The organism is Pectobacterium artocarpous, assembly GCF_046159765.1.
Classification (GTDB): domain Bacteria; phylum Pseudomonadota; class Gammaproteobacteria; order Enterobacterales; family Enterobacteriaceae; genus Pectobacterium.
This window is the reverse complement of sequence record NZ_JBJXVK010000028.1, coordinates 1-57063: the sequence shown is the minus strand read 5'-3', so window position 1 is coordinate 57063 and position 57063 is coordinate 1. Positions and strand designations below refer to the sequence as shown.

Sequence of the window (57063 nt, the reverse complement as noted above, 5' to 3'; positions counted from 1 at the left end):
GCCGCGGCGGGAGGCGTTGGGCTGATCGCCTGCCAGTGGGCGAAGGCGCTGGGGGCGAAACTGATCGGGACGGTGGGGTCCGATGAGAAAGCGGAGCGGGCAAAACAGGCGGGCGCCTGGGCGACCATCAATTACTGTACCGAGAATATTGCACAGCGCGTCACGGAACTGACCGAGGGGCAGAAAGTGAACGTTGTGTATGACTCGGTCGGGAAAGATACCTGGGAAGCCTCGCTCGATAGCCTGCGTCGTCGCGGATTGATGGTCAGCTTCGGCAATGCGTCCGGGCCGGTCACTGGCGTCAATCTGGGGATTCTGAACCAGAAAGGCTCGCTGTACGTTACGCGTCCGTCGCTATTTGGCTACGTGACGAACCGTGCCGAACTGGAACAGGCGAGTCATGAACTCTTTTCACTGCTCGCCAGCGGGGCGATTAGGGTGGACGTGCCGCAGAACCAGAAATTCGCACTGGCGGAGGCGCAAGCCGCCCACCGGGCGCTGGAAAGCCGCAGTACGCAAGGTTCCTGCCTGTTGATTCCGGGCTAATCGCTCAACGAGGTTATCGCACGTCTGGCGATAACCTCGCTTCTCCGGCCCGCTTTTTCCATACTGGATAAAGGGCTGCCCACGGTATTACTTCTTAACAAAAAAACCAAAATGGGTTGTTTGTTTTTTAGACACCCTTCTGTAGGATTTGACGAAAATAGATTAAGACGGTCATTCAGATTTTGTGCCTTGCTCGTTGCCTGCGACCGTACATTAATCCCAATAGGCAGAGTCGAACGTGCATATCGCGTTTGGCTGTGAGCATAGGTTCCACGGCATTTTTTCCAACATGGTTCTCTCTTTACCTCTTCGCTATCTCGATGGTTGTTTTCACAGGCGACTCCTCGCCTGATTTTGAACACACTAAAGAAGGATGTGAGTATGAGATCCATCAAACGCCTGCCGATGCCCCCAACCCGAAGTATTCTTGGGCATGTTGATTGCCTAAAACGAAGCGATGTTCATCTCCAAATGCTGCGATGGAAAGCGCAGTATGGCCGCTTTTATCGCTTAAGGTTGGGGTTCACGTCAGCGATAGTCATTGCCGACGCGGAATGTATACGTACCATTATGAAATCCCGCCCCGACGAATTTCGGCGAATCAGCAGCATTGAGTCCGTATTTCAGGAAGCCGGGTTGAACGGGGTTTTCTCATCGGAAGGGAAACGCTGGGAGAATCAGCGCAGACTGACGGAGCCGATGTTTCAGCCCGCCCATCTGAAGTATTTCTATCCCAGTCTTAGAAAAGTGACCTCCCGACTATCTGACCGTTTCACGATGCTGGCTGAAACAGGGGAGACCGTTGCCCTGGTGGAGGAATTCAAGCGCTATACGGTTGATATCACGTCATTACTGGCTTTTGGCGAAGATGTTAATACCCTCGAACAGGGGGAGAATCCGCTATCGCAAAGTTTACGCCATCTCTTTCCCATGATTAATGCCCGCAGCAGTTCTTTGTTTCCTTTATGGCGGTATCTCAGGAGAGATCAAGATAAGCAGTTCGATGCAAGCCTGAGCTTGATTCGTGAATACGTTGATGGATTTATTTATCACCAGCGGAAACGCATCCGGTTAAATCCACAGTTAATGAAAACGCCTGAAAATATGCTGCAGGTGATGCTCGCTGAGCAGAAAAAAGATGGGACGCTGAAAGACGACGACATTGTAGCCAATGCGATTACGCTTCTGCTCGCAGGGGAAGACACAACGGCGAATACGCTTGCCTGGATGAGTTTCCAGCTTTGCTCGTCGCCTTCGGTAGAAGAGTGCGTTTTTCAGGAGTGTAAAGAGGCGACTGATGGTGCCGGAGCTATCCTCCCGTGGCCGCTTCCTCGACTGCCTTGGCTCACCGCAGTGATGTATGAATCAATGCGACTCAAACCCGTTGCGCCTCTGTTGTATCTTGAGCCAACGAAGAACACTATTATTGATGATTTCTTCATCAAAAAGGGCACGCCGGTATTGCTGATGCTGAATGCGAGCGGGTTTGACGACGCGTTATTTCAGCAGTCCGATGATTTCATGCCTGAGCGGTGGCTTGAACGCGGAAAGGCCTCTTTTTCCGATCTTCAACCTTTCGGCGGTGGGCCACGTATGTGCCCCGGACGTTCGCTGGCATTAATGGAAATTAAACTGGGGTTTCACGCGTTGTGTAGTGGGTTCCACGTTGAGGCGCAGCAGCCTGCATCGGCTGTCACCGAGAGCTTTGCTTTTACGATGTCGCCATCCGGCTTTCGCGTGAAGCTACACAAGCGCGAGCCGTTGCAATAGCAAGGCTGGATGTGGAGCGTGAGTGGACGTGCTGAGGTTCGGGAGGACGGTTGCTAAGTGACGGAGTCTGGCAATAATACCGACTCTTCACAAGTGGGTATCATTGCCAGAGAGGCCTTGGCCGTTACGCTAATTTCATCCGACTGTATGTAGGGTACAGCGTGGTGATCGTCACGAAAGTGCCGCTGTGCGGCTATTATTTCCCTGACGACGATGAAATCGTGTGGCTGATGTACCACCGTGTTTGTTCACCTTTTAAACGACAATCAGGTGTCAAACTGTGGCGTCATCCTAGCAGCCACATCAGAGAAAAAATATCTGCTGGCGCACACTTTTGTACTAAAGCAGCTCGTATTAAAACAAGCCGTATTAAGTTGGTGTGAAACACGGCCTTACCCGTTATTTTCGCGCGTAATTCAGATTTTTCTCTTTCTTAGCATTACCACTCATTCCCGTTGCGCTGGCGATAAGTGTATTTGCGATAGGTATAGCGGTGTGAGTTGTAGACAGGCCGCCCGCTAAATTTGCGCCACAGCCACACGGCCATGACGGCCAAAATCAGCCACGGTAGCACCTTTATCGCTATGCTAAATAATCCGCCAATCAGCATAAAAAGGGACGCTACAAACAGTGCCGCAATCACGCCCAGCAGTGACACGCCCGTCAACATCAGCATGATAAAAAAGCCAATAACGAAGAAAATTTCCAACATAGTGCGCTCCTGTAGCGGTTAAACCTCATCTTACGCAGGGAAGAGAAAAAGATGGTTCTGCGTGCTACATAAGCTATAACAAAAATCGTGCCAAGATGTGACGCTGGTAAGTGATTGATTTACCAGCGACTCTAGGAAGAAAAATGAAAGACTGTTGATGAAAAATACTAACTATTAGTGTTTTTTAAACCAGATTAACCAGCGCCAGTGCTCGCTCTACCACCGCAGCGTCGGCACCAGGTTTGTGGGCGTTTTCGCTTAGATAGCGTCGCCATTGACGTGCGCCGGGGATGCCCTGAAACATGCCGAGCATGTGGCGCGTGATGTGGCCTAATGACGCGCCGCCAGAGAGCTCTCGCTCGATATAGGGATACATGGCCCGCACCACGCCAGCGAGATCCGGCATGGCGGCATCGATACCAAACAGCTCGCGGTCAACTTGCGCCAGAATACCGGGATTTTGGTAAGCCTCACGGCCCATCATCACGCCGTCCAGATGCTGTAAATGCGTTTTGACTTCTTCCAGCGTTTTGACGCCTCCGTTGATGGCGAGGGTGAGCGCGGGGAAATCGCGCTTGAGCTGGTAAACGCGCGGATAATCCAGCGGTGGAATTTCCCGATTCTCTTTCGGGCTAAGACCCGATAGCCAGGCTTTGCGTGCGTGGACGATAAACGTCTCACACTCGCCGCGCTCGGAAACGGTTTGAATAAAGTCGCACAGGAATGCATAGCTGTCTTGATCGTCAATGCCTATGCGGGTTTTTACCGTAATCGGGATTGACGTGCTGTCTTTCATCGCCTTGATACAGTCCGCCACCAGTGCGGCCTCGCCCATCAGGCAGGCACCGAAACGCCCATTCTGTACGCGGTCAGACGGGCAGCCGACGTTCAGGTTAACTTCATCATAGCCCCGCTGCTCTGCCAGTTTGGCACACTGCGCCAGCGCTTGCGGATCGCTACCGCCGAGCTGCAATGCCAGCGGATGTTCTTCTCCGCTGTAGGCCAGATAGTCACCTTTACCATGAAGAATCGCCCCGGTCGTCACCATTTCGGTATAGAGCAGCGTCTGGCTAGTCAGTTGGCGAAGAAAATAACGGCAATGGCGATCGGTCCAGTCGAGCATCGGCGCGGTGGAGAAGCGGTTAAGATGAGAAGCGCGGGAATCGGTTGATGCCGTATTGTGTGTACCTGATTTTACGTCGGTCATGGTTTGTTAGTTATCGTTTCGTGTGTGTCTGGCGGTGTGGTCTGAGGTTACGTCTGCTGGCACCTGACTATAGCATAGGGAGCGCATCGTGACTGAGTGTTATCTTACTCTGCACTCTCTGCATCAGGGAACTTGCCTTCCGCATGCGCGGTAACCTGAGAGCAATAAATAGGAATTGCGACGCTGCTAACTACGTATTACGGGTATTGTCTCAGGTTTGGTCTGGCTGTGTTCGAACATGGTTTACTCTGCTGTTGGCTATGAGTAAGAAGAGGACGTTCGCTCCATGCTCAACATCAAATTTGGAACGTATTAGCAAATCAAAACAGAATCAGAACCAAAATTGTATAGGAGTTTATTTTGCCAGTCAGTTAACGCTTTCTTCGTAACAAATCCGTATACCATCGTATTATCACTCCCATGGAGAACTGAATTGGCACCTGTTTTATAAACACTTTTCGCTAAGCCTCAGCCATATCGTCAAGGCGTTTTTTTATCAATAAATCCTCAGAGAAAGAAAATTAATGCAGCTCAACTTCCCAGTCTTCATAAGGTGGTTCGACGGTGAAACTGGGGTCGCAGTAGTGTCGTAAGTAGTCCGTGGCGCGTTTCTCGGCATATTTGGCGTTCAAGACGTTGCCGTCTTCATCCAGCTCTAACACATTGGCGTAAATAGCAAAAACCTGTTCAAACGCGCTGGGCTCTTCACCGTACAGTGAAAGGTAATCAATGCCTTCCAGCGTATTTTGGGTACCGCTGGCCATGAAATAGGCAAACGTTCTTAATGCACTGCTAAAGCTATGGCTTAATTTCATCGCCAACCCCCCACATTATGGCTTGCTTTGACGCTGTAACTCGCTCGTACATGTTGCTTCCTTCTCAACGGGATGGATGAATGAGCGCGGTAGCATGCTGATTGATCACGAAGGCGATACTGTAGCGGTTTAAAGGGATGAGATACAAACGGCATCGCGAACGAAAAAAAGGAGCAGGCCGCATTGGCTTGCTCCCATGAAGGTTGATGAGGACGCTTATGCTGCTGAGCGGCTGACCATCTGTGTCAGCACCTTGCGCCATGCGTCTACTTGGCCGAGGTAGTTTGCCGCCGGGATTTGCTGGAAATTCCCGTTGGCGTCTTCCAGCGCAAACGTGGGGAAGCCTTGTCCACGTATTTTCGCTAGTAGCGCCCGGCTGGCGCTGATATGTTTTGACAGCGCTTCTGCCTGAATAAAGGCGAATTCCGTGCAGAAGGCGTCGCCATCAAGGCCGATCGCTTCCGCACACTGACGCAGCACAGCGACGTCGGCAATCTGGAGCCCGGAAACGTAGTGTGCCTGTTCGATCTGGTACAGCATCGCCATGCCTTTATCATCCATCACTGCCGCAGCGAGTACGGCAGCCGTCGGCGGCGCGGAATCCAGCACGACGCTGGTGTCGCGCAGCAGCCCTTCGTAATACGCTTCTCCGAAAGTTTGCCCGGTCATTTGCGCAATACGGCGATCGTGGGGGATCACATAATCGTGCCACTCTGGGGTGATGGTGCGGCTATTGCTGCCGGTCATCATACCGCCGCCGTGGAGGATCAGATCCAGCCCGTCAATCTCCTGCGCGGCCAGTGCGAGTGGGGCGGCGCCGTAGCACCAGCCGCACAACGGATCGTAAATGTAATGCAGTCTTACTGTGGCCATTTCATTTCACCTTTCAGGACATTGGCGCTCAATTCAAGACCTGACTCTTCTTTCAGCGTCGGGTAGTGTTTTTTCATTGCTGCGATCAATTCGGCAGAATCTTTAGATTTTGCCAGCTCTTTTTCCACCGTATCCAGATATTGCAGCGTAAAGGTCACGTTTTTCAAGGTGTAACCCGTTGGTGCGATAAAGTGGCCTGGCACGACCGTGGTCGGCTTCAGCGCTTCAATGGATTTCAGCGTGTCACGCCAGTGAACGCGAGATTCTGGCGTTTGGGTATCGGCAAGCCAGACGTGAATATTGGCAGACACCGGAATACCGCCGACCACAGCTTTCAGCGAAGGGATCCAGACGTACGTGCGATCCGGCGTTGGCCCTTTCAGTCCTTTCACTTCCAGTTTTTTGCCGTCAACGGTAAAGCTATCGCCTTCCAGCACTTGAGGAACCACGATTTCTTTCGGCGCGTTTTCTTTGAGAACCGGGCCCCAGTGTGCCACTTTGCCGTCTTTGCTGGCGTTGATCGCGTCGATGGTCGCTTGGGTTGCTATGATTTTAGCCTCTGGGAACGCGGCTTTAATCACGTCCAGACCGAAATAGTAGTCAGGGTCGGAGTGGCTGATATAAACGGTGGTCAGTTTTTTTCCGGTGGCTTTGATGCGATCAACCAGCGTTTGAGCATCGTTACGCTGGAACTGGGCATCGATCAGGGCGACTTCTTTATCGCCGCTGATAATTTCAGAGGAAACAGGGAATACACTGGCTTCACCTGGGTTAAACACGTCGATTTTTAACTCAGCGGCGTTAGCAGCAGAGGCCAGCCCCAACGAGGCAGCGAGTAAAGAGACGGTAAAAGCGATAGATTTAGACATGGTGATACTCCACAGGTATGACAAAGAGTGGGTTCATGTTATGTTGCATTAATCGTACGAAAAACCGCAATACTGGCAATTGTTTGTTGCATAAAACGGACTAATTTATGGATCGTATTACGGCAGCCGAAGTGTTTGTGACGATTATAGACCGCGGTAGCATGATCGCGGCGGCGGATACGCTGGACATGTCACGGGCGATGGTGACGCGCTATCTGGCGGAGATGGAAACATGGGCGGGGGCGCGGTTATTGCACCGCACCACGCGTAAGCTGAGCCTGACGGATGCGGGGGAAAAAACGTTGGCGCGCTGTCGGGAGATGCTGGCGCTGACGGCGGATATGCGCGTCGACGCCGATACTGACGATGCCACGTTAAGCGGCCTGCTGCGCATCAGCTGTTCGCAGTCGCTGGCGCAGGGGGCGCTCGGCATGGCGATCACGGCGTTCCTGCGCCACTATCCTCGGGTCGCTATCGATCTGCAAATGAATAACCGCGCGGTGAATCTGGTTGAGGAACGTATCGATCTGGCGCTGCGCATTACCAACGAGCTGGATCCCAGTCTGATCGCGCGTCCACTGGCGAGCTGTGAGTCAGTGCTGTGTGCGTCGCCTTCTTATCTGAATGAGCACGGAATTCCGCGACAGCTAACCGATCTCTCGATTCATAACTGCCTGACCTACACCTATTTTGGCAAAAGCCTGTGGCATTTTTCCCGCGATGATGAAAAGTTTACGATTCCCGTTAGCGGTAACCTGAGCGGCAATGAGTCGCTGGTACTGCTGGCCGGCGCGCTGGAAGGGGCGGGAATTGCGCTGCAACCGCGCTATTCTGTGACGCCTTACCTCGCCAGCGGACAACTGGTGGCGCTGTTGCCGGAATACCGTCCGCAGATGATGGGGATTTATGGCATTTACACTTCGCGTCGCCAGATGCCTGCCGCGCTGCGTACCCTGCTGGATTTTCTGGTGGACTGGTTTGTTCACGATCCTCGTTGGCGGGCGCTGGCACAACCATCGGCGCAGTGATTGGACAGCAGGCTAGCGCCGCAAGACCTGTTCCAGACGGGGAGGGATGCTCGCGGCATAGTCTCTGAGTTGCTCAATGACGGTATCGACCAGCGCAGACGCAGGGCGGTGCAGCGGGCGAATCAGGCTGACCGTAAAGGGCACGTCGATGCTGAAAGGCCGCACGACCACGCCGGAGGCGGCATAATCCAATGCGGTGAGCGGATTGACGATGGACAGCCCGACACCCGCCCGCACCATTGCACACACCGACGCCGCACTGTGGGTTTCCAGCACCATTCGGCGCGATACGCCCTGTTCCTGAAACAGCTTATCCAGCAACTGGCGATAGCTGTCGGCGCTCGATAGGCTGATAAAGGGCTCATCGGCAAAATCCTGCGGTGTGAGCACCGCTTTGGGTGCCAGCGGATGCCCGGCAGGCAACACGCACACTTCATTGAGTAACATCAGCGTTTGCCGCTCGGTACCGGCTGGCGTGAGGCTGTTTTCCGTTAAACCTAAATCGTGGCGCTGGGCAGACAACCACTCTTCCAGCAGTGGCGATTCCTGCGGAATGATGTGCAGATTAAGTAGCGGATAACGTGCCAGCAGTGGCTTGCAAACATCCGGCAGCAGCGACTGTGAAAATACGGGCAGACAGGCAACGGAAAGCTGCGCCTGCTGAAAACGGCGAATATCGTTGGCGGCGTTGATAATCCTATCCAGCCCATAATATGAGCGTTGCACTTCTTCAAACAGTTGTAGCCCCTGTGCGGTGGGGTAAAGCCTGCCGCGCAGCCGCTCGAACAGCGTCATCTGAATCAATTTCTCAAAACGAGCCAGCTCGCGGCTGACAGTTGGCTGCGAGGTGTTCAGCAGCGCAGCCGCTTCTGTCAGATTTCCGGTCGTCATGACCGCATGGAAAATCTCAATGTGCCGTAAGGATATTGCTGCCATGTCGCCTCCGCCGTTCGTTTTTATAAACCATCATTCTGATAAACCATATCAGAAATGAATAGAATATGCTTAAAACGATATTTGTTTACCCGTTGGGGTATTTTTATAGTGTTTCCCAATCACGTTTAACCCTGTAAATCGGTAACGCTATGCCTCACGATCTGAACGACGTCACACACACCCTGAACGCGCAAAGCTTGCGTGAACTGCCTGCCCGCTTTGGTTGCCCGGTTTGGGCCTATGATGCACATACCATCGTTAACCGCATCTCCCAACTGCGTCAGTTTGACACCATTCGCTTCGCGCAGAAGGCGTGTTCCAACACGCACATTTTGCGCCTGATGCGTGAGCAGGGGGTGAAAGTGGATTCGGTCTCGCTGGGGGAAATTGAGCGTGCGCTGATCGCAGGGTTTGTGCCGGGTACGGACGATCATGAGATCGTGTTTACCGCCGATCTGCTGGATCGCCCGACGCTGCAACGCGTTGCCGAGCTGAATATCCCTGTAAATGCTGGCTCAGTCGATATGCTGGAGCAGCTTGGGCAGCAGTCGCCGGGGCATCCGGTATGGCTGCGCGTGAATCCGGGCTTTGGTCATGGTCACAGCCAGAAGACCAATACTGGCGGCGAGAACAGCAAGCACGGTATCTGGTACGGTGATTTGCCGCTGGCGCTGGCGCACATTGAGCGCTATCAGCTGAAGCTGGTGGGGATCCACATGCACATTGGTTCCGGTGTCGATTACGGCCATCTGGAACAGGTATGTGATGCGATGGTGCGTCAGGTTATTGAACTGGGTCAGGATCTCGAAGCGATTTCAGCGGGTGGCGGGTTATCGATCCCGTATCGCCACGGTGAGGAAGCGATTAATACCGAACATTATTACGGGCTGTGGAACGTGGCGCGCGAGAAAATTGCCGCGTACCTCGGTCATCCGGTGACGCTGGAAATCGAACCCGGACGTTTTCTGGTCGCGGAATCCGGCGTGCTGGTGGCGGAAGTGCGGGCGATCAAATCCATGGGAAGTCGACACTTTGTGCTGGTTGATGCCGGGTTTAACGATCTGATGCGTCCGGCGATGTACGGCAGCTATCACCATGTTTCTCTGCTGCCGGGCGATGGCCGTGATATCAGCCAGTCCACTTTGCGTGACAGCGTGATTGCCGGGCCGCTGTGCGAATCTGGCGATGTATTTACCCAGCAGGCTGGCGGTGGCGTGGAGACGTTCCCGCTGCCGGATGCGCAGGTGGGCGACTATCTGGTTTTCCATGACACTGGCGCGTACGGCGCATCCATGTCCTCGAACTACAATAGCCGTCCGCTACTGCCAGAAGTGCTGTTTGAAAACGGCGAACCGCGTCTGATTCGCCGTCGTCAGACGCTGGAAGCGCTGCTGGCGCTGGAAGCGCTTTAATCGATATTGTTTGACTGTGTCGGGGGAAAGGCGTCCTGCTTTTCCCCTGAACGTGACGCATAACGCAGGCCATCCCCTTACCGATTGAACCTGATGCGCCAACCGAACGTCATCCCGGCGACGGACAGCAGAATCGCAACGGCTCCTGCAAGCTGCATTCCATCCAGTTTATGTCCAAAGGCTGCCCAGTCTACTAGCGCCGCAATGACGGGATAGAGAAACGACAGTGCGCCAACCAGTGCGGTCGGGATCTTCTGTATCGCGCTGTATAACAGTGTCGACATCAGGCCGGTATGGAGCACGCCGATAGCCACGAGAATTGCCCATTGCGACGCTGCCAGAGGTGGGAACCGCAGCGAAGGGGACAAAGAACCACGACGCCACCCGAGCTTTGAAACGCTCTGGGCGCTGGCAATGGCGCTGGACGTGCAGGTGAGTCAACTGATTGGGCAGTCTCGCCAGCATGTGCAGGTGATTCGGGCTAACGAAGGCGTGGCTACCTACTCGGAGCAGGCAAATTATGCCGCGACGCGGCTGGCAGTCCGCACGGGATGCAGTTTTACTGTGAGTTTTACTTAGCGTAGAACGGCCCTTTCTGTACCGATTCGCGCAGTTTCAGTTCGCCGGTGAAGGGTTGCAGTGGTTTGACGTCTTTGCCTGCGATCAGATCCAATACTTGCGTAATCGCGGTGGCGGCCATTGCTTCAATCGGCATGTAGACGGTGGAAAGTGAAGGGTGCAGGTAGGTTGCACAGGGCTCATCGTCAAAGCCGAAGACGGAGACATCTTGCGGTAATTTTTTCCCCGCCTCGTACAGCGCTTTCATCGCGCCAATGGCCATGTGATCGTTGCTGGCAAACAGCGCGCTAAAGCTCATGCCGCTGTTCAGCAACTGCCGTGCAGCCTGATAGCCACTAGCCACCATACTGCTTCCATACGCCACCCGTTGTGGTTCAAACGCGATCTGATGGGCAGCTAAAGCCTGCTGATAGCCTGCGAGCCGTGCCTGTGCCGTCGGCGTTTGCATCGGTGCGGTGATGCAGGCGATTTCGCGGTGACCCTGTTCAATCAGGTAATTCACCACGTCAAACGCGGCCTGCTGCTGGCGGAAGAAAATGCAGTGCTCCCGCGCCTGCGGCAGATCGCGATTCATCACGATCATCGGAACGGTCAGCGTGTTGAGTAGCGACATGAGATCCGCTTCGGACATATAGCGGGTATAGAGAATAATCGCGTCGCACTGCCTGTCAGACAGAAGCTGCACTGCACGCTGTTCATCTTCCGGCGTATCGTGCCCATCGGTCACGATGAGATGTTTACCGTGACTTTCTGCGATATCGGTAGCACGGCGCAGCAGGCGGCCAAAGTAAGGGCCGTCGAAATTGGAGATAACAAGACCGATACTGTTTGAGGTGCGACGAGCCAGCGAACGTGCCAAAAAATTAGGGCGGTAACCTAGCTCGTCCATTGCCCGAAATACCGCATCGCGTGTTGCCTGTTTGACCTGCCCGGTACCGTTTAGCACTCTGGATACGGTCGCTTTAGAGACCCCTGCACGTTTCGCCACTTCCAGCATGGTTTTCATGGCTGCACCTTAATTGAGTATGATGACGGGCTGAAAACGCCTATCCATCCCTGATACTAATATCATGTAACATGTTACCACAGGCCTATTGTTGGATTTAACGTCCGATGCGCGTTTCTCAAGCAGATTTTTGTCAGTTTTTTGATGTAGCCATTTCTCGCCGTAATAGCACAATCTCTTCTGCTAAATCCCGGCACAGCATGGCGGTCATCAGATGATCCTGAGCATGCACCATGATCAGATTGACGGGCACCTTTCCTTCCCCTTCATCAAGGCCGATCAGCCGTGTTTGAACACGGTGAGCCTCACGCGCGGCTTTCTGACGATTGGTGCCGTCTTTCTGATTGGTGTTGAACTGGGGAAGATTAACGGTTCACGCGGGCTATTTCCCGGCCTACTGGCGGTGATCTGCTTTATTGCCGTGACACCAACCACGATCGAAATGACCGTCAACGGGCGGATGATGGTGGTGAAAGACGGTTAGGTCTGGCTCTGCAACAGCACGTACTGGACTTCTGCCGCCGTCAGGGCTTTGACGATCTCTATCTATACGCCACGTTTAGCGGCTATTACGAAAAACACGGCGTTACATCGGTGAGGGTCTGGATTATCCGGACAAAGCCGTACGCCTGTATCACCAGTCGCTGTAGGCTACCTCTGAGTTTTGCATAGAAACATGGCGAAGAGACAACGCGGAGAAGTATCGGGGGGTATCAGAATGATGTCCAGTCACCTTGACCTGCTGCGGCTGCGCTCTTACCCGGCGCTTGTAGTTCTTCATTATTCGTTACACACACCTGGTTAAATTCAGCGTCTGCCCCATGCAGACTCGGCGATCCTACACCTCACTTTCTGATTGATTCTGCTGAAAAAGTGGACTAATGCCCCTGTATTTGGAGAGTTATTTCCCTATAAAAAGTCAGGAAATGTGAACGGACGGTAAAAGGGCGAGAAACAGGCATTGGAGGGAAAAGGAACCTTTCGGGGAATATAGCGGTATTTATGCGGCGAAAGTGGGGTAAAAAGCAGGCAGCCTTACATGATTCGCTAGAATTTTACAGTTGGTTGCACTTATAGAATAACTCTTTCGATTCATCGCTGGTGAAGATAAATGACGATCCTTAGAGTAAGAAGTCCCAGAGGTATTGATTGGTGATATGTCGATGTGCTCTGTACATTGAAACCATTTGATTACACCAACCTACGCGGATGCGTAGGTTTTTTTTTTGCCTGAATTTCCCGTTTTTGTTATCTCCCGCAATTTTCATTGCTATGTGAATACTGTGCCGACGGCAATCTTCACGTTCAGCCGCGTCCCCGTCACTTGAAGTATGATGTGTATAGAGTATTTTGACGTATCGCTTGGTGGTTTTTGCGCTTCGGCAAACTGCCCGTTTATCTGTCTATTGGGAGAAGGCATGATTCATACCCTGTTACGTTGGGTGTTCCAGCGTCTGTACCACATCCGGATCGAGGGCGACAGCAGCCAGTTTCAGCAACCCAAATTGCTCATCACCCCTAATCACGTCTCTTTCCTTGATGGTGTTTTGCTAGCGTTATTCTTACCGATAAAACCCGTCTTTGCGGTGTACTCCTCCATTTCCGATCGCTGGTTTATGCGCTGGCTGAAGCCTTATATCGATTTCGTGCCGTTAGATCCCACCAAACCGCTGGCGATCAAAGGGTTGATCAAGGTGATCGAGCGCGGTCAGCCCGTCGTGGTTTTCCCGGAAGGACGCATCAGCGTCACCGGATCGCTGATGAAGATTTACAGCGGCGCAGCGTTTGTTGCAGCGAAATCCGGGGCGACGATTATCCCCGTGCGTATTGATGGTGCCGAGTTCACGCCGTTTGGCCGGTTGGCGGGCGTCTTTAAACGCCGTTGCTTCCCGCCGATCACGATCACCTATTTACTACCTACCACGCTGCCGATGCCGGAAGCCGCAAGTGCCAGAGAACGTCGTGCGCAGGCCGGTGAGCACTTGCACCAGATTATGATGAAAGCGCGGATGGAAACGCGTCCGCAGCATACGCTGTATCAGGCCTTTCTGGCGGCGAGAACCCGTTACGGACGGCATTCTCCCAGCATTGCGGATATCTCGTTCAACGAGGACAGCTATCAGGGTTTACTGAAAAAATCGCTGGGCGTGTCGCGCATTTTGCAGCGTTTCACCCGTGCGGATGAACATGTCGGCATGCTGTTGCCCAACGCGACCATCACCGCAGCATCCATTCTGGGTGCCTCGTTGCGTAACCGCGTTCCTGCCATGCTGAACTACACCGCTGGCGCGAAAGGGCTGCAAAGCGCGATGAAAGCGGCGGGGATCAAAACGATCGTTACGTCTCGCCAGTTTCTTGAAAAGGGTAAGCTGACGGAGCTGCCGAAGCAGGTCAGCGAGGCCACCTGGGTTTATCTGGAAGACTTGAAAGATACTGTGACGCTGGCCGATAAGCTGTGGATCCTGTTTTATCTGTTGTTCCCTGCCCGTGCGATGCTGCCGCAGAAACCCGACGATGCGGCCATCGTGCTGTTTACCTCCGGTTCCGAAGGGAATCCGAAAGGCGTCGTGCATTCTCATGACAGCTTGCTGGCAAACGTTGAGCAGATTCGCACCGTGGCTGATTTCACGCCGCGTGACCGCTTTATGTCTGCGCTGCCGTTGTTCCATGCGTTTGGCCTGACGGTGGGGCTGCTAACACCGCTGATGACGGGCGCTCGCGTGTTCCTTTATCCCAGCCCGCTGCATTATCGCATCGTGCCGGAGTTGGTTTACGACCAGAACTGCACCGTGCTGTTTGGCACGTCTACATTTTTAGGCAACTACGCACGCTTTGCCCATCCATATGATTTTGCTCGCCTGCGCTACGTGGTTGCCGGAGCGGAGAAGCTGTCTGAGACGACGCGTCAGGTCTGGCAGGACAAATTTGGTATCCGCATTCTGGAAGGGTACGGCGTGACTGAGTGCGCGCCAGTGGTGGCGATCAATGTCCCGATGGCGACGAAAATCCATTCCGTCGGCAAGTTGTTGCCGGAAATTGAATCGCGTTTGATCACGGTGCCGGGCATTACGCGCGGTGGCCGCCTGCAACTGCGCGGGCCAAATATCATGAAAGGCTATCTACGGGTGGAAAACCCCGGCGTGCTGGAAACGCCAGCGGCAGAAAACGCACAGGGCGAATGGCAGCATGGCTGGTATGACACAGGTGATATCGTTGAACTGGACGAAAAAGGATTCTGTACCATCATCGGCCGCGTGAAGCGCTTTGCCAAGCTGGCGGGGGAGATGGTGTCGCTCGAAAGCGTAGAACAGTTGGCGGCGAAGGTGTCGCCGGAAGCGCAGCATGCCGCCAGTGCGAAAAGCGACAGCAGCAAAGGCGAGGCGCTGGTGCTGTTTACGACAGATAGCCAGATCACGCGTGACGTACTGCTTGCACAGGCTCGTAGTAGCGGTGTACCGGAACTGGCTGTGCCGCGTGATATTCGTTATGTGAAAGCCTTACCGCTACTCGGCAGCGGCAAGCCTGACTTTATCACGCTGCGCCACATGGCCGAAGAGCCTGTCACTAACGCATCGGAGCAGAATGCATGAGCCAACAGACTGAACCCGCGACGCCTTTGCTGTCGCGTAGCATGAATGCGGTGATTATCGCGCAGTTCTTCTCCGCGTTTGGCGATAATGCGCTGCTGTTTGCCACGTTAGCGCTGATCAAACAGCTGGTGTATCCCGACTGGAGCCAGCCGTTTTTACAGATGGGGTTTGTCGCCGCGTACATCATTCTGGCGCCGTTTGTCGGACAAATTGCGGACAGCTTTTCTAAAGGGCAGGTGATGATGTTCGCCAATACCCTGAAGCTGGCGGGGGCGCTGCTGATTTGCGTGGGCGGGAACCCGTTTCTGGGATACACGCTGGTGGGGATCGGCGCTGCGGCTTATTCACCAGCGAAATACGGTATTCTGGGCGAGATTACGCGCGGCGATCAGTTGGTCAAAGCCAATGGACTGATGGAAGCCTCGACGATTGCGGCGATCCTCATGGGTTCCGTAGCGGGTGGCGTGCTGGCGGACTGGAACATTTACGGCGCGCTGTCGATTTGCGCGGTGGCGTACGGTGTGGCGCTGGGGGCGAATATGCTGATTCCTCGCCTTAATGCGGCACGATCAGGGCAACCGTGGCATCCGGTGCAGATGGCGAGCAGTTTCTTTTCTGCCTGTCAGGTGCTGTGGCGCGATGGTGATGCCCGGCTCTCGCTGATAGGCACCAGCATGTTCTGGGGCGCAGGCGTGACGCTGCGTTTCCTGCTGGTGCTGTGGGTGCCGCATGCGCTTGGGATTACTGACAATGCCACGCCGACGTTGCTTAACGCGATGGTCGCGGTGGGCATCGTGGTGGGAGCCGGTGCGGCTGCGAAGCTGGTGACGCTTGATAGCGTACGGCGCTGCCTGCCTGCGGGCTTCCTCATCGGCGTGGTAGTGGTGATTTTCACGCTTCAGCACAACCTCATGAGTGCCTATTCCCTGCTGATTCTGCTGGGGGCGCTGGGTGGATTCTTCATTGTCCCGCTGAATGCGCTGTTGCAGGAACGAGGAAAAGCCAGCGTCGGCGCGGGGAATGCGATCGCCGTACAGAATTTGGGTGAGAACGGCGCTATGCTGCTAATGCTGGGACTCTACTCTCTGGTGGTGAAACTGGGTGTGTCGGTTATCGCTATCGGGATTGGCTTTGGCGTACTGTTTGCGTTGGCGATTGTGTTGCTATGGGCATGGTTGCTTCTGACTAAACGCCGCGATCGTTCTATCGGCGCAAGTAAAGAATAAACGTCTGGTGTAATAAACGTGTTGTGTAAGAGGGATGGGTGAATGAGTCTGATATGGCATGACTGGGATGTGGCAGACCTTAATGTATATTCATTGCATGACATATTGGCGCTGCGCAGTCAGGTCTTCGTGGTTGAGCAAATCTGTCCCTATTTAGATATTGATGGTCGCGACCTAGTGGACGGCAATCGCCATATTGCGGCGTACCGTGACGGCAAGCTGGCTGCGTATGCTCGCTTGCTCGCTCCCCATCCGAATAACGATGTGGTGACCATTGGGCGCGTGATTGTCGCGCCGCATGCCCGGGGGCAACATCTGGGGCATCAACTGATGGGAAACGCGCTGATTGCCTGCGCGCGACACTGGCCGCAAAAGCATCTTTTCCTGTCCGCGCAGGCTCATCTGCAATCGTTCTACGGCGCGTTCGGCTTTGTGGCGACCAGTGAGGAGTACGACGAAGACGGTATTCCGCATATTGATATGCTGTTGGCGTTCTGAGAGATATGACGAGGCGGCGAAAGGAATCGGGAGTTGCAGTGTAAAGAAAAAACCGGCATAGCGTATTGCCGGTCTTTTGCTATTTGAAAGCTGATTAGCTGGCAGCGTGGGAAATTGTGCTACCCAGTTTCTGCACATCTTGGCCAAAGCCGCGCGTGGTGTTACAGCCGTTCAATGCTGCCGTGACCAGCAGCGCCACTACGATCGTTGTTATACGTTTCATCATCGTTTCCAGCAGGTTGTTGATAAACAGGGTTTGATAGAAAGACCTTGATAGGGTTTTACTGTGTCATAACCGCAGGTAAAAATTCAATCCTCGATAGCTCTGAACCAGCTGATATTGTTTGAGATAGTGTTGGCACTTTCCTCATTAAAATGCCGTAAACCGTAGAGGTAAATCGCTTCCAGATCGCGTTGCGCCAGCGGTGTTAGCTTGATTTTATCGGGTGGTTTTTCGCATCCTGTTTCTGATTTTTTGCAAGAATGCATCTCCAAGGTCAATTGTCATGGTTCTGGCCATCATGCCTCCGGTACTCAGATGTAAGATTTGTTCTTATCAGAAGCCTGTAGCGTACTTAACGATGACATCGTCGTCCAGCACAAGGAAAAAGGATTTTCACGCTGTGGGCAAGCGGCGTGTGATGGAAAAGGGAGGCGGCTCGACATAAGCGCTGTAAGCATTGCAAAAGGGGGAGATAGGGTGGGAAGCAATGGGCAGGTTTACCCGAGAAAACCTGCCCACGGAATGATTACTCTTCTTCCGCCAGAAATAGCTCCAGCAGGGAGTTCAGGAACAGTTTGCCGTGTTCGGTGATTTGCCAGTGCGTGGCGGTTTCCGTCAGGTAGCCTTGCGCCAGCGCCTGATCCAGTTGCGGGCGGATGCTGTGTTCTTCCAGACCCGTGTACGCCGTGAAATCCTCGCGTGGAGCGGCTTCCAGCAGGCGAAAGCGGTTCATGAAGAACTCAAATGGCCGATCGTCGTTAGCAACGTCGTGCTGTTTATCCAGATACGTGCCCTGCATATAGCCACGCGGATGGCGGACTTTGACCGTGCGCAGAATGCGGCCGTCGCTGAAGGTCAGCTTGCCGTGCGCGCCACAGCCAATTCCCAAATAGTCACCGAAGCGCCAGTAGTTCAGGTTGTGTTGGCACTGATAGCCCGGTTTGGCATAGGCGGAGGTTTCATATTGCTGGTAGCCGGCGGCGCTCAGTAGCGCGTGGCCCTGCTCGTAGATGTCCCACAGCGCGTCGTCGTCCGGCAGCGTCGGCGGGCGCGAGCTAAACAGCGTATTGGGTTCAATCGTCAACTGATACCATGATAAATGCGGCGGATTGAGCGCGATGGCCTGACGCAGATCGTCCAGCGCTTCGTTCAACGATTGATCCGGCAAGCCGTGCATCAGGTCCAGATTAAAGCTGCGTAAGCCCAGACCGGTCGCCAGATGCGCGGCACGCTTGGCTTCGTCCGGGCCGTGAATACGCCCTAAGCGCGTCAGCTTTTGCGGATCGAAACTCTGCACGCCGATGGAGATACGGTTAATACCCGCTTTCTGATAGCCGCTGAAACGGTCGGCTTCAACCGTACCGGGATTGGCTTCCATCGTAATTTCGGCATCCGGCGTTAGCGGAATTCTTGCCCGCACGCCGTCGAGCAGCGACTGCATCGCTTCCGCGCTCAGCAGGCTGGGCGTGCCGCCGCCGATGAAGATCGAATGCAGCGCACGACCGCTCGCCAGCGGCAAATCGGCGTCCAGATCCGCCAGCAGGTGATCGACATATTCCTGATGTGGCACATCGCCTTTCAGCGCGTGAGAGTTGAAATCGCAGTACGGACATTTCTGTACGCACCACGGAATATGGATGTACAGGCTGAGCGGGGGAAGCTTAAGCATTGCGTAGCGCATCCAGCAGCAGGCGCAGCGCCTGACCGCGGTGAGACTGAGCGTTCTTCTCTTCACGCGTCAGTTCTGCTGCCGTTTTACCCAGCTCTGGCACGAAGAAGATCGGGTCATAGCCAAAACCGCCGTTGCCTGCGGCTTCATGCGTCAGTACACCCTGCCAGCTACCGTGGCAGACAATCGGCGTCGGGTCTTCCGCGTGGCGCAGATACACCAGAACGCAGTGGAAGCTGGCGCGGCGCTGTTCGTCCTGTACGTCTTGTAGTGTCAGCAGTAGCTTATCCAGATTTTGCTGGTCGCTGGCATCCACACCCGCGTAGCGTGCCGAGTAAATACCCGGTGCGCCGCCTAGTGCGTCGACAGCCAGACCAGAATCATCGGCAATCGCCGGTAATCCCGTGATTTGCGCCGCATGACGTGCTTTCAGGATGGCGTTTTCGATGAAAGTCAGACCGGTTTCTTCGGCAGAATCCACACCTAGCTCAGTCTGAGCCACAATATCCAGACCGAAATCGGCCAGCAAGCTGGCGAGCTCGCGCACTTTACCGGGGTTTCCGGTAGCCAAAACCACTTTTTGCATCGTCTTGTCCTGCGTGTTTATTCAATGAAGTCCGCGACGTCAGCCGGGATGTGTTGCGGATGGGTAATTCTAATCTGTTTATGCCGCCCGAGTTCGCCTTTTTCAATCACGACCAGACTCTTGGCGACTCGAAACTGTTTGGCGAGGAATTTGGTCAGATGGACATTGGCCTGCCCATCCACCGGTGGTGCGGTGATGGCGACTTTTAGCTCGTCGCCATGCAAACCCACGATCTGATCCCGGCTGGCTTTTGGCTGAATATACAGCCGAATCACCAGCGCATCGCCGTGGCGGGTAATGGCACTCACAGCAGGAACCACAGCCCCGGGAACAGATCCATGCCCAGATAGTTGAGCATATACAGAATCAGAATCACGGCCATCGCAGAGAAATCAATGCCGCCCATGACCGGAATAATACGACGGAGCGGTGCCATTAGCGGTTCAGTTAACTGATGCAGCAGATACTCAATAGTGCTACGGCCCTGACTGACCCAGCTCATGATGGAACGGATGATGATGACCCAGAAGACCAGATAGCCGGCGGATTTTATCAGCGAAATGAGCCCGACCAGCAGGTTCATGGGGCTGAGAGAAATCGCGCCAACCTGAATCAGCAGCAGTAGCGGGTATTTGATCGTCGTGAGAATAAAGGCCAGCAGCAGTGATGCGCTGTCAATCGGCCCTAATGACGGCAAAATGCGGCGCAGCGGCCCGACAATCGGCTGGGTGATTTTGACGACAAACTGCGACAGCGGGTTATAGAAATCGCTACGTGACCACTGCATCCAGATGCGCAGCAGCAGGACCATTACATAGAGGTCGACCAGCGTTTTGACCAGAAAAGTCAGGGTGAGCATAAGTACGTCTTTTCCTTATAAGATAAAGAATCGGGGAATCCGCTTTGGTTAAAAAAGCGTTTCCATTTCCTGTGCGCGAGCAATTGCCGCCTGCATGGCTTCAGCCACGGTTTGCGTCAACTGCTGTTCGTTAAATACCCGCAAAGCTTCTGCCGTGGTGCCGCCCTTGGAGGTGACATTTTCCCGCAGCGTTGACAGCGCCGTATCGGGGTTGGCTTCAACCAGCGCGGCGGCGCCCGACGCGGCCTGCTGCACCAGCAGGCGAGCCGTTTCCTGGCTGAACCCCTGACGGATGGCTTCCTGCTGCATGGCTTCCATAAACAGGAAGAAATAGGCCGGTGCGCTGCCTGCTGCGGCGATCACGCCGTTAATGCCTGATTCGCTATCCACCCAGCAAATTTTACCGACGCTCTGCATCAGCTGTGCGGTGAAGTCTTTATCAGCCTGACTGACGGACGCGGGGGCATACATCCCGCTCATGCCTTTTCCGACCAGAGACGGCGTATTTGGCATAATCCGGACGATATTCAGCGGTTCTCCCAGCAGGGTCTGAAAACGGGCAATGCTGATGCCCGCCGCAATCGAGAGTACCAGTTTACCCGTGAAGTTGACTTGCTCATGCAGCGGTTCGCAAACGGTCGCCATCATTTGCGGTTTGACGGCCAGCACAATGACGTCCGCTTCCTGAGCGCAGCGGACATTGTCTGCGCTGCTGATCACGCCGTATTGTGCAGCCAGCGCATCGCGATTCTTGCCCGAAGGCGCGCAGACGCTGATGTGTTGAGCGGGGTAACCGCCGTTGACTAATCCGGCGATAATGGCCTGCGCCATGTTTCCGGCACCAATAAACGCTATTTTACGTTGCTGCATCTGCATCCTCGTTGCTCACCTGTTTGTCAAAGATGACGTGCCGTTCAGGGCGTGCCTCTGCGGTTTATGCGCTTTTGGCTGATGGTTTGGTTATACGCTTTTTGCTGCATAGTCCCGCGCGCCAAAGATTGCCGTGCCAATACGCACCAGCGTGCTGCCAGCGGTAATCGCCGCGCGCATGTCGTCCGTCATCCCCATAGAGAGTGTATCAATATGCGGATAAGTTGCGGACAACGTTTGGAACAGTGCTGCCATTTGTTTGAAAACGACCAACTGCTGTTCATAATCGGTTTCCGGTGCCGGGATCGCCATCAGGCCGCGCAGGCGCAGGTTGGGCAGCGCGGCGACGCCGGCGGCGAGTTCCGCCAGTTCATCGACCATAATGCCGGATTTGCTTGGTTCTCCGCTGATATTAATCTGCAACAGAACGTTTAACGGCGGCAGTGTGGCCGGACGTTGTTCGCTCAGACGTTGCGCGATGCGCAAACGATCTACGGTATGAAACCAGTCGAAATTCTCAGCCACCAGCCGACTTTTGTTTGACTGTAACGGGCCGATAAAGTGCCATTCCAGCGGCGTAGTCGGGTGGTTTTCCTGAAAATAATGAATCTTCTCCACGCCTTCCTGAACGTAGTTCTCGCCAAACGCCCGTTGCCCTGCCGCGATGGCTTCTTCGATCGCGCTCACAGGTTTGGTTTTACTGACTGCAAGTAGCGTAATGTCTTCTGGTGCTCGTGCGCAATGCGCAGCGGCGGTGGCGATTTGCTGCCGGATGTCCTGTAGATTCTGCTGGATTGTCGTCATGGTTGTTCAGGAGGTTATCTATGGAATTGGATGAGTGGATGGTGCGTAGTGTAAAACATAATGCCTCGGATCTGCACCTTTGTAGCGGCCACCCTCCGGTGCTACGCGTGGATGGGCGGCTACAGCCTGAAAATACCTTACCACGTTTAACGCCGGAGCAGGTGGCACAATGGTGCGATGCCTGGCTCGAACCGGCGCAGAGAGAGCAACTGCGGCAGTCTGGTCAGGTGGACGGCGCGTTAATGCTGCCCGATGGTCAACGTCTGCGGGTGAATGTGTTTCGCCAGCGGGAAGGGCTGTCTGCGGCGCTGCGTATTATCCCGTCCGCTCAGCCGTCATTGGACGGGCTACACGCGCCCCCCGTTCTGTCGACGCTGCTGGAGAAACCGAACGGGCTGATCCTGATTACCGGTGCGACGGGGAGCGGCAAATCCACGACGCTGGCGGCCATGATCGGGGCGTTAAACGACAGCAGCGATCGCCATGTGATTACGCTGGAGGATCCGATCGAGTTTATCCATGCCAGCCGACGCTGCCTGATTCAACAGCGAGAGATCGGTGCGCATAGCGCGTCTTTTTCGCAGGCGCTGCGGGCCGCCTTGCGGGAAGATCCCGATGTGATTCTGCTGGGAGAACTGCGCGATACGGAGACAATTCGGCTGGCGCTGACGGCGGCGGAAACCGGCCATCTGGTGCTATCCACGCTGCATACGCGCAGCGCATCGCAGGCGGTCGATCGTCTGATTGACGTCTTTCCCGGTGAAGAGAAAGCCTATGTCCGCAGCCAGCTCGCCACCTGTTTGCAGGCTGTGGTGACGCAAAGGCTGTTGCCCGCAGCGCAAGGTGGCCGCATTGCGCTTTATGAAGTGCTGACGGCGACTGCGGCGGTCAGCAACCTGATTCGGGAAGGGAAAACGCATCAGCTTCCCGGCCTGATTCAAACGGGAACGGCTGCGGGAATGCAAACGTTCGAGCAAAGCTACCAGCAGCGCTGTCGGGATGGGCTTATTTCACACAGTTGCGCCCTTGCCGTTTAGCCGCATAGAGGTTTGCATCGGCTAACTGAATCCAGTCCTCAACGGAAGCAAGATCGGAACGGTAAGCGGCAATCCCCGCGCTGATCGTGAAATGCAGAGTCTGGCGATCGTATTCCAGCGTATGCTGCTCAATCGCTTTACGAATACGCTCAATGGTTACCACTGCCGTTTGGTAAGAGACATCTTTTAACAGGATGATGAACTCCTCACCGCCGAGGCGTGCGACCAGATCTTCCTGACGCAGAGACATGCGCATGAGCATCGCCAGCTCTTTAAGGACGGCATCGCCAGCCAGATGACCGTATTGATCGTTGATGTTTTTGAATAAATCGATATCAATAATCGCCAGACAGCTTTTGTCCGTCTGCTGGTGTTGCTGCTTGTGCAGAAAAAAGGCGTTGGCCTGTTCGAAGAAACTGCTGCGATTGGGTAGGCCGGTAAGAAAATCATGCCCCGCGTTAAAGCGCAGGGAGGCCTCTATCTGTGTGCGCTCATCTTCCAGCGAACGGGCGTGAATGATGATGCCGAGCGTTTTCACCAGCGGAGCCAGTAGCTCGATCATCGTTTGATCGTAGCCTTCCCGACGGTTAGCCAGCGCGATCATTCCTATTGCTTTGCCGTTGTGGGTGATAGGAATTCCTAACAGGGAATAGAGTGCGGGATGGATGGGCGGGAGGTCACGGCCAGCCTTTTGTCTCAGCAGATTATTGGTGCACACCACCGTATTGTGGGTGACCACGTGACCAAACAGATTATCCAGTTTACGGAGCCTCAGGCCGCCGTGGGTTTTGCGCTGGTTTCTGTACCAGGCCAAAGTTTCTTCATCCCAGGCAAGATTGGATATGGCGGGAAGGTAGAGCGACTGACCGTCCTCGTCTTCCTGCAACGTGGCAATGAAGCCGAAGGTGCTGCTAGTGACAGCAAGCAACCGCTCAAAGACTTTATCGCAGGCTGAAGGCAGATTATGGTCGAGCAGAAAGCTATCGTGGACTGACAGCAGGATATCGAGAATGATGCCTTGCTGGTGGGCTTTTTTTTCGGTTTCGACGTTCTGTGTGATGTTGTGAGCATATTTAATGATTTTCCTCACATTGCCGTCACTATCCATGATCGGGCTGTAGGTCGCTTGTATCCAGTATGAATGGTTGTCTTTGCCCAGCCGGTGGAAGCGCCCACTGATGGGGTGACCGCGGTGCAGGGTCTCCCAAAACGTTTGATAGTCGGCTTGTTCGGTATCAACGGGATTGCAGAGTAGTCTGTGGTGCTGACCGAGTAATTCCTTTTCCTCATAGCCCGTTAGCACCAGATAATGTTTATTGATGTGGGTAATATAGCCGTCTTTATCAAACTCGATTACGCCTTGCGCGTTCTCAATCGCATCCAGCCGTGCGCGATGCTCTGACACAAGAAGTCTTTCCTGCGTAATATCCGTTGCCAGTTTTATGATGCCGATACGTCGGCCTTTGTCATCAATAATTGGCGTATAAGCAGCATGGAGCCAAATAATTTCTCCTTTTTGCGTTTTTCGCTGGAATTCCCCTGCGTTGATATTTCCTTTCACCACATCGTGCCAAAAATGATCGTGTTTTTGGCGCTGCGCTTCTGGCATAAAAAGCGTGTGATTTTTCTGAATAATATCTTCTTTTTTATAGCCCAGCATTTTACAAAAAAGAGGATTAGCCTCAACCAGTTTTCCTGCCAGATCGAATTCGGCAATGGCATAAATGGAATCAAGCGCGTGTAGTTTGGCTTCACTGTCAAACCTGGTAATCAAATCGACTGACTGATTATTCATGTTTATCTCTGCCTATATTCTTTCTGTCTTTATCCTTGATTCGCTGTTGTCAGAGGTATGATTTTATCGTGATGCCGTCTGTGGTGTTATCGGGCGATCGGCAGTCCCCCCTTTTTTACGCGAAAATCAATGGGACGAATTAATAAAATAGCCAGCTATTAATTAGATTAATAAACATTATATCGGAATGTAATTAATAGCCGGAAACGTACAGCGAATATCACCAATAAGGAATGTTTTTCATTGTCTTTTTATTCAATACATTAAGGCAATTACGTTGGCCGCTTTTACGCTGAAACCCTATTTATACGCTTATGTGTAAAAACAGAGAATAGCGGTAAAAAAATAATACTCAAATTATCTGAAAGTATACCTATAAAATAAGTGCGTTAAGCGTGAAGAGGGTTCCTGCCTTGTTCGATTATTTATTCCTCTTTTAAAGAGGATGGCGTAAGTAGTGGATTGACGGAAGGATGCCTGTGGCCAGCGCTGAGGCCGACCATAGGCGGTGTAATACACCCGCAGATTAGGAAAGGCGAGGTTCTACCTGAAACAGCGCCATCGATCGCATGAGCTGCTGAGACTGCTGCTCCAGCGATTGCGTAGTCGCGGATGAGGCTTTGACGAGCTGTGCATTGTGCTGAGCAACCTTGTCGATTTGCGTGAAAGCGACGTTAACCTGTTCGATACCGCGATGCTGCTCTTGCGTGGCAGTGGAAATATCTCGCATCAGTTGCGTAATGCGGATGATTTCTTCGGTCACTTCATCCATGGTTTCACCCGCTTTAGAAGCCAATTCCAGCCCTTCAGACACGCGCGTCTGGGAATCCAGAATCAGCGAGCGGATCTCTTTTGCTGCCTGAGAGCTATGCTGCGCCAGATTACGTACTTCTCCGGCGACGACGGCAAAGCCTCTGCCTTGTTCGCCTGCACGAGCGGATTCGACGGAGGCGTTCAGCGCCAGAATATTGGTCTGAAACGCGATGCCGTCAATGACGCTGAGGATGTCATTGATGCGTTTAGCGCTGACGGCGATCTCCTGCATTTTCTCAATCACGTAACAGACGGATTCGTTGCTGCGGCTGCTGGTGTTCGAGACGTTGTTGGCGAGTTGGTGCGCGAGTTCGGCATGGTCGGCATTGAGCTTCACCGTGGCGCTGAGTTGCTCCATGCTTGCTGCCGTCTGTTCCAGTGCAGCAACGGATTCTTCGGTGCGTTGGGCAAGCTGGGTGTTCTCTTCAAAGAGTTCGCGGCTGCCGAGATCGATTTGCGTACTGGCATCGCGTACCTGGCTCACCGACTCCAGCAGCGCACCCTGCATGCGGCCGATGGCATCATTGAGTCTACCCAGTTCGTTGTCCCCGCCTTGAATCAGGCGACGGGTCAGGTTACCGGCGGCCACCTGCTCCAGTTGTTCAATGGCATAATCCAACGGTTTGAGCAGCATGTGCCGTAGTGCGATCCAGGCTAATGCAACCAACGTGATAGACAGTAGGCAGGCGATGGCAATGAGCAACAGCATCATGCTCTCATTACGTTCGGACTGTGCCAGACCCTGTTCGGACAGCTGCTGTGCGTACTGACGAAAGTTTTGGATCGATAAATCAAAGGCTTCACTCAGTGGGCCGAGCTGTTTTTCCAGAACCTCATAATATTCATCGGTATACTGTTTTTGCAGCGCGCTTAGCATCGGGGTCATGCCCTGTTGAAAATAGGCCTGATAGGTTTTTAACACTTCCTGCGCGAGCGCTTGCTGTTTGGGATCGGCATTGGCTGATTTGATCACGCGGTCAATGTCTTCCTGCGACTGGCTGAGGTGTTTCTCTACGACTCCGGTTTCCTTCGCCCCGTCGTCCAGCAGGCCGATTTCGATTTTCCTGACGGCAAGTGTTGCCGAGGCGCGTGCGCTGAGCGTTTGGTTATAGCCGCTCATCAGGTTGCCCAGCTCAATGCCCTGAATCTGGTTTTGCGCGGTCAGCGTTTCTCTGTCCTTCTTAATCGCGACTACGCCCATGCTGCTGACGATAAGTAGCAACAGGGTGGTTAACAGCAATAACGTTAATAAGCCGGTACGAATAGAAATATTTTTCAACCTCATGGTGTCCTTTTCCTTACGCCGCCTTCGTCGGTGATAAACCAGTCATCATTGGGTGTGGTGTGTGTAACTAAAGAGAATACGTTATCTGTGTTGCGGTGAGATAAAATTAAAAAGATATGGCAGACGTGAGGGATATGGGGAAGGGCGTAGCCAGGCGGTTTCTCTTAACACATAAGGGTATAAATAATTAGCCGTAGCGTTTACGCCTGGTTTATTATCTGTCAATAGCGTTGGTTTTTCAGGGGCGTACTTAAGACGCCGGTTAATGATACCCAGAGGTATCCGAGGTTTATGTGCAGTTAACAAGTTTCACGGATTATGGTTTGCGAGCGCTGATTTATATGGCGTCGCTGCCGGGCGGGAAAATGACCAGCATTTCTGAGGTAACGGAAGTGTATGGCGTGTCTCGTAATCATATGGTCAAAATTATCAATCAACTTAGTCGCGCTGGGTTGGTGATGGCCGTGCGCGGCAAGAATGGCGGTATCCGTCTTGGGAAACCAGCTGAAACCATTCGAATTGGCGATGTCGTGCGCGAATTAGAGCCGCTCACGCTGGTTAACTGTAGCCATGAATTTTGCCACATTACGCCAGCCTGCCGTTTGAAGCAGGTGCTTCAACAGGCGGTACAAAATTTCCTGCAAGAGCTGGATCAATACACGCTGGCTGATATGGTCAAAGAAAACCCACCGCTTTATAAATTATTGTTGGTTGAATGAATTTTGTTCAGCCTCCTGCTGATGACAACGGAGGAACCGCAATGTCACAAGATCCATTCCTGGAACGAGAAGCAGAAAAATACGAATCCCCCATCCCCAGCCGTGAATATATTTTGGCGCACATCGCCAAGCGCGATACCCCGATTAGCCGGGAAGAATTAGCCGCCGACCTGCAATTAACCGGAGAAGAACCCCTCGAAGCGCTGCGCCGCCGTCTGCGCGCGATGGAGCGCGATGGTCAGCTGATTTTTACCCGCCGTCAGTGCTATGCGTTGCCGGAAAAACTCGATCTGCTGCGTGGGACGGTTATCGGCCACCGCGATGGCTTCGGCTTCCTGCGTGTGGAAGGCCGCAAAGACGATCTGTATCTGTCGGCTGAAGAGATGAAACGCGCAATCCACGGCGATGTTGTGCTGGCACAGCCGCTGGGCGCGGATCGTAAAGGACGGCGTGAAGGGCGCATTGTACGTGTGCTGGAACCGCGTACCGGGCAAATTGTCGGCCGCTATTTTGTCGATGCCGGTGTCGGGTTCGTTGTACCGGATGACAGTCGTCTGAGCTTCGATATTCTGATCCCGAAAGAAGAAATTAACGGCGCCCGTATGGGTTTCGTGGTGGTGGTTGAGCTGACACAGCGCGCCACGCGTCGCACGAAAGCGGTCGGTAAGATCGTCGAGATCCTCGGTGACAATATGGGCACCGGGCTGGCGGTGGATATTGCCCTGCGTACCCATGATATTCCGCACACCTGGCCGCCGAAAGTGGAAGAGCAGGTGAAGGATCTCTCCGAAGAGGTGCCGGAAGCGGCTAAAAAAGGCCGTGTGGATCTGCGTAAGCTGCCGTTGGTGACGATTGATGGCGAAGATGCCCGCGATTTTGATGACGCGGTGTACTGTGAGAAGAAACGCGGCGGCGGCTGGCGACTGTGGGTCGCCATCGCGGACGTGAGCTATTACGTGCGGCCGAATACGCCACTTGACCATGAAGCGCGGGCGCGTGGCACCTCGGTGTATTTCCCGTCGCAGGTGGTTCCGATGCTGCCGGAAGTGCTGTCGAACGGGCTATGTTCGCTTAACCCGCAGGTCGATCGTCTGTGTATGGTTTGTGAAATGACCATCTCGGCGCAGGGCAAGCTGTCGTCTTACAAGTTCTATGAAGCGGTGATGAGTTCACACGCGCGTCTGACCTACACCAAGGTGTGGAACATTCTGCAAGGCGACGCCGAGCTGCGTGAACACTACAAACCGCTGGTGGGCGGGCTGGAAGAGCTGCACCACATGTATAAGGTGCTTGAGCACGCGCGTGAAGTGCGCGGCGGCATCGCGTTCGAAACCGAAGAAGCGAAGTTCATTTTTAACGCCGAGCGCCGTATCGACCGTGTGGAAGCCGTGGTGCGTAACGATGCCCACAAGCTAATTGAAGAGTGCATGATTCTGGCGAATATCTCCGCCGCGAGATTTGTGGAGAAAAACGAAGAGCCTGCGCTGTTCCGCGTACACGATCAGCCGAGTGAAGATCATGTATTAGCCCTGCGCAGCGTGCTGGGCGAACTGGGGCTGACGCTGAAAGGCGGAATGAAGCCACAGCCGAAAGACTACGCGGAATTGATGAATGAGGTAGCGGAGCGTCCCGATCGGGAAATGCTGCAAACTATGCTACTGCGTTCCATGAAGCAGGCGATTTATGACCCGGAAAATCGGGGTCACTTCGGTCTGGCATTGACGTCTTACGGCCACTTTACGTCGCCGATTCGTCGTTATCCTGACCTGTCGCTGCACCGTGCGATTAAGTATCTGCTGAGCAATCGCCATGAGCGTTGGACACCAACGGGCGGCTGGCATAGCGATATTAACGAGATGCTACAGCTGGGCATGCACTGTTCGATGACGGAGCGCCGTGCGGATGAAGCGACGCGCGACGTTGCGGACTGGCTGAAGTGCGACTTTATGCAGGATCACGTGGGGGAAGTCTTTACGGGAATCATCTCCAGCGTGACCGGCTTTGGCTTCTTCGTGCGTCTGAAAGATCTGTTTATCGATGGGCTGGTGCATGTTTCTACACTGGATAATGACTACTACCGTTACGATAATATTGGTCAGCGCCTGATCGGTGAATCGCGCGGGCAGGTTTATCGCCTGGGTGATGAAGTCGAAATTCGCGTTGAGGCGGTGCATATGGATGAGCGCAACATTGATTTTGCGCTGATTTCCAGCACGCGCAAGGTTCGCGGCGAAGGGAAAACCGCGCGCGACCGCGCGAAGAAACCGGAATCGCGTGAGGCTAAGCCAGCCCGACGTCGTCGCAGCGCCAGCAAAGCGCCGGCAAACTTTGAGCCGGATGCCGCGTTCCGCAAAGAAGGCGACCGCAACGCGAAATCGGATAAGCCAAAAGCCAAGCCGAAAAAGAACCGCGATAAAGCGAAAAAGAACGCGGAAAAAACGCGTAAAATCGCCGCCGCGACCAAAGCGAAACGTGCGAAGAAAAAGTCTGCTGAGTAAGGTTAGCTTATCTGCTCCCTCCCCAGTGAAGGGGAGGATGGCGTGGGGCAAACCGCTATCTCTAAATTAACGGGCACTGCCTGTTATGGTTAATTTGAAGAGTATCAATGAGCGAAATTATTTACGGTATCCATGCGGTTAAAGCACTGCTTGAGCGCGATCCACAGCGTTTTCTGGAAGTTTTTGTTCTGAAAGGGCGCGACGATCGTCGCCTTCAGCCTGTGATTGCGGAGCTGGAAGCGCAGGGCATCGTCATTCAAGTGGCGAATCGCCAATGGCTGGATAAGCAGGCTGACGACGCGGTGCATCAGGGGATCGTAGCGAAAGTCAAAGAAGGGCGGAAATATCAGGAAAACGACCTGCCTGCACTGTTAGACAATCTGGAAACGCCTTTCCTGCTGATATTGGACGGCGTGACCGATCCACACAATCTGGGCGCTTGCCTGCGTAATGCGGACGGGGCCGGCGTGCATGCGGTGATCGTGCCGCGCGATCGTTCTGCACAACTGAATGCGACAGTGAAGAAGGTTGCCTGTGGCGCGGCGGAAACCGTACCGGTTATCAGCGTGACCAATCTGGCTCGTACCATGCGCCTGTTGCAGGAACGTAATATCTGGATCGTCGGCACGGCGGGTGAAGCGGATCATACGCTGTACCAAAGCAAGCTGACCGGGCCACTGGCGTTGGTCATGGGCGCGGAAGGGGAAGGCATGCGTCGCCTGACCCGCGAGCATTGCGATGAATTGATCAGTATTCCGATGGCGGGCAGCGTGTCTTCCCTGAATGTGTCTGTTGCTACTGGCGTGTGCCTGTTTGAAGCCGTTCGCCAGCGCGTGTAATCACCGTCGTCATCAATAATAACGAGGTGCCATAAGGCACCTCGTTGCATATTGGTGGGGGCGTATTCTGATTGTGCTTATGCCGCAGGGCTCGCCAGCCGGTGAACGCCTTGCTGTGAAGGCTGTAAAAGCCGGAAGACGGAAACCGCGTCAGAAAGCACGATGGCCTGCTGCTCCAGCGAGTGAGCGGCAGAAGAGGATTGCTCCACCAGTACGGTGTTTTGCTGCGTGTTCTGATCCATTTCTATAATGGCCTTACCAACCTGAGAAATACCGCGATGCTGTTCGTCCGAGGCAGTCGTAATATCTTTCATGATGGCGTGGACCTGTGTCACTGACTGGACAATCCCTTCCATTGTTTTTCCCGCGCCGTTAACGAGTGCTGCCCCGTTGTTAATCTGCGAAACTGACTCGGCAATGAGCGTGTCGATCTCTTTGGCAGCCTGAGCGCTGCGCTGTGCCAGATTGCGTACTTCGCTGGCGACGACGGCGAAACCGCGGCCTTGTTCACCGGCTCGTGCTGCCTCTACCGCGGCATTGAGCGCTAGAATGTTGGTTTGAAACGCGATGCTGTTGATCATTGAAGTAATTTCAGCGATGCGGTGGGAGCTTTGCGCGATATCGTGCATGGTGTGGACGGCTTTAGAAACCTGCTCTCCCCCTTGGTTCGCGGTATCGGAGGCATCCATAACCAGCCGGTTGGCCTGATGGGCGTTATCGGCATTCTGTTTCACCGTTGACGTCAGTTGTTCCATACTGGCGGCGGTTTCTTCCAGCGCGGCAGCTTGTTGCGTGGTGCGAGAGGAGAGATCGACATTGCCAGCGGTAATTTCCCCTGCGGCATAGGAAATCTGGTTTGCGCTGAGGCGAATTTTATCAATCATGCTGTGCAGGTTGTTGTTCATCTGCCCCATGGCTGAAATCAGCTGGCCCAGCTCATCGCGGCGTTCATTGTGAAGCTGTACGGTAAGGTCGCCTTCCGCAATCGCGCGGGTGGCGTGTAACGCCTGATGTAGCGGGCGTACAATTTGCCGCGAGATAACGATGGCCGTGGTCAGGCCGAGTATGATGGCAATCAGCGTAATCACGCCCAGCTGTATATCGCTGCTAATGACGTTACGGCCCGCGCGGCTCTCTTCCGTGAAGTAAAGTTTATTGATGTTTTCCTGCAACCCCGCCATTTGATCGTTTAATTCACTGAGCCGCTGTTGGCTGACATCCGGGCTCATAACCTGCTGGCGCTGTGAAATATAGGCGTTGAGGGACGTGCTGATATCCTGAATCGCGCTTTTATCTTCCGTTGGCCAATGGCCCGTCTCGATCGCTTTCAGCAGTGCTGACAGCTCTTCCTTAATGTTACCAATCGCACTATCGTGCTGTTCCAGATACTGGGCTTTACGCTCCAGCGCATAACCAAAGTTGCCTTCCCGCGCGACAACAGTTTTGTCATACATAGCGCCAAGACGGCTGATGCGTTTTAACGACTGGTCGCTATTGTGTAATCCGTAAAAGCCGACCATGGAGAGAATCACTCCCATGATGAGCAATAAACCAAACCCTACCAATAACTTTCGCGTTACAGACAGGTTTTGAAATGACATCCAGCGCAGCATAAACCTCTTCCTTTCGTTCATTAATTATTTACCGTCATGGCAGGCCAGGAACGGATTAGTTGTTGTTGTGTGTTTGCATAAAAAGCAGGTGATGAATGTGAAACGGGCACTACCTAACTGATAAAAAATGCCTTATCTGTTATCGGCATTTCAGGCGTAATGCTTATTCATTTTCTTAAAAAATGTGAGGGTACACGTGCGGATATGGCTGCTGGGAGGGGTAAAGCACCCTGCTGGGGACTCCTGCGTTGTTTATCACGTAAAGTCATGTATAAACGCTTTGCTATGCAAGAATCATCTATACCCGTCATACTTCAAATTGCTTGTGCGTTGGCTGCCCTTACTCACCCCAGTCACTTACTTGTGTAAGCTCCTGGGGATTCGTGCGGTTGCCGCCTTCACGCAACTCGAATTATTTAGGGTATATAATTCTTCTTTACTTCTCCTTATTTATTGCTGACGCGCCAACGTGCCTCATTTGAAAGGAATATCGCTATGCCTATTGTTACGTCGCTACTCGCTTTCGCCTCTTATTTCTTTATCGGGTTTGCCATGGTGCTGGCTTTCCTGTTTATCTACACCCGCGTGACGCCGCATGATGAATGGGCGTTGATTAAAGAGAACAACGGTACGGCAGCCATTGGGTTTGGTGGGGCATTAATTGGTTATGTCATCCCGCTTTCCAGTGCGGCGATTAATTCCGTGAGTCTGGTAGATTACATTACCTGGGGTGTGGTGGCGCTGGTGGTGCAATTGCTGATTTATTTCGCTGTCCGTCTATATATGCCGCGTCTCAGCCAGCATATCCAGAATAACGATATTGCTTCTGGCGCCTTTCTCTGCGCGGCCTCGCTCAGCGGCGGGATTCTTAATGCGGCGTGTATGTCGTATTAATGTGATGTTGCATGACAATACCGGGAATCTGCCCGGTATTTTTTATGTCGGACTGCTTTTGTGTCCGCTATCCTCGTTGACCGTATTTTGACAACCTGTCCCGCAGATTCAGCGATATAGCACGGCGCGTGCGAACCACATGTCGGGGAGCGTTGCAGCCTCGGATTTCAGCACAATCATGTAATTTCAGCACAATCACGCAATTTCAGCACAATCACGTAATAGTGCGCACCGGAGGCATCGGCTTTTTGTTGAAGGGCACGATCTATATCATCCGCGTTTCCGCGCAGGCTAACCGAAATCGTCCCCATTTTTTCCAACTTCGGCGTGTTGTGGTTGCCAGCATGCATTCGTCCGGTCTCTGCGCGGCGGAGAGCTGAAGTAATATCATTTATCTTCCCCGCGCGTTTTATAAGTGAGAACCGGCTTCAGGCGAGCAATCAACGTGATTAATCCTGTCTGCTGCATCGCGCCGATTACGCTGTCTATTGGTTTATAGGCCTCCGGCGCTTCCTGAAAAATCAGCTGCCTGTCCTAACAAATGACGTGGTTGCCGAAGCGGGTTCGCGCCAGTAGCTGAACGCTGTAACGTGAAGACAGCCGATCTTTACACTCCGTACGCATCCATTTCCTGCCTGCGCTATGTGCCAGCGAATACAGACTGTCGGCGTGAGGAATGGGTTGCACAATATAGCTGTAGTCGCCACGAGAACCGGGAATGATGACCGGGCCGCAGTCTGCAGGCGTTGCGCCTTTGAGATGTAGCCAGCCGGAAATGCCTTCAATCATTGTCGGTGTCACCAGATTGTGGTTCACGTCCAGTGCGGCATCGCCTTCCGTATGCCAGCGATCCAGCATCCGCTGCGCGATCAGCCGCCGATTATTAGTGGCAAACATCAGTGCGAACTGGTGCTGTTCCAGATAGGCTTCTGCGGCTGGCGTGTTGGCTAAGCCCCTGATGGCCGAATTCCCGCACATGGGCTTCCAGTATGGTTTGCCCTAATCCTCGCGAGCCGCTGTGAACAAGCAACAGTAGCTGTTTAGGATCGATGCGTAGAGCGTGCAGCGTGTCTGGCTGATAAATTTCATCAAGCTGCTGTAATTCTGCGAAGTGGTTACCGCCGCCGATGTTGCCAAGCCGTTTCTCCAGCTTATCCAGAGAAATTTTGTTGGCATTAAGTCCGGTACGCCATAGTGTCATGCCGCAGCCGATGTCGTTTCCGACCCGCGCCGGATAGAAGCGCAGTTGTGAAAAAAAGGCGGCGCCAATAGGGTAGCCACGGCCTGGATGCAAATCTGGCATGCTGGCCACGCGAACCATATCGGGAAGTTGTGGGGTAATGTGAAGCTGTTGGATTGCTCTTCAATCCAGGTATTTTCCGTCGCGATCACACTGACGCGCGCTGAAATAGAGCGAATAGCATTGCCAATAGATCATCCTGCTGATCCATTTAAAAATAGGGTAAGGCAGGTTACAGCTGGGGGGATAATGCAAAGCGGAAAAGAATGCGGAATGAGTCCCGAGATGTCCTGCAAAGACTCAGAGTAATGGTTGTCATGATGTCGTCTCCTTTGTCAGTGTGGGGGATGGGTGAAAAAACGCCGGCATAATGCTCAAGTGGTGGCCATCGTGCAATATTTGCAACACGATGGCCATGATCGTGCTTTTCCGCTTCTGCGCGATAGGATAAAAATTCCGGCACAAAAGCGGATATCTCACGGGTTTTAAATATGGAAGACGCTGACCAGTTCGCTGAGATGGTGGCCTTTCTGGCGCAGACCTTGCGCGGTGTCTTCCGAATTGTTGACCAGAACGGTGTTTTCCTGTGTTGCCTGACCAATCTGTACAATCGCAATATTGACCTGACCAATACCGGCGGACTGCTCGCGTGACGCGATATCGATATCGTTCACGATGGTACTGACCTGCAGGATGCGGTTGCGTAAATCGTCCATTACCGCCTGCGTTTTTTCTGAGAAATGGTAACCTGCTTCGATTTTCTCCAGCGACTCATCAATCAGGGTTTCGATCTCTTTCACGGCGGTAGAACTGCGCTGCGCCAGCGCGCGCACTTCCGCAGCAACCACGGCGAAGCCTCTGCCGTGCTCACCCGCACGAGCGGCTTCAACTGCTGCATTCAGTGCCAGAATATTGGTCTGGAACGCGATAGATTCAATCACCGTCGTGATATCGGCAATACGCTGTGAGGAGTTCTTGATGTCGCTCATCGTGGAGACGGAGTCGGTGACGGTCTGGCTGCCGTTACGTGCCGCTGCTGCGCCCTGTTCTGCCAGCTCTTTGGCGGCAGAGACGTTGTCGGCGTTCTGCTTCACGCTGGCGGAGAGCTGCTCCATGCTGGCAGAGGTTTCTTCGACGCTGCTGGCCTGGCGGGCAATCTGCTCGCTGATGTTTTCGCTATCGGCAGCCAGCGCATCGGTCGCGGTGCTGATTTCTTCTGCCGAGTTTCTCACCTGTGACACAATGGTGGTCAGTCCCTGTCCGATGCCGTTAATGGCATCAATCAGGCGACCTACTTCGTCGGTACGATCGGTGGAGAGCGTTGCTGTCAGGTTGCCGGCAGAAAACTGTTCCGCCACTTTGACGACTTCAACCAGCGGCTGGCTCAGCCATTTACGCGTCAGCACGACAAAGAATGCAGCGAAGAGCAGAACCAGAATAATGCCGCCGCCTAAAAACAGGTTACGGGTGTGATTAATCTCAGCCATTAAGCTTTCTTTACTCACTGTACCTGCAACAATCCAGTTCCACTGTGGAATACTGCGATACACCATGATTCGGGTTCTTTCTTCGCCCGTCATCGTGTTGTTGTCGTATTCGATCGTACCATTACCGGTTGCCAGCACTTTCTCTAACGCACCTTCCGACCAGTCAGGGCGCTGGTTAGCATTGCTTTGGTGGTAAAGATAGTTTCCCTCATCTTTTCCTTTTTTCGTACTAAGAACAAAAAAATGGCCTGTTTCACCCATTTTCTTGTTCAGGATGGTTTGTTGCATCTCGGTAAACTGCTCCGTGATGTCGACACCGACGAACAGAATGCCGATAACCTTGCTGGCACTGTCGCGTATCGGCTGATACTGGGTGATGTACTGTTTGCCGAACAGCGTTGCTAGCCCACTGTAGGTATCACCTTTCATCACGAGCGCATAGGCTGGGCTTTCACGATCGAGCTTGGTGCCCATTGCGCGCGATCCATCTTCTTTTTTCAGTGATGTGGTGACGCGCGTAAAATCGTCTCCATCACGGACAAAAATCGTTGAGATCGCGTGAGTACGGCTCAGAAAGTCGTCCGGCACTTCGGTGTTGAGGTTCAAGACTGTATCGCCAGCCTTAAGCGTTGGCTGCGATGTGTTGCCGAAAGGCGTGCGGTTAACGGTATCCATCGAAAATCGCGTCGGCAGAAAGCTCGCCAGTAGCCGCGTATAGTTGCTGACCTCGGCTTGTAGACTGGTATTGTACATGTTGATCATGTCGGTGACGCCATTCACCTGGCTCTGCATGTTATTGAGCGTCAGGGCTTTGAGCTGATTGTCTGCGGAGCGGGTGAGGGATAAGGTGAACGCAATGAAAAGTATCGCCACGCTTAGTGAAGCAATGACGGATAACTTGATACCCAGGCCCCAGTGTTTAAAAGAAAGTCCCAACATACGTGTGTCTCTTATAATAAAAAGGTTGTTTTTTAATCGTGTTTCACAAGCGTTAACGGCAGTAAATGAAAAAAAATTAATCACGGAGTGTAAACATTCATTTCGGTTATTGATCTGGATCAGTGTAATTTTTTTATTTACGTAAATATGTCAATTAAACCAGCACGGAATGTATGACGACGTGGAGGTAAGCAGATTGCGGTGAGTCGGTTTATCGTAAAAGGACGTCTCCTTTCTGCTAAATACGATTTCGTTACACAAAAATAGGCTGACAGAACTGAACACGAGGGAAATATGGTCGAAATGTCATTGGATAAGCTCGTTAGCGGTATTGAAGTGATTCACGCGGTGCCGACGGGAAAAAGAGATCAGCCGTTACCGACGATTTTTTTCTTCCATGGGTACTGTTCGTCAAAAGAGGTGTATTCGTATTTTGGCTATGCGTTAGCTCAGGCTGGATTTCGGGTGATACTGGCCGATGCGGCCATGCACGGCGCGCGCTACGACGGGGATGACGCGCAGCGGTTGCGTCACTTCTGGGATATTCTGCAAGCGAATATTGAAGAACTCCCTGGCTATGTGGCGGAATATCGGCAGCGTGGCTTGATCGATGGGGAGCGCATCGGTGTTTGCGGCGCGTCGCTCGGTGGAATGAGCGCGCTGGGTTGTATGGCGCGCTATCCCTGGATTACTGCGGTCGCGGCGTTTATGGGTTCCGGCTATTTCTCTACGCTATCGTCAGCGCTGTTTCCTCCAGTTCCAGCCGATCGTGAGGAAAATCAGGCAGTGTTGCAGGCACTAGCGATCAAACTGGCGGATTATGATGTCACCACGCGTCTGGACGCGCTGTCCAATCGACCGCTGCTGGTGTGGCATGGTGAAGCAGATGATGTCGTGCCGGCGGCAGAAAGCGTTCGTCTTTATCAGGCATTACAGGCGTGCGATAAACTGGCCCATCTGACGTATCTGACCGAGCCGGGCGTGGGGCATCGCATTACCCCAACAGCGCTTCGGGCGGGCGCTGATTTCTTCCGGCAAACGCTGTAATCCTGTCCCGATTGTGTAAATATCGCCACGCAGAAAACGCCTGCGTCTCTTCCTTAATCCTGGTCACTTCAGTCCGTTATTAGGGGAAACACAGGAGGAGGTTCCCGTAGGGAGGCCTCACCCCTGTGGGCGCCCCGTGTATCTCGATGCTTAAACGATCGGCATTCTGTGTTTCTCCCTTGTGTTCTTTAATGTCGGGCACTATACTTACGCGTCATTTTTTCAGCCGCACACATACACGTTCCTTGCCTCCACGGGCCGCGGTTGACCCAGACAGGAGGCTGAATAATCCGTAAGGAGCAATTCGATGCGTCATTACGAAATCGTATTTATGGTTCATCCTGACCAGAGCGAACAGGTTCCGGGCATGATCGAGCGCTACACTGCTACCATCACTGGTGCGCAGGGCACGATCCACCGTCTGGAAGACTGGGGCCGCCGTCAGTTGGCTTATCCGATCAACAAACTGCACAAAGCTCACTACGTTCTGCTGAACGTTGAAGCGCCGCAGGAAGCGATCGATGAGTTGGAAACAAACTTCCGCTTTAACGATGCCGTTATCCGCAGCATGGTTATGCGCGTTAAGCACGCGGTAACTGAAGCATCTCCAATGGTGAAAGCGAAAGACGAACGCCGTGAGCGTCGTGAAGATTTCGCTGAAGCTGGCGATGATGTGGATGCAGGGGATTCTGAAGAGTAATTGTTGTGGTGACGGTAAATCGTCTGGTGTTGTCCGGCACAGTGTGCAAGACGCCCATTCGTAAAGTCAGCCCGTCAGGTATTCCTCACTGTCAGTTTGTGCTTGAGCACCGCTCGACGCAGGAGGAAGCCGGATTGAGTCGGCAAGCATGGTGTCGTATGCCCGTGATTGTCAGCGGACTCTCGTCACAAGCAGTTACCCACAGTATAACGGTCGGCACGCAACTTACCGTGCACGGGTTCATTAGCTGCCATCAAGGGCGCAATGGCTTGAGCAAGATAGTGTTACATGCCGAGCAGATTGAATTGATAGATTCTGGAGACTAGCCATATGGCACGTTATTTCCGTCGTCGCAAATTCTGCCGTTTCACCGCGGAAGGCGTTGTAGAGATTGATTATAAAGATATCGCTACGCTGAAAAACTATATCACTGAAAGCGGCAAGATTGTTCCGAGCCGTATCACCGGTACTCGTGCAAAATACCAGCGTCAGCTGGCCCGCGCTATCAAGCGTGCGCGTTACTTGTCTTTGTTGCCGTACACTGACCGTCATCAGTAATCGGCCACTGTCCATTAACGAGACTTTGAGAGGATAAGGTAATGCAAGTTATTCTGCTTGATAAAGTAGCAAACCTGGGCAGCCTGGGTGATCAGGTAAACGTTAAAGCGGGCTACGCTCGTAACTTCCTGGTTCCACAGGGCAAAGCTGTCCCGGCAACCAAGAAAAACGTTGAGTTCTTCGAAGCACGCCGTGCTGAACTGGAAGCCAAACTGGCTGACGTTCTGGCAGCTGCTGAAGCTCGCGCCGCTAAGATCAAAGAACTGGGTAGCGTTACCATCGCGTCTAAAGCAGGCGACGAAGGTAAACTGTTCGGTTCCATCGGTACTCGCGATATCGCTGATGCGGTAACGGCTGCCGGTGTTGACATTGCTAAGAGCGAAGTTCGCCTGCCGAACGGCGTTCTGCGTACTCTGGGTGAGCACGAAGTGAGCTTCCAGGTACACAGCGATGTATTTGCTGAGCTGAATGTCGTTGTTGTTGCTGAAGCGTAATTTACGTTTATCGTCGAATTAACACTTTAGTTAACATGTGAAACGCTGGCCTTGTGCCAGCGTTTTGCATTTTAGGGATGAGGAAATGGCCTATCATTACCTATACCTAAAAAATGAGGCCGCAGGCCGCATGTCTGATTTAATCCACCTTGATCCGCGTCTATGGCGCGCCCGCGCCTTTCTCTTCTCCCACTTTACTGATTGACTGCTTGTGGCCGCGTGGCATCAGTAAATCGCGGCTGGAAGGGGGAGTGGTTTAAAGACATCGCGCCGAGCAGCGAGCTGCGGAAATGGTTTCACGCCGAGCCGCAACGCTGGATGGAATTTGTGGATTATTATCGTAATGAATTAGCGCAGGGGACGGCGTGCGACAGGCTGTTGACGTTGCTTGAACAAAAGCAAGTCACCACGCTGCTTTATTGCTGTAAAAAACGCGCAGCACAACCATGCTATTGTTCTGCGCGATTTCCTATTGGAACGGCTAGCTCGTTAGCGAGTACGCGTAAAGGCGCCGTCTGCACCGCGGGTGAATCGAATCGTCTGGTTCGCTGTGGTTTCGATTTCCAGCTCCGCGACCATGCCTTGCGCATTCAACTGTAATTTAACTTCCTGACCCGCCCGTAAATTGCTGAGCGGCTTATCCCTGCCTTCTACCTGTGCCATCGCGAACACATCGCTGACGGGCAGATTGTTATCGCGAAAGAGCTGCGCCAGCGTTTGCCCTGAAGCAATCTCATATTGTCGCCATGGTGCGGACGATTGTGCCGGTGGCGGTGTTGTCTCAGGCTGCTGATGTGACGTTGCAGGCTGATTTTCAATAATCACGGCCTGCATCGCGGCCTGATTATCCTGTTGAGTAAGAGGGACGGGCGTGGTTCGAGCCGGTTGAGAGTGCTGCGGGCTGTAGGGCCAAAGCAATACGATCAGCAGCAGTGTGATAGCGATTAAAATCCAACGGCGGTGTAGGAGCGGCAAGGGCTCCATCCAGTGATAACCGTCGGGCAGATGCCAGATTTTTTGCAGCATGTCACCCACACGCTCACGGAAGGCTGGGGCAGATGGGCGTTCCTGATCTTCGCGCTTCTCACCGTCGTTCTCTACGGCTACAGCTACAGCATTTGAGGGCTGCCGCTGGATAATTCGCTGGCAGAAGCGTACTAACGTTTGATAATCCCAGGTGGTTTTCCGCTTCCTGGGCGCAATTCTGCCCATGGTGACCTCTCTTACTACAGTTCAGTATAAAAACGGCATCATATAAAAATGACGTCATTAGTAACGCTATGCCTGCCATTGCGCGCTATCAGTAGAAAAGCGGCGTTGGCATAAAAACAGTATCAGGATAATAGCGCAATCCAGTATACCGATAATCTGCATGAGCTGACCAGTTAACGCGTTGATGATTAAGGTAACCGATGAGCCAGAAACAGTAGAATTACCAGTATAGGCCAGGTTACCAGAACGGTTGGGCTGGTATGCGGTTAACGTGATTACCTGCACACAGGATTTTACCCCAATCCCCGTCGCTGTTATGCTGCGCTTTCAGTTTTTTACAGATTAAAAGGAACATCCATGACAACTCCTTCTTTTGATAGCGTCGAAGCGCAGGCAAGTTACGGCATCGGCTTACAAGTTGGTCAACAGTTACAGGAATCAGGTCTTGAAGGCTTGATCCCAGAAGCTCTGCTTGCTGGTCTACGCGATGCGCTGGAAGGTAATGCGCCTGCGGTACCTGTGGATGTGGTTCATCGTGCGCTGCGTGAAATTCACGAGCGTGCGGATGCGGTACGTCGCGAGCGCCAACAGGTGCTGGCAGTTGAAGGGCAACAATTCCTGGCTGAAAACGCGCAGAAAGAAGGTGTGAACAGCACGGAGTCTGGTCTGCAATTCCGTGTGTTGACGCAGGGCGAAGGTTCTATCCCGGCTCGTCAGGATCGCGTACGGGTACACTATACCGGTCGTCTGATTGACGGCAGCGTGTTCGACAGCTCTGTTCAACGCGGTCAACCTGCTGAATTCCCGGTAAACGGCGTAATTCCTGGCTGGATTGAGGCGTTGACGCTGATGCCTGTCGGTTCCAAGTGGGAACTCTATATTCCGCACAATCTGGCGTATGGCGAACGTGGCGCGGGTGCGTCTATTCCGCCGTTCAGCGCGCTGATTTTTGAAGTGGAACTGCTGGAAATTCTGTAATCTCCAGACAAAAGAAAGGCGCTCAGTGAGCGCCAGGTGCTACAGGCAACTTCCGGTGGTACGACACCCTTGGTGAGTGCTTTGACCACTTCCACATCACGCCCGGCGTCATCGTGCTCATGCTCCATCACTGAAATCGGTGCCGCGGCATTCATGCCTACTCCCTGGCTGATCATGGGGAAGAGGATACGCTCTTCTTTCATCATGTGCTGAGACAGCTCGTTATAAATCGCGGTCAGTTGGTTTGTCAGACCATGCGGGCAGTCGGCTTTCTGCCCGCAGCGCGGTTGAGCATTTGCTTACCGCCGCCACAGAAGTCCAGATTGAGTTCACAAAAGAGTTTGGTCGCGGAATCGTGATAGCCAACTCACCCAGTGATTGATCGCGGTATGCCATGATGATGCCTCTCAACAAATACAGTTTATAAATTGTATTTTTAACTGCATCTTTTTATTGAATATACCGCTTACGAGGTAGATGGTATTACAGTTCTCAAGCGATTGTGTGATGGTTTGCAATAACGCGGGAATATCCATTTTCGGCAAGACAACTTCTATAAGCGACAAGCATTCTGCATTCACGAATTCAAGCACCCGGGCGAGAGCTGCCAGTGAGCATACCTGTTCGCAGAGTATCGCGTTTTCATCCGCGCCTAGCGCGGCGGCAATGTGAATGACGGATATCCTGAGAGTAAGCATTAACCTTTAGGTGAATATTTCTAATATTTATTCCCTATGTTAATGAATTATTCTGGGGTAATTCGTGTTTTACAGCATTTTTTATTAAATTTTTTAATGAGTTTCTCGGGGGATGAATAGCACGCGTTGGCGTTAGCAAAATGTTAAGAACGGTAAAATCAGGAAAATGCGCACTTATCTGATAGTGGCGTAGAGCAATTCCTCGTATATCTTTGCCAGGCCGCAGTCGCGGTGAGCAAGGAGTTACCCTATGTTTAAGCCACTCGTCATCAGTGCCCTGTGTATGGGAATGTTTGTGGTTATGCCAGCGCCAGAGGCTAAGGGGGCCAGCATTGAGCTGATGCCCGGCGTTACGTTGAATATCGGTGAGCGTGACAGACAAGGTAATTACTGGGATGGCTATGACTGGCGTAGTGAGCGCTGGTGGCAGGAGCACCGGGGTTACCACCGCGGTGAACGTAACCGGCACGGTCACTATTGGGATGGCTGGCGCTGGCGCGATGCTCGTTGGTGGCGTGAGAGTCAGCGAGACAGACGTGATTATGACAAGCGCCGTTTCGATCCCCCTCGCGACGTGGGCGATCGTGGGCCACGTCGCGGTGATTGGGATCGGCGCGGGCATGAGCGGGGGAATGGTGACTACCGCAATGGGCGAGAATCGTTCCGCGACTAGTCAGATAAAAAAAGCGCCGCGAAAAGGCGGCGCCTGTGCGTCGGATACTGGTGCTCCCGACGGTTTTCGTGACGGTGGAATATACTTCGACCCAAATGGGGAAAACGTTAGCTAAGCCGATTGCCGAACTCACGTATTGGGCAGAGCAGAACATGGATAATGTGCCGCTTTTCCAGAAAAAGTTTGATGCGGCAGCAAATAATGCGATAGAGCCGTTGTAACACTGCCATCAGGCTCCCACCGAAGCAGGAACCTGCGTACACAAGGCCTGTGCGCTTATTTAGCGTGTTGCAGGTCGAGACGATAAACCGCAAACCCCGTTTCATCATTACCGACAGACGTCATCGGATACTGGGCTTTCTCTTTGATAAACGCCGTGGCTTTCTCTGATGGCGACGTTTCAAAACGGATATCCAGCGGCGTATCGCTGACGATGGGTGCCAGACGCCAGTTGTTATCTGCCTGCGGCTTCACTTCTCCCAACTTTTGCGTTTCCGCGCTGATGTAGGCAGCCAGCACGGAGCGGTTTTCATCCGGCGAGGCGAAAGCCACGAACTTCTCTCCTGTGCCGGCAAATTTCTCGCCGTAGGCGCGGTAGTTGTTGGTGGCGATCAGGAAGGTCGCTTTAGGATCGATCGGTTTGCCGTTAAACGTCAGTGCGTTAATACGGTGTGCTTTATCGTTGATTAACGCGCACTCGCTGTCATAGCGGGTAGGCTGTGTCACATCAATCTGATAATTGACGCCATCGATCACGTCGAAGTTATACGTGCGAAAGCCGTCCCAGTTGAGTAGGGACTGCGGCTCACGTTTGCTCGGATCGATTTGTTTGAACTGGCCCGCAGAGCACTCCAGCCACTCTTGTACCTGATGCCCGTTGACTTTCACCACCACCAGCGTGTTTGGATAAAGGTACAAATCCGCAGCATTACGGAAGGTGAGCTGGCCTTTTTCTACCTCGACATAGCTGGCCGGATCGTTTTTACGCCCACCGGCTTTAAACGGTGCGGCGGCGGAGAGCACCGGAATATCGGCCAGGTCGGGATCGCCCTGAATAAAGTGTTCCACATAGGCGCGCTGGGCATTATTGACGATTTGCACGGTAGGATCGTCCTGAATCAGCGACAGATAGCTGTACATGTTATCTGCGGATTTGCCGATCGGTTTGCTGACAAACTCGCGCGTATTCTGGTGTGCATCGGAAAGCACTTTCACCAGTTTGTCGTCTTCCGCCGCCAGTGATTTCTTCTGCGCTTTGTCATAGATCGGTCTGGCTTCTGCTTTCGCCTGTTCCACTTTCCATGTGCCGCTGTCGTTATTCAAGGTGAAATCGACGACGCCGAGGTGGTCGCCCCATTGCCCTGGCATCACGGCAGGCACGCCATTCAGCGTTCCCTGTTTGATGTCTGCGCCTTTGATGTTGGCAAAATCATTGCTGGGGAAAACGGCGTGCGCATGGCCAAACATGATCGCGTCAACGCCCGGAACCTGGCTGAGATAGTAAACCGAGTTTTCCGCCATTGCTTTGTACGGCTCGGCAGACAGGCCGGAGTGGGGGATAACAATGACCAGATCGGCCCCTTGCTTACGCATTTCCGGCACCCACTTTTTGGCACTTTCCGTGATGTCTTCTACGGTGACTTTGCCTGTCAGATTGGCTTTATCCCACACCATGACCTGTGGTGGGACGAAGCCAATATAGCCGATGCGCAGCGTATGCTGTTTACCGTCGCGGTCCGTAACCGTTTTGTTTTCAATGTGATAAGGCGTGAACAGTGGCTTACCTGTTTTGGCATCCAGCACGTTGGCGTTCACATAAGGGAATGTTGCCCCTGACAGCGCCTTGTGCAGGTAATCCAGGCCATAGTTGAATTCGTGGTTACCGATGTTGCCGACGGAATAATCCAGCGTATTCATCGCCTGATAAACCGGGTGCACATCGCCTGCTTTCAGTCCCTTTGCAGCCATATAATCGCCTAACGGGCTACCCTGGATTAAATCACCGTTATCAACCAGCACGCTATTGGTGGCCTGCTCGCGCGCGGTGTGAATCAGGCTGGCGGTACGCACCAGACCAAACTTATCGGTTGGTGTATCCTTGTAGTAATCGAAATCCATCATATTGCTGTGCAGATCGGTGGTTTCCAATACCCGTAGATCAACGGTAGCGGCATGAACGGTCGTGGCGACCAGCGTAGCAAGCAGGCTGAGTGCCAGTGAATGCTTCATTGCGTAACTCCTTGTGCGGTGATTATCGACGCGTGAGGCGATCGGCGGGTGTCTTTCATATCATGATGAAGTTAAAGTGATTATCGTCTCTAAATACTGAGGATGACATCAATAATGGCAATAATCGTAGATTGCCTCACAGATGTATAATGAATGACAGAGATGAAGTCTGCGTTACGCGTAACCGATAACGACGAGGTTGATCATGTTAGAAACTGTTTGCCAACTGGCTCGCGATGCCGGTACTGCCATTATGCAGGTTTACGAAGGTCAACATCCTGTGGATGTTGCGCACAAGAAAGATGATTCGCCAGTGACCGCCGCCGATCTGGCGGCGCATCGGGTCATTAAGGATGGGCTGACCGCGGCGTTTCCTGATATTCCTGTGCTGTCAGAAGAGGATCCGCCCGCATGGGAAATCCGCCAGCACTGGCAGCGTTATTGGCTGGTCGATCCGCTGGACGGCACCAAAGAGTTTCTCAGTCGCAACGGTGAGTTTACGGTGAATATTGCGCTGATCGAGAATGGTCAGTCTGTGCTGGGTGTGGTTTATGTACCGGTTACGGCCGTGATGTATTCTGCGGCAGCAGGTAAAGCCTGGAAAGAAGAGAACGGCCAGTGTCGGCAAATTACGGTGAAGCAGGCCCATCCGCCGCTGGTGGTGGTCAGCCGTTCTCATGCCGATCGTGAATTAAAGGACTACCTCAACCAACTGGGCGAGCATCAGACGGTGGCGATAGGGTCATCGCTAAAATTTTGTCTGGTGGCGGAAGGCGAAGCGCAGCTTTACCCCCGCTTCGGGCCGACGAACATTTGGGATACGGCGGCGGGCCATGCGGTGGCGGTAGCGGCCGGGGCGCAGATTCACGATTGGCAGGGGCAAACTCTGTCTTACACGCCTCGTGAATCTTTCCTCAACCCCGGTTTTCGCGTCTCTCTGTTTTAACTGCTTTAGTGCGATGGCTCATATTGTTGAGCGCTTAAGCCTATTTTTTAGGATAAACACGGTGAGAGGTTCCCGTAGGGATGCCTCACACCGTGTTCGCTCCGTGTATCTTGGTCTTAATAACGTCCACTTTCGAGCTATCGCCCCTACTTCTCTTCCAGCAACTGACGCAGCAGGGACATCACCTGCTGCACTTCCTGCCCATTCAGCGCGCCATCCTTCACGAAACGGATTTTCCCTTGTCTATCTAGCACTGCGATAGCCGAGCTTTGTGGCTGTAGTTGCCAGATTTTCCGCACATTGCCGTTGCTATCGACAATAAATTGCGACCACGGGAAGGCTTTCTTGTTGTCCTCAAGACTACTGCGTACAAACATGCTGGTGCCGATGATGGCATCGTCGGTATTTACGATTGTCGTCGTTTGGTAATAATTGTGCGGTAGGTTAGCGGCCTTTAACGCGGAGATGAGCGGGTTGTTCATCTCTTTGGCCGAGGTTCGGCCAGCGATGTGTTGTATTACCCGTATTTTTCCGGGCAATTGCGCACTGTTCCAGTTTTTATAACTAAACTGATTATTAAGGTACTGAAGTTCCCCTCTGTCCGCGACGCCAACGGGAGGAACCAATTGGTTGAGCACTAGCATATGGGCTGAGACAGAGAGTGAGACAAGCCCTAACAAAGGCGTGATAGAGAGCGCAAAGAGCAGGTTGCGTATTTTTATCATGGTATTTCCTTCTGTGTGGGAGCCCAATGCCATGTCTTATTATGGAAAATGGCAGGCTATGGAATAAGCGTAGATTCAGGAAACTGGTCTGTCCTGCTTCGCGGTAAAACGGTTTGTGCCTGGGAGCATAAAACCCTTATTTTTGAAGGTTTATACTAATGATTAAGGGTTTACTAAACACTGTTCTGTAAAAATCTGTAAAAGCAGTTAAGAATACTGAATAGTGGGGAACTAAATACCGTTTTATAGTACTAATTAGCAGTATCCGTTATCTCATTAGCGCTCCAGAACCTCAGCCATGTTGGTGAAAGGGAGAGCGTAGAAAAATAAAACGGGAGAGTAAAACGATGAGGATCTTCGAACGTTACAATCCTTTGAAAGTCGCTAAATATGTGAAAACCCTGTTTCGCGGGCGGCTGTACATAAAAGGGGTTGGTGCTTTTGAGTTCGACTACGGCAAAATTCTACTGCCAAAGAAACAGGATAAGCAGCATCTTCTGGTGATGTCTGAAGTGAATCGCCAGGTCATCCGGCTTCAGGCTGAGATGGGATGAATGATGAAGAAACGGCCCGTAGCGGGCCGTTTTGGTTGCTGATAAAGTCTGCTAACGGATAGATCGTAAAGACGCTGCAAGTACGACCATGTAAGTTCGGCTTGCGCAGATAGGTTTGTCATACATGTCTTCTGACGATTAATCGTCGCTATCAATCTTCACGCTGGATGAGATAATCGGGCGGTCTTCCAGACGCGTCACCAGTAGCTGATCGATCTTGTAGCTGTCGATATCCACTACTTCAAACTTATAGCCTGAGAAGCGCACCGCATCGGTACGTTTCGGGATTTTCCGTAGCGTATACATCATGAAACCGCCGATGGTTTCGTAGTTGCCGGAGTGCGGGAAGTCATCAATATTTAGCGCCCGCATGACGTCTTCTATCGGCGTACCGCCTTCAACCAGCCAGGAATTCTCATCTCGTGCGACAATCTGCTCTTCCATTCCCTGCCCGACGAGATCGCCCATCAGGGTGGTCATCACGTCGTTAAGCGTGATGATGCCGACGACCAGCGCGTATTCGTTCAGAATAACCGCGAAATCTTCGCCCGCCGTTTTGAAACTTTCCAACGCTTCAGACAGCGTCAGCGTATCCGGCACGATCAGCGCTGGACGAATCTGGACGCCGCTGCTCAGTACCAGGCTCTGGTTGCCCAATACGCGGTTCAGCAGATCTTTGGAATCGACATAGCCGACGATCTGGTCAATATGGCCATTACAGACCAAAAATTTTGAGTGCGGCTGCTGGGCAATTTTTTCTTTAATGCTGTCTTCCTGTTCGTGTAGATCGAAATAGACCACGCTTTCACGCGAGGTCATGGAAGATGGTACGGTGCGGGATTCCAGCTCAAACACGTTCTCAATCAGCTCGTGCTCCTGCTTACGTAGTACGCCAGCCAGCGCACCAGCTTCCACCACAGCGTAAATATCATCGGACGTGATGTCATCTTTACGCACCATCGGCAGCTTGAGCAGGCGGAAAATAACGTTAGCCAGGCCGTTAAATACCCAGACTAGCGGACGGAAGAGGAACAGGCAGAAGCGCATGGGGTTGATTATGCGGACCGCGACGGCTTCCGGTGCAATCATACCAATGCGTTTCGGGGTGAGGTCGCCAAACAGGATGAACAGGCTGGTGACGAGGACGAATGAACAAATGAAGCTGATTTTATCTGCGGCTTCGTGTGACATGAAGCGTTCAAACAGAATGGAAAACGTCGGGGAAAATGCTGCATCGCCGATGATACCAGCCAAGATCGCGACGGCGTTGACGCCAATTTGAATCACAGTAAAGAAGATGCCCGGCGTTTCCTGAAACTTGAGTACCAGATCGGCGTTGATATTTCCCTCGTCGGCCATCAGTTTGAGTTTAATTTTACGGGATGCCGCCAGCGAGATCTCGGACAGCGAGAAGAATGCACTGATGGCAATGAGACAAAGAATCAGCAATAGACTGTTTAACATCATTTTTAACGTTTTCGCATGAGTCGAAATTGACGCAGCGATCCTCAGAAAGGTGAACACATTATGGTCGTTATTGAAGGTATATGACCGGGCAACGATCTGCCCGGTTGGGGGGCATTATAGCAGGAGCGGTGAAATTACCGCCAGTGGTCAACGCGGAGGTGGAAGACAGATGCCGATGCCACCTAGCCCACAGTAGCCGTTCGGGTTCTTGTGCAGGTATTGCTGGTGGTCGTCTTCCGCATAATAGAACGGTCCCGCAGGCTCGATTTCTGTGCTGATAGCGCGGCTGTCACCGTTCTCTCTCATCGCCTGCTGAAAACGCTGAAGGCTGTCCTGTGCGGCCTCTTCTTGCTCGGGGGAGAGCGTATAGATAGCGGAGCGATATTGGCTGCCGATATCACCGCCCTGACGCATACCCTGCGCGGGGTCGTGATTTTCCCAAAACAGTTGCAGCAGTTGGTTGTAGCTGATAACCGCTGGATCGAAAACGACACGCACTGCTTCGGCATGATCGGTCTGCCCGCTGCACACTTCACGGTAGGTTGGGTTGGGCGTGTAACCGCCAGTGTAACCCGCCGCAGTGCTGTAGATGCCAGGCTGTTGCCAGAATAGGCGCTCGGCTCCCCAGAAACAGCCCATCGCAAAAATTGCCACGGACATGTGATCCGGCACATGCGTCATGGAATGCTCATGAACGACATGAAGTCTGGCCACTGGCATCGGGGTGGAACGTCCCGGTAAAGCATCGGATTGAGTGATCCGCTGCATTTTATCAATCGAATTCATCACGTTGTTAACTCCAGCTAAACTGGGTAAATAACCCGCTTTCATGGAGAGCATAACCAAGAAGCATTGACCTGTCTTTATATCTTAATGGTGTTTAATGTTAAGGTAATGTTTATCTGTAATTCCCCATATTGATGTTTATAGTTGAAAATATATTCTTAAGATGAAAAATTAGTATTTATTACTAAGATAATACGGCATTGGTAGGGGATTTCTGTGCTACGTGGCGGGTTGCCAGGTAAGCGTACAGTAGCGGCCGTCAACGCGGCGGGCGAAGTGATAAAAGCCATGCTATAGATTTTAGGCGACAGACTGATTTATCAGGGAGCTCAGTGACTACTTTCATTGCAAACAAACGTGTCATTGCAAAAAGACGTTTCACTTCAAAGAACCGTTTCATTGGAAAAAAAAGCGTTATCGGGCAAAAAAGCATAGCGGGACAAAAAAACAGTTTTGCTGGCTGTGGTGCGCCACGGTACCGCTTTCTTGGCCTGATGTGCGCGCTGCTCATGTTGGCATCGGAGAGCCAGGCGGCGAATGTGCGCCTGCAAGTCATGGGGCTGGAAGGGCAATTACAAAAAAATGTGCGGGCACGTTTGTCCACCATTGCGAGCGATGAGGTGAATGCCGATGGGCGTTTCCGCTCACGCGTCGATGAAGCGATCCGTCAGGGATTGCGTGCGCTCGGCTATTACGATCCACAGATCGGTTTCGAATTCCGCCCTGCCGTTAATGGCGGGCGACCCGTACTGATTGCTACCGTCACGCCCGGTGAGCCGGTAAAAATTGCCGGGGTGAATATCACCCTGCACGGTGGTGCTCACGACGATAAAGATTACCAGCAACTGGTTAAAGACGATCGCCCCGAAATCGGTTCGGTGCTGAACCACGGCGATTTCGATCGTTTTAAAAGCGGGCTGAACGGTTTATCATTACGCAAAGGCTATTTCGATGCGCGCTTCCAGAAAAGCCAGCTTGGCGTGATGCAGGAAGAGAGAGAAGCGTTTTGGGATATCGATTTCTATAGCGGTGAACGCTATCGCTTTGGTGCCGTACATTTTCAGGGCGCACAAATCCGCGAGGATTATCTGCAAAATCTGGTGCCGTTTCATGAAGGTGATGTGTATACCAGTGAGGATCTCGGTGAGTTAAATCGCCGCCTCTCCGCGACGGGGTGGTTTAATTCCGTCGTGGTGTCGCCCGATTTCGACCAGTCAAAAAGCACCAAGGTGCTTCCGTTGGAAGCCGTGGTGACGCCGCGAACCCGTAACCGTATCGAAACCGGAGTCGGCTATGCCACAGATGTTGGCCCACGCTTTAAAACAACCTGGAATAAGCCTTGGGTGAATTCATGGGGCCACAGTCTGGAAAGCAGCCTCAGCGTGTCTGCGCCGGAGCAATCGCTCGATTTTAGCTACAAAATCCCCTTACTGAAGAATCCGCTTGAGCAGTATTACCTGCTGCAAGGTGGCTTCAAACGTGAAGATCTCAACGATACCAAATCGGATGGTACGACATTGAACGTCGCCCGCTACTGGGATCTTTCCAGCGGTTGGCAACGGGCGATTAACCTGCGCTGGAGTCTCGACCACTTTACGCAGGCGAGCGTAACGGATACCACGATGTTGATCTATCCGGGTGTCAGCATTAACCGAACCCGTCAACGCGGTGGGTTGATGCCGGTGTGGGGCGATACACAGCGTTATTCCATCGATGTTTCAGACACCCTCTGGGGATCGGACATTGATTTTGCCGTAGTTCAGGCGCAAAACGTCTGGATTCGTACGCTGGCGGATAAACACCGCTTTGTTGCGCGTGGCAATCTGGGTTGGATTGAGACCAATAATTTCTCCCGCGTTCCGCCTTCACTGCGTTTCTTTGCCGGTGGCGATCGCAGCATTCGTGGGTATAAGTACAAATCTATTTCACCGCGCGATAGCGATGGCAAACTGACCGGTGCGTCCAAGCTGGCGACCGGCTCGCTCGAATACCAATACAACGTGACGGGAAAATGGTGGGGCGCGGTTTTTGTTGATTCAGGTGAAGCAGTGAATGACATCAAACAGAGTAACTTCAAGACCGGCACGGGCGTCGGTGTACGCTGGGCCTCTCCGATTGGCCCGGTGAAACTTGATGTCGCCATGCCGATTGGTGATGCAGAGAAGAAGAATGATGTGCAGTTCTATATCGCGCTGGGGCCTGAATTATGATGGATGGGAAAAACGAAAAAAAAACACAGGATCCGGTGACAGAAGAAAACGTCGCGCAAGATCAAGATAATGCACCGGCGCCGCCAGTACGCAAAGGGCGCTGGTGGAAAAGGATTGGCATTGGCTTCATCGCTTTCTTATTGCTGCTCATTGTTGGGCTGGGGCTACTGGTGGGCACCACGCCGGGACTGCATCTGTTGTTGAATACTGCCGCACGCGTAGTGCCAGGGCTGGAGATTGCCAGCATGAGCGGTGGCTGGCGTGATTTAACGTTGAAAAATGTTAGCTACGAGATGTCGGGTGTGACGGTAAAGAGCGAGGAGTTTCATCTGTCGCTCGCGTTGGGCTGTCTGCGTAAAAGTCAGCTGTGCATCAATGACCTGTCAGCGAACCGCGTCGATGTGGCCGTGGATACTAACGCCTTGCCAGCGGAGGAAGCGCCGCCACCGCCTTCGACGCCAGTAACGGAAATCTCTGCGCCGTTCCCGATTTTACTGCGTCAGCTAACGCTCAGTAACGTTCAGGTTACCGTGGATGACACGGCGGTTTCTCTGGGTGAATTCCGTACGGGTATGCAATGGGAAGGGCGCGCCCTGACGCTGTTGCCGACCAAAATCAGCGCGTTGCTGGTGGCGTTGCCGAAAACCCCCGTTGACGTGCTGGAAGATGGCAAAGTGACGGCGGCGGAAATGGCGTCTGTCGTTAAAGAAACCGCGAAGAGCGTGCGTGATGCCGCTGAACAAGGTTCATCGCAAACCGTTCATATCGATCAAACGCTGCAAATCGATAAAGCGTTAGAAGCAAATAATACGGTCGCGACCGCCACAACGACGTCACCGATACCGACAGCATCGACGCCAAAAACAGATAGCGCCTCTGACAAGCCGACAGTCCCTGAACAGCCGCTGGGGGAACGCCTGAGGGAGCTGTTCTCCAAACCGTTATTGCCTGATTTACCGCAGTTTACGTTGCCGCTGGATCTAAACGTCGTTGAGATTCACGGTGAACAACTGCGACTGACGGGCGATCGGGACATTGTGATTAATAACCTGTTTGTGCAGGCATCGACCCAGCAACAGCATTTGCGGCTGGATAAGCTGATCGTGCAATCGCCGCAGGGTGGATTGAATGTACGCGGTGAGGCGACACTCAGCGAGAGCTGGCCTGTCTCGCTGACGGCGAACGGCGTGCTGAATGTCGAACCGCTCAAAGGTGAAACGCTGAAACTAGCGGTCGATGGTGGCCTGCGCGAACAGTTGAATGTGGCGCTGAACCTCTCGGGGCCGCAGCGCGCTCAACTGGATGTACAAACCAAACTGGCAGAAGCCGGGTTGCCGCTGGCGTTGACGCTGCAAACCGAGCGCGTGCGTTGGCCGCTGACGGGCGCCACGCAGTATCAGGCCAGTAACGTCAGGCTGCGTTTTAACGGTAAAGCGACCGACTATGCGCTGTCGCTGCGCGGCGATCTGAGCGGGGCGGATCTTCCCCCCGCGACGCTGCTGCTGGATGGCAAAGGCAACGAACAGCAGTTTACGCTGAGCCGCCTGCGGCTGTCGGCGTTGCAGGGCAATGCCGATCTGAGTGCGCTTATCGACTGGAGCAAAGCGATTAGCTGGCGCAGTGAGCTGCTGCTGAACGGGATTAATACCGTTCAGCAGTGGCCTGAATGGCCTGCGAAAATTGACGGCAAGATAATAACGCGCGGCAGCGTCTATGGCGGTAGCTGGCAGTTGCAGGTGCCTGAACTGCGGCTGGATGGCAACGTGAAAGCGAATAAGCTCACGGCCAGAGGTGAATTGCGCGGTAACGCGGCGGGTCAGTGGACAATACCCGCGCTGAATCTGGCATTAGGCCGCAACCAGTTGAACGTCAAAGGCGAACTGAGCGACAAGTGGCAGTTGGATGCAGATATCAATGCGCCATCGCTAGACGGCATGTTGCCCGGTCTGGCAGGGCGCGCCCTCGGTACACTCAAGCTACGCGGCAATCTGCGTGAACCGCAGATGCTGGCGGATATCACCGCCTCCGGCCTGCGCTGGCAGGCGATGACGATTAGCCAGGTGAGAGTGGAAGGCGATGTTCGCTCCGAACAGCAAATTCAGGGCAAACTGGCTGTACGTCTTGAAGCGTTGAAGCAGGATGGCCTGAATATTGCGCTGTTGACGCTGGATGCCAGCGGCAATGAAAAACAGCACCAGCTTCGGTTGAACATGCTGGGTGAGCCGGTCGCGGGCCAGTTGGCACTTTCAGGCAGCTTCGATCGTCAGGAACAGCGCTGGCGCGGCACGCTGAACAATACCCGCTTCGACACGCCGGTGGGAGAATGGCGTCTGACGCAGGACATGGCGCTGGATTACCTGAACACGCAGCAGAAAATCACCATCGGCACGCACTGTTGGCGTAACCCGAACGCAGAGCTCTGCGTACCGAAGGCGATTGAAGCCGGACCGAGCGGGCAGGCGAGCATTCGACTGAATCGCTTCGATCTCGCGATGTTGAAGCCGTTACTGACGGCGGATACGGTGCTGGCCGGTACGTTCACTGGTGGCGCGGATATCAGTTGGCAGGCGGGACAAGGCTTACCGCAGGCGAAAGTCTCGCTGGTGGGCAACGGCGTGAGCGTTCGTCAGCAGATGCAAAGCAACACGCTGCCGATTGATTTCGACACCTTTACGCTGAATGCGGGGTTCGATCGCGGGCGGGCACAGCTTGGCTGGCTGATGGCGATCCGGGAGAACGGGCGCTTTAGCGGTGATATCCAGGTCAGCGATCTTCAGGGGCGGCGCAATCTTGGCGGCAGTGTCACGATCAACAATATTTCGCTGGCGTTGCTCAACCCTGCTTTGAGTAAAGGTGAAAAAGCGGCGGGTATACTGAATGCGAACCTGCGTCTGGCAGGCGATGCGGCTCGTCCTCAGCTTTTCGGCCAACTAGTGCTGGAACGGTTGGATATTGATGGCAACTGGATGCCTATTGATTTGACCAATGGTCGGCTGGCGGTGAACTTTAGTGGGATGTCGTCAACGTTACAAGGTTTCCTGAAGACAGATAATGGGCAGTTGAACCTCGGCGGGAGTGCCGACTGGTCGCGGCCTGATGCCTGGCGTGCGCGGATCGCGGCGAAAGGCCAGAAGCTACGCGTGACGGTTCCACCGATGGCGCGGCTGGATGTTTCGCCAGATATTGTTTTCGAAGCCACGCCACAGCTGTTTGCGTTGAACGGTTCCGTTAGTATTCCGTGGGCGCGCATTGTGGTTAAAGACATGCCGGAAAGCGCCGTAGCGGTGTCGTCGGATGAAGTGATGCTGGACGCTCAGGGACAGCCGCTGAAAAAAGCCAGCGCCGCGATTCCGATTAACAGCAACCTCACCATCCGCGTCGGCAATGATGTGCGACTGGATGCGTTCGGGTTGGCTGCCCGCCTACAGGGCGATCTGAAAATGGTTCAGGACGAGCGCGGACTGGGGCTAAACGGACAAATCGATATTCCGTCCGGCCGCTTTAAAGCCTATGGGCAGGATTTGATCGTCCGTAAAGGGCTGATTTTGTTTTCCGGCCCGCCGGATCAGCCGATCCTGAATATCGAAGCCATTCGTAACCCAGACAATACCGCTGATGATGTCACCGCTGGCGTGCGCGTCACCGGCATGGCCGCCACGCCGAAGCTGGAAGTCTTTTCCGATCCGGCCATGTCGCAGCAGGAAGCGCTCTCTTATCTGCTGCGTGGACAAGGTTTGGACAGCGGTGGAACAGATAGCTCGGCAATGACCTCAATGTTAGTTGGTTTAGGGGTTGCACAAAGTGGTCAAGTTGTGGGTAAAATCGGCGAGGCCTTTGGCGTAAGTAATTTAGCTCTGGATACACAGGGTGTTGGCGATAACTCTCAGGTTGTCGTTAGCGGCTACGTCCTTCCGGGTCTGCAAGTGAAATATGGTGTTGGCATATTCGATTCTTTGGCAACGTTAACGCTGCGTTATCGCCTGATGCCAAAGCTATACTTGGAAGCGGTGTCTGGAATTAGCCAGGCATTAGATGTGCTCTATCAGTTTGAGTTTTAGCGATGCGAATTATTGTTTACGGCAGTTTACGACGCAAACAGGGAAATAGTCATTGGATGACAAATGCGCAATGGCTAGGGGATTGTCAGCTCGCAGGTTTCGAGTTGTACAATCTCGGCCATTATCCGGCAGTGGTTCCTGGTGATGGCGAAATCCATTGTGAGGTTTATCGCATTAGTTCGTCGATTTTGACGGAACTGGATGCGTTAAAACGAGATGGTCACGAATATCAGCGTGAGCTGATTTCCACGCCTCTGGGCAGTGCCTGGATCTACCTGTACAAACACTCTGTTGCAGGGTTGACGCGTATAGCCAGCGGTGACTGGCTGAAGCGTAATGAAGAAGATGAGGCTGAAGGCGAGTAGCCAATCAGTCCATCGTCGTCATAAATAAAAACACCGCGTAAGGCGGTGTTTTTGATCGTGCGATATTTTGAGCCCGTAAGGCTGAGGAATCCCCAGAAAACAAGACAGGCATAGAGTTTTATGATC

General features: G+C 53.2%; 50 protein-coding genes and 7 pseudogenes (1 of these 57 only partly in view). 29 read left to right on the top strand and 28 right to left on the bottom strand.

All coding sequences use genetic code 11. The features are described from left to right. Positions 1-546, top strand: partial view of a quinone oxidoreductase gene (locus tag ACKQAD_RS17345; RefSeq protein WP_409161265.1) — the 3' portion only. Its footprint begins 441 nt before the window's first position; only the last 546 of its 987 coding nucleotides appear in the window; the start codon falls outside the window, past its left edge; the stop codon is at positions 544-546. Positions 547-927: 381 nt separating this feature from the next. After that, entirely contained in the window at positions 928-2316 is a 1389-nt protein-coding gene (locus ACKQAD_RS17340; RefSeq protein WP_409161264.1) for a cytochrome P450, read from the top strand. A 439-nt stretch (positions 2317-2755) separates the two neighbouring features. Here ACKQAD_RS17340 and pspG read toward each other — a convergent pair whose 3' ends face one another. The 5 genes from pspG to ACKQAD_RS17315 all read right to left on the bottom strand — a co-directional run bounded on the left by pspG (position 2756) and on the right by ACKQAD_RS17315 (position 6792). Next, positions 2756-3028 carry an envelope stress response protein PspG gene (pspG, locus tag ACKQAD_RS17335; protein ID WP_409161263.1) on the bottom strand — a complete coding sequence of 91 codons (273 nt, stop codon included), beginning with the start codon at positions 3026-3028 and terminating at the stop codon, positions 2756-2758. A 184-nt stretch (positions 3029-3212) separates the two neighbouring features. Further along, complete coding sequence (gene dusA / locus ACKQAD_RS17330) at positions 3213-4235, bottom strand: tRNA dihydrouridine(20/20a) synthase DusA (protein WP_409161262.1); 1023 nt, start codon at positions 4233-4235, stop codon at positions 3213-3215. Between the two features lie 521 nt (positions 4236-4756). Next, a complete protein-coding gene (locus ACKQAD_RS17325) occupies positions 4757-5050 on the bottom strand; it encodes a DUF7677 family protein (RefSeq protein WP_261847005.1) in 294 nt (97 codons plus the stop codon). Between the two features lie 216 nt (positions 5051-5266). After that, a complete protein-coding gene (locus tag ACKQAD_RS17320) occupies positions 5267-5923 on the bottom strand; it encodes a DsbA family protein (RefSeq protein WP_409161261.1) in 657 nt (218 codons plus the stop codon). Next, entirely contained in the window at positions 5911-6792 is an 882-nt protein-coding gene (locus ACKQAD_RS17315) for an MBL fold metallo-hydrolase (RefSeq protein WP_409161260.1), read from the bottom strand. The genes ACKQAD_RS17320 and ACKQAD_RS17315 overlap by 13 nt, the downstream gene beginning before the upstream one ends. 107 nt (positions 6793-6899) lie before the next feature. On the opposite strand from ACKQAD_RS17315, the gene ACKQAD_RS17310 reads away from it, so the two are divergent. Continuing rightward, entirely contained in the window at positions 6900-7820 is a 921-nt protein-coding gene (locus ACKQAD_RS17310) for a LysR family transcriptional regulator (protein WP_409161259.1), read from the top strand. A gap of 12 nt (positions 7821-7832) precedes the next feature. On the opposite strand, the gene ACKQAD_RS17305 is transcribed toward ACKQAD_RS17310, so the two are convergent. After that, a complete protein-coding gene (locus tag ACKQAD_RS17305) occupies positions 7833-8756 on the bottom strand; it encodes a LysR family transcriptional regulator (protein WP_409161258.1) in 924 nt (307 codons plus the stop codon). Between the two features lie 149 nt (positions 8757-8905). Between ACKQAD_RS17305 and lysA the strand changes: the two genes are divergently transcribed. Next, positions 8906-10168: a diaminopimelate decarboxylase gene (lysA, locus tag ACKQAD_RS17300; protein WP_409161257.1), complete on the top strand. Its 1263-nt coding sequence runs from the start codon at positions 8906-8908 to the stop codon at positions 10166-10168. Positions 10169-10245: 77 nt separating this feature from the next. Here the strand turns inward: lysA and ACKQAD_RS17295 are convergent, their stop codons facing one another. After that, the gene (locus ACKQAD_RS17295; protein ID WP_409161256.1) at positions 10246-10482 is read right to left on the bottom strand and encodes an EamA family transporter; all 237 of its coding nucleotides are present in this window, start codon (positions 10480-10482) and stop codon (positions 10246-10248) included. A gap of 67 nt (positions 10483-10549) precedes the next feature. Between ACKQAD_RS17295 and ACKQAD_RS17290 the strand changes: the two are divergent. Beyond that, a pseudogene (locus ACKQAD_RS17290) lies at positions 10550-10708 on the top strand (DNA-binding protein); the annotation flags it as partial. A gap of 31 nt (positions 10709-10739) precedes the next feature. Here the strand turns inward: ACKQAD_RS17290 and ACKQAD_RS17285 are convergent. Both ACKQAD_RS17285 and ACKQAD_RS17280 read right to left on the bottom strand, forming a co-directional pair. After that, on the bottom strand, positions 10740-11753 hold the full coding sequence (locus ACKQAD_RS17285) for a LacI family DNA-binding transcriptional regulator (protein ID WP_409161255.1): 1014 nt from the start codon (positions 11751-11753) through the stop codon (positions 10740-10742). Between the two features lie 133 nt (positions 11754-11886). Continuing rightward, positions 11887-12075: pseudogene (locus ACKQAD_RS17280) on the bottom strand (PTS lactose/cellobiose transporter subunit IIA); the annotation flags it as partial. On the opposite strand from ACKQAD_RS17280, the pseudogene ACKQAD_RS17275 reads away from it, so the two are divergent. The 5 genes and pseudogenes from ACKQAD_RS17275 to ACKQAD_RS17255 form a co-directional block, all read left to right on the top strand. Then, positions 12061-12231: pseudogene (locus tag ACKQAD_RS17275) on the top strand (PTS sugar transporter subunit IIC); the annotation flags it as partial. The pseudogenes ACKQAD_RS17280 and ACKQAD_RS17275 overlap by 15 nt on opposite strands. Continuing rightward, positions 12225-12403: pseudogene (locus ACKQAD_RS17270) on the top strand (GNAT family N-acetyltransferase); the annotation flags it as partial. The pseudogenes ACKQAD_RS17275 and ACKQAD_RS17270, both read left to right, overlap by 7 nt. A 768-nt stretch (positions 12404-13171) precedes the next feature. Next, positions 13172-15343, top strand: coding sequence for a bifunctional acyl-ACP--phospholipid O-acyltransferase/long-chain-fatty-acid--ACP ligase (gene aas / locus ACKQAD_RS17265; protein ID WP_409161254.1), 2172 nt, complete (start codon positions 13172-13174; stop codon positions 15341-15343). Continuing rightward, on the top strand, positions 15340-16569 hold the full coding sequence (gene lplT, locus ACKQAD_RS17260) for a lysophospholipid transporter LplT (RefSeq protein WP_409161253.1): 1230 nt from the start codon (positions 15340-15342) through the stop codon (positions 16567-16569). The genes aas and lplT overlap by 4 nt, the downstream gene beginning before the upstream one ends. A 42-nt stretch (positions 16570-16611) precedes the next feature. Next, positions 16612-17067, top strand: coding sequence for a GNAT family N-acetyltransferase (locus tag ACKQAD_RS17255; RefSeq protein ID WP_409161252.1), 456 nt, complete (start codon positions 16612-16614; stop codon positions 17065-17067). Between the two features lie 94 nt (positions 17068-17161). On the opposite strand, the gene ACKQAD_RS17250 is transcribed toward ACKQAD_RS17255, so the two are convergent. The 7 genes from ACKQAD_RS17250 to ACKQAD_RS17220 form a co-directional block, all read right to left on the bottom strand. Next, positions 17162-17290 (bottom strand): entericidin A/B family lipoprotein, encoded by a 129-nt coding sequence (locus tag ACKQAD_RS17250; RefSeq protein ID WP_409161276.1) that lies wholly within the window; start codon positions 17288-17290, stop codon positions 17162-17164. A 526-nt stretch (positions 17291-17816) separates the two neighbouring features. Then, positions 17817-18959: a radical SAM family heme chaperone HemW gene (hemW, locus tag ACKQAD_RS17245; RefSeq protein WP_409161251.1), complete on the bottom strand. Its 1143-nt coding sequence runs from the start codon at positions 18957-18959 to the stop codon at positions 17817-17819. Beyond that, positions 18952-19545 carry an XTP/dITP diphosphatase gene (locus ACKQAD_RS17240; protein WP_409161250.1) on the bottom strand — a complete coding sequence of 198 codons (594 nt, stop codon included), beginning with the start codon at positions 19543-19545 and terminating at the stop codon, positions 18952-18954. The genes hemW and ACKQAD_RS17240 overlap by 8 nt, the downstream gene beginning before the upstream one ends. A 17-nt stretch (positions 19546-19562) precedes the next feature. Next, positions 19563-19853, bottom strand: a complete 291-nt coding sequence (gene yggU, locus ACKQAD_RS17235; RefSeq protein WP_174868106.1) for a DUF167 family protein YggU — start codon at positions 19851-19853, stop codon at positions 19563-19565. After that, the gene (locus ACKQAD_RS17230) at positions 19850-20404 is read right to left on the bottom strand and encodes a YggT family protein (protein WP_409161249.1); all 555 of its coding nucleotides are present in this window, start codon (positions 20402-20404) and stop codon (positions 19850-19852) included. The genes yggU and ACKQAD_RS17230 overlap by 4 nt, the downstream gene beginning before the upstream one ends. A 48-nt stretch (positions 20405-20452) precedes the next feature. Continuing rightward, the gene (proC, locus tag ACKQAD_RS17225; RefSeq protein ID WP_409161248.1) at positions 20453-21274 is read right to left on the bottom strand and encodes a pyrroline-5-carboxylate reductase; all 822 of its coding nucleotides are present in this window, start codon (positions 21272-21274) and stop codon (positions 20453-20455) included. Between the two features lie 90 nt (positions 21275-21364). Then, entirely contained in the window at positions 21365-22078 is a 714-nt protein-coding gene (locus tag ACKQAD_RS17220; protein ID WP_409161247.1) for a YggS family pyridoxal phosphate-dependent enzyme, read from the bottom strand. A 20-nt stretch (positions 22079-22098) separates the two neighbouring features. Between ACKQAD_RS17220 and ACKQAD_RS17215 the strand changes: the two genes are divergently transcribed. Next, positions 22099-23115: a type IV pilus twitching motility protein PilT gene (locus ACKQAD_RS17215; protein WP_409161246.1), complete on the top strand. Its 1017-nt coding sequence runs from the start codon at positions 22099-22101 to the stop codon at positions 23113-23115. Here ACKQAD_RS17215 and ACKQAD_RS17210 read toward each other — a convergent pair. Together ACKQAD_RS17210 and ACKQAD_RS17205 are read right to left on the bottom strand one after the other, a co-directional pair. Continuing rightward, positions 23084-24910, bottom strand: a complete 1827-nt coding sequence (locus tag ACKQAD_RS17210) for a sensor domain-containing diguanylate cyclase (RefSeq protein ID WP_409161245.1) — start codon at positions 24908-24910, stop codon at positions 23084-23086. The genes ACKQAD_RS17215 and ACKQAD_RS17210 overlap by 32 nt on opposite strands. Before the next feature lie 526 nt (positions 24911-25436). After that, on the bottom strand, positions 25437-27008 hold the full coding sequence (locus ACKQAD_RS17205; RefSeq protein WP_409161244.1) for a methyl-accepting chemotaxis protein: 1572 nt from the start codon (positions 27006-27008) through the stop codon (positions 25437-25439). 293 nt (positions 27009-27301) lie between these two features. Between ACKQAD_RS17205 and nsrR the strand changes: the two genes are divergently transcribed. The 3 genes from nsrR (at position 27302) to rlmB (ending at position 31064) form a co-directional block, all read left to right on the top strand. After that, positions 27302-27727 (top strand): nitric oxide-sensing transcriptional repressor NsrR, encoded by a 426-nt coding sequence (nsrR, locus tag ACKQAD_RS17200; protein ID WP_015841587.1) that lies wholly within the window; start codon positions 27302-27304, stop codon positions 27725-27727. 41 nt (positions 27728-27768) lie between these two features. After that, positions 27769-30225, top strand: coding sequence for a ribonuclease R (rnr, locus tag ACKQAD_RS17195; protein WP_225085673.1), 2457 nt, complete (start codon positions 27769-27771; stop codon positions 30223-30225). Positions 30226-30332: 107 nt separating this feature from the next. Further along, a complete protein-coding gene (gene rlmB, locus ACKQAD_RS17190) occupies positions 30333-31064 on the top strand; it encodes a 23S rRNA (guanosine(2251)-2'-O)-methyltransferase RlmB (protein WP_409161243.1) in 732 nt (243 codons plus the stop codon). Between the two features lie 77 nt (positions 31065-31141). Here the strand turns inward: rlmB and ACKQAD_RS17185 are convergent, their stop codons facing one another. Next, positions 31142-32677 carry a methyl-accepting chemotaxis protein gene (locus ACKQAD_RS17185; protein WP_409161242.1) on the bottom strand — a complete coding sequence of 512 codons (1536 nt, stop codon included), beginning with the start codon at positions 32675-32677 and terminating at the stop codon, positions 31142-31144. Between the two features lie 495 nt (positions 32678-33172). Here ACKQAD_RS17185 and ACKQAD_RS17180 point away from each other — a divergent pair, with 495 nt between their 5' ends. Next, positions 33173-33571 carry a DUF350 domain-containing protein gene (locus ACKQAD_RS17180; RefSeq protein ID WP_137741253.1) on the top strand — a complete coding sequence of 133 codons (399 nt, stop codon included), beginning with the start codon at positions 33173-33175 and terminating at the stop codon, positions 33569-33571. Between the two features lie 176 nt (positions 33572-33747). On the opposite strand, the gene ACKQAD_RS17175 is transcribed toward ACKQAD_RS17180, so the two are convergent. From ACKQAD_RS17175 to ACKQAD_RS17165, 3 genes and pseudogenes are all read right to left on the bottom strand, one after another. After that, positions 33748-33921, bottom strand: a complete 174-nt coding sequence (locus tag ACKQAD_RS17175) for a YdgH/BhsA/McbA-like domain containing protein (protein WP_409161241.1) — start codon at positions 33919-33921, stop codon at positions 33748-33750. A 37-nt stretch (positions 33922-33958) separates the two neighbouring features. Further along, positions 33959-35002 (bottom strand): annotated as a pseudogene (locus ACKQAD_RS17170) (RNA ligase RtcB family protein). 294 nt (positions 35003-35296) lie between these two features. Then, positions 35297-37237 (bottom strand): methyl-accepting chemotaxis protein, encoded by a 1941-nt coding sequence (locus ACKQAD_RS17165; RefSeq protein WP_409161240.1) that lies wholly within the window; start codon positions 37235-37237, stop codon positions 35297-35299. A gap of 294 nt (positions 37238-37531) precedes the next feature. On the opposite strand from ACKQAD_RS17165, the gene yjfP reads away from it, so the two are divergent. From yjfP to ACKQAD_RS17135, 6 genes and pseudogenes are all read left to right on the top strand, one after another. Further along, on the top strand, positions 37532-38284 hold the full coding sequence (gene yjfP / locus ACKQAD_RS17160; RefSeq protein WP_409161239.1) for an esterase: 753 nt from the start codon (positions 37532-37534) through the stop codon (positions 38282-38284). Between the two features lie 307 nt (positions 38285-38591). Then, positions 38592-38984, top strand: coding sequence for a 30S ribosomal protein S6 (gene rpsF, locus ACKQAD_RS17155; RefSeq protein ID WP_005974793.1), 393 nt, complete (start codon positions 38592-38594; stop codon positions 38982-38984). A gap of 5 nt (positions 38985-38989) precedes the next feature. Then, entirely contained in the window at positions 38990-39310 is a 321-nt protein-coding gene (priB, locus tag ACKQAD_RS17150; RefSeq protein ID WP_015841576.1) for a primosomal replication protein N, read from the top strand. Positions 39311-39314: 4 nt separating this feature from the next. Further along, on the top strand, positions 39315-39542 hold the full coding sequence (gene rpsR, locus ACKQAD_RS17145) for a 30S ribosomal protein S18 (RefSeq protein ID WP_005974788.1): 228 nt from the start codon (positions 39315-39317) through the stop codon (positions 39540-39542). A 41-nt stretch (positions 39543-39583) separates the two neighbouring features. Continuing rightward, positions 39584-40036 (top strand): 50S ribosomal protein L9, encoded by a 453-nt coding sequence (gene rplI, locus ACKQAD_RS17140; RefSeq protein WP_010279043.1) that lies wholly within the window; start codon positions 39584-39586, stop codon positions 40034-40036. A gap of 130 nt (positions 40037-40166) precedes the next feature. Further along, positions 40167-40529 (top strand): annotated as a pseudogene (locus ACKQAD_RS17135) (DUF488 domain-containing protein). Here ACKQAD_RS17135 and ACKQAD_RS17130 read toward each other — a convergent pair. Further along, positions 40526-41248: a LysM-like peptidoglycan-binding domain-containing protein gene (locus ACKQAD_RS17130; protein WP_409161238.1), complete on the bottom strand. Its 723-nt coding sequence runs from the start codon at positions 41246-41248 to the stop codon at positions 40526-40528. The pseudogene ACKQAD_RS17135 and the gene ACKQAD_RS17130 overlap by 4 nt on opposite strands. A 357-nt stretch (positions 41249-41605) precedes the next feature. On the opposite strand from ACKQAD_RS17130, the gene bamJ reads away from it, so the two are divergent. After that, positions 41606-42226, top strand: a complete 621-nt coding sequence (gene bamJ, locus ACKQAD_RS17125) for a BamJ family beta-barrel-assembly machinery protein (RefSeq protein ID WP_409161237.1) — start codon at positions 41606-41608, stop codon at positions 42224-42226. Positions 42227-42249: 23 nt separating this feature from the next. Here bamJ and ACKQAD_RS17120 read toward each other — a convergent pair. Further along, a pseudogene (locus ACKQAD_RS17120) lies at positions 42250-42622 on the bottom strand (DUF542 domain-containing protein); the annotation flags it as partial. A gap of 552 nt (positions 42623-43174) precedes the next feature. Here ACKQAD_RS17120 and ACKQAD_RS17115 point away from each other — a divergent pair. Further along, positions 43175-43597 carry a DUF2502 domain-containing protein gene (locus ACKQAD_RS17115; protein ID WP_409161236.1) on the top strand — a complete coding sequence of 141 codons (423 nt, stop codon included), beginning with the start codon at positions 43175-43177 and terminating at the stop codon, positions 43595-43597. 35 nt (positions 43598-43632) lie between these two features. Further along, positions 43633-43818, top strand: a complete 186-nt coding sequence (locus tag ACKQAD_RS17110) for a winged helix-turn-helix transcriptional regulator (protein WP_409161235.1) — start codon at positions 43633-43635, stop codon at positions 43816-43818. A 55-nt stretch (positions 43819-43873) separates the two neighbouring features. Here ACKQAD_RS17110 and ACKQAD_RS17105 read toward each other — a convergent pair whose 3' ends face one another. After that, positions 43874-45826, bottom strand: coding sequence for a bifunctional 2',3'-cyclic-nucleotide 2'-phosphodiesterase/3'-nucleotidase (locus ACKQAD_RS17105; RefSeq protein ID WP_409161234.1), 1953 nt, complete (start codon positions 45824-45826; stop codon positions 43874-43876). A gap of 205 nt (positions 45827-46031) precedes the next feature. Between ACKQAD_RS17105 and cysQ the strand changes: the two genes are divergently transcribed. Then, entirely contained in the window at positions 46032-46772 is a 741-nt protein-coding gene (gene cysQ, locus ACKQAD_RS17100; protein ID WP_409161233.1) for a 3'(2'),5'-bisphosphate nucleotidase CysQ, read from the top strand. A 146-nt stretch (positions 46773-46918) separates the two neighbouring features. Here cysQ and ACKQAD_RS17095 read toward each other — a convergent pair whose 3' ends face one another. Continuing rightward, positions 46919-47497 (bottom strand): YtfJ family protein, encoded by a 579-nt coding sequence (locus ACKQAD_RS17095; RefSeq protein ID WP_409161232.1) that lies wholly within the window; start codon positions 47495-47497, stop codon positions 46919-46921. 347 nt (positions 47498-47844) lie between these two features. Between ACKQAD_RS17095 and ACKQAD_RS17090 the strand changes: the two genes are divergently transcribed. Beyond that, positions 47845-48051 (top strand): DUF1107 domain-containing protein, encoded by a 207-nt coding sequence (locus tag ACKQAD_RS17090; RefSeq protein ID WP_005974755.1) that lies wholly within the window; start codon positions 47845-47847, stop codon positions 48049-48051. 138 nt (positions 48052-48189) lie between these two features. Here ACKQAD_RS17090 and paeA read toward each other — a convergent pair whose 3' ends face one another. Continuing rightward, on the bottom strand, positions 48190-49515 hold the full coding sequence (gene paeA, locus ACKQAD_RS17085; protein ID WP_409161275.1) for a polyamine export protein PaeA: 1326 nt from the start codon (positions 49513-49515) through the stop codon (positions 48190-48192). A 150-nt stretch (positions 49516-49665) separates the two neighbouring features. Further along, positions 49666-50304 carry a peptide-methionine (S)-S-oxide reductase MsrA gene (msrA, locus tag ACKQAD_RS17080; RefSeq protein ID WP_409161274.1) on the bottom strand — a complete coding sequence of 213 codons (639 nt, stop codon included), beginning with the start codon at positions 50302-50304 and terminating at the stop codon, positions 49666-49668. Positions 50305-50798: 494 nt separating this feature from the next. On the opposite strand from msrA, the gene tamA reads away from it, so the two are divergent. From tamA to ACKQAD_RS17065, 3 genes are read left to right on the top strand one after another with little or no spacing between them, the layout of a single operon-like run. Continuing rightward, a complete protein-coding gene (tamA, locus tag ACKQAD_RS17075; RefSeq protein WP_409161273.1) occupies positions 50799-52514 on the top strand; it encodes an autotransporter assembly complex protein TamA in 1716 nt (571 codons plus the stop codon). After that, positions 52511-56572, top strand: a complete 4062-nt coding sequence (tamB, locus tag ACKQAD_RS17070) for an autotransporter assembly complex protein TamB (RefSeq protein WP_409161231.1) — start codon at positions 52511-52513, stop codon at positions 56570-56572. The genes tamA and tamB overlap by 4 nt, the downstream gene beginning before the upstream one ends. A gap of 2 nt (positions 56573-56574) precedes the next feature. Further along, positions 56575-56937 (top strand): gamma-glutamylcyclotransferase family protein, encoded by a 363-nt coding sequence (locus ACKQAD_RS17065; RefSeq protein ID WP_409161230.1) that lies wholly within the window; start codon positions 56575-56577, stop codon positions 56935-56937. Positions 56938-57063 lie beyond the last annotated feature (126 nt).

Bases quoted from the DNA above. Each gene is read 5' to 3' on its own strand.
- ACKQAD_RS17320 (WP_409161261.1), bottom strand. From the start codon at position 5,923: ATGGCCACAGTAAGACTGCATTACATTTACGATCCGTTGTGCGGCTGG.
- ACKQAD_RS17315 (WP_409161260.1), bottom strand. From the start codon at position 6,792: ATGTCTAAATCTATCGCTTTTACCGTCTCTTTACTCGCTGCCTCGTTG.
- rpsF (WP_005974793.1), top strand. From the start codon at position 38,592: ATGCGTCATTACGAAATCGTATTTATGGTTCATCCTGACCAGAGCGAA.
- hemW (WP_409161251.1), bottom strand. From the start codon at position 18,959: ATGCTTAAGCTTCCCCCGCTCAGCCTGTACATCCATATTCCGTGGTGC.
- ACKQAD_RS17175 (WP_409161241.1), bottom strand. From the start codon at position 33,921: ATGCATGCTGGCAACCACAACACGCCGAAGTTGGAAAAAATGGGGACG.
- yjfP (WP_409161239.1), top strand. From the start codon at position 37,532: ATGGTCGAAATGTCATTGGATAAGCTCGTTAGCGGTATTGAAGTGATT.
- lysA (WP_409161257.1), top strand. From the start codon at position 8,906: ATGCCTCACGATCTGAACGACGTCACACACACCCTGAACGCGCAAAGC.
- tamA (WP_409161273.1), top strand. From the start codon at position 50,799: ATGTGCGCGCTGCTCATGTTGGCATCGGAGAGCCAGGCGGCGAATGTG.
- ACKQAD_RS17255 (WP_409161252.1), top strand. From the start codon at position 16,612: ATGAGTCTGATATGGCATGACTGGGATGTGGCAGACCTTAATGTATAT.
- msrA (WP_409161274.1), bottom strand. From the start codon at position 50,304: ATGAATTCGATTGATAAAATGCAGCGGATCACTCAATCCGATGCTTTA.
- ACKQAD_RS17210 (WP_409161245.1), bottom strand. From the start codon at position 24,910: ATGAATAATCAGTCAGTCGATTTGATTACCAGGTTTGACAGTGAAGCC.
- bamJ (WP_409161237.1), top strand. From the start codon at position 41,606: ATGACAACTCCTTCTTTTGATAGCGTCGAAGCGCAGGCAAGTTACGGC.
- ACKQAD_RS17250 (WP_409161276.1), bottom strand. From the start codon at position 17,290: ATGAAACGTATAACAACGATCGTAGTGGCGCTGCTGGTCACGGCAGCA.
- aas (WP_409161254.1), top strand. From the start codon at position 13,172: ATGATTCATACCCTGTTACGTTGGGTGTTCCAGCGTCTGTACCACATC.
- rpsR (WP_005974788.1), top strand. From the start codon at position 39,315: ATGGCACGTTATTTCCGTCGTCGCAAATTCTGCCGTTTCACCGCGGAA.
- rplI (WP_010279043.1), top strand. From the start codon at position 39,584: ATGCAAGTTATTCTGCTTGATAAAGTAGCAAACCTGGGCAGCCTGGGT.
- ACKQAD_RS17185 (WP_409161242.1), bottom strand. From the start codon at position 32,677: ATGCTGCGCTGGATGTCATTTCAAAACCTGTCTGTAACGCGAAAGTTA.
- ACKQAD_RS17180 (WP_137741253.1), top strand. From the start codon at position 33,173: ATGCCTATTGTTACGTCGCTACTCGCTTTCGCCTCTTATTTCTTTATC.
- ACKQAD_RS17230 (WP_409161249.1), bottom strand. From the start codon at position 20,404: ATGCTCACCCTGACTTTTCTGGTCAAAACGCTGGTCGACCTCTATGTA.
- ACKQAD_RS17090 (WP_005974755.1), top strand. From the start codon at position 47,845: ATGAGGATCTTCGAACGTTACAATCCTTTGAAAGTCGCTAAATATGTG.
- ACKQAD_RS17240 (WP_409161250.1), bottom strand. From the start codon at position 19,545: ATGCAAAAAGTGGTTTTGGCTACCGGAAACCCCGGTAAAGTGCGCGAG.
- ACKQAD_RS17220 (WP_409161247.1), bottom strand. From the start codon at position 22,078: ATGACGACAATCCAGCAGAATCTACAGGACATCCGGCAGCAAATCGCC.
- ACKQAD_RS17305 (WP_409161258.1), bottom strand. From the start codon at position 8,756: ATGGCAGCAATATCCTTACGGCACATTGAGATTTTCCATGCGGTCATG.
- ACKQAD_RS17165 (WP_409161240.1), bottom strand. From the start codon at position 37,237: ATGTTGGGACTTTCTTTTAAACACTGGGGCCTGGGTATCAAGTTATCC.
- ACKQAD_RS17105 (WP_409161234.1), bottom strand. From the start codon at position 45,826: ATGAAGCATTCACTGGCACTCAGCCTGCTTGCTACGCTGGTCGCCACG.
- pspG (WP_409161263.1), bottom strand. From the start codon at position 3,028: ATGTTGGAAATTTTCTTCGTTATTGGCTTTTTTATCATGCTGATGTTG.
- ACKQAD_RS17325 (WP_261847005.1), bottom strand. From the start codon at position 5,050: ATGAAATTAAGCCATAGCTTTAGCAGTGCATTAAGAACGTTTGCCTAT.
- rlmB (WP_409161243.1), top strand. From the start codon at position 30,333: ATGAGCGAAATTATTTACGGTATCCATGCGGTTAAAGCACTGCTTGAG.
- ACKQAD_RS17095 (WP_409161232.1), bottom strand. From the start codon at position 47,497: ATGATAAAAATACGCAACCTGCTCTTTGCGCTCTCTATCACGCCTTTG.
- rnr (WP_225085673.1), top strand. From the start codon at position 27,769: ATGTCACAAGATCCATTCCTGGAACGAGAAGCAGAAAAATACGAATCC.
- ACKQAD_RS17340 (WP_409161264.1), top strand. From the start codon at position 928: ATGAGATCCATCAAACGCCTGCCGATGCCCCCAACCCGAAGTATTCTT.
- ACKQAD_RS17285 (WP_409161255.1), bottom strand. From the start codon at position 11,753: ATGAAAACCATGCTGGAAGTGGCGAAACGTGCAGGGGTCTCTAAAGCG.
- ACKQAD_RS17065 (WP_409161230.1), top strand. From the start codon at position 56,575: ATGCGAATTATTGTTTACGGCAGTTTACGACGCAAACAGGGAAATAGT.
- proC (WP_409161248.1), bottom strand. From the start codon at position 21,274: ATGCAGCAACGTAAAATAGCGTTTATTGGTGCCGGAAACATGGCGCAG.
- ACKQAD_RS17205 (WP_409161244.1), bottom strand. From the start codon at position 27,008: ATGAGGTTGAAAAATATTTCTATTCGTACCGGCTTATTAACGTTATTG.
- ACKQAD_RS17115 (WP_409161236.1), top strand. From the start codon at position 43,175: ATGTTTAAGCCACTCGTCATCAGTGCCCTGTGTATGGGAATGTTTGTG.
- ACKQAD_RS17130 (WP_409161238.1), bottom strand. From the start codon at position 41,248: ATGGGCAGAATTGCGCCCAGGAAGCGGAAAACCACCTGGGATTATCAA.
- paeA (WP_409161275.1), bottom strand. From the start codon at position 49,515: ATGTTAAACAGTCTATTGCTGATTCTTTGTCTCATTGCCATCAGTGCA.
- ACKQAD_RS17310 (WP_409161259.1), top strand. From the start codon at position 6,900: ATGGATCGTATTACGGCAGCCGAAGTGTTTGTGACGATTATAGACCGC.
- ACKQAD_RS17215 (WP_409161246.1), top strand. From the start codon at position 22,099: ATGGAATTGGATGAGTGGATGGTGCGTAGTGTAAAACATAATGCCTCG.
- dusA (WP_409161262.1), bottom strand. From the start codon at position 4,235: ATGACCGACGTAAAATCAGGTACACACAATACGGCATCAACCGATTCC.
- tamB (WP_409161231.1), top strand. From the start codon at position 52,511: ATGATGGATGGGAAAAACGAAAAAAAAACACAGGATCCGGTGACAGAA.
- cysQ (WP_409161233.1), top strand. From the start codon at position 46,032: ATGTTAGAAACTGTTTGCCAACTGGCTCGCGATGCCGGTACTGCCATT.
- lplT (WP_409161253.1), top strand. From the start codon at position 15,340: ATGAGCCAACAGACTGAACCCGCGACGCCTTTGCTGTCGCGTAGCATG.